Consider the following 55025-nt stretch of genomic DNA (forward strand, 5'->3'; position numbering starts at 1 on the left):
CATCGTCGGTCATCAACTGCTGCACCGCGCGGCGCTCGGCATTGATCTCTTCGAGCGTGGCGGCGATCTCGCGCGCCCGGTTCCAGTCTTCGCTGAGCAACAACTCGATGCCCAACGCCATGTCTTCGAGCCGGCCGGCCGCATTCAAGCGCGGCCCGAGCGCGAAGCCGATATCGCTGGCGCTCAGACGCGCGACATCGCGGCCGCTGGCATCGATCAGCGCGCGCAATCCGATGCAGCCCTTGCCCTCGCGCAGCCGACGCAACCCGGCCGACACCAGCGCGCGGTTATTGGTGTCCAGCGGCACCAGATCGGCCACCGTGCCGACAGCGACCAGATCCAGCAACACCGACAGATCCGGCTCGGCGCGGTCGGCAAACGCGCCGCGCGCGCGCAGCGCGCTGCGCAGCGCCAGCAACACGTAAAAGATCACGCCCACGCCGGCCAGCGATTTGCTGGGAAAGCTGTCGACCGCCAGGTTCGGGTCGACGATCGCATCGGCCGGCGGCAGTACCTCGCCCGGTAGATGGTGGTCGGTGACCAGCACCGTCCAGCCGCGCGCCTTGGCGGCGGCCACGCCGGCATGGCAGGCGATGCCGTGATCGACGGTGACCAGCACCTCCGGTTGCAGCGCAGCCAGCTCGTCCACCAAGGCAGGCGACAGGCCATAGCCGTGCACCATGCGATTGGGCACGGCGTGGTGCACATCCAGCGCGCCGAGCATGCGCAAACCGCGCACGCCAACCGCGCAGGCGGTGGCGCCATCGCAGTCGAAATCGCCTACCACCAGGATGCGCCGTTGCTGGTCGATCGCATCGGCCAACAGATTGGCGGCCACGTAGCTGTTGTGCAGCAGCTCCGGCGAGAGCAACTGGCCCAGCCGCGGTTGCGCGCCCTGCGCATCGCGGACACCGCGCGATGCGTAGATGCGGCGCAGCAGCGGCAACATGGCGTCGGGCCAGCTTCCGGTCTGCCCTGGCGGGCGCCGGACGATCCGGGGAGTGGAGGTCATTGCGCCAGTTGCTGCCGTGGCGTGCGCCAGAACCGCCAGCGTTGCGTGCGTGCCAACGTCAGCGTTTCGCCGTCCTGGAAATCCAGCACCAGCCGATCCAGTTCGCTACGTGCCATCGCCGCCAGCAGCGGTGCCACTGCGTCGTCGCCAAACTGCTGCAGCGAGCGCAGATGGCGCAGGTCCACCAACGCATCCACGCGTTGATCGCCCTGCGCATCGGCACTGGCCGCCAGCGCCAGCGCGCGCAGCAACGACTCGCGGCTGCGCACCTGCCGATGCGGCGATGTCACTGCATGCGGCAGTGCGCCGCCGCCCCAGAACCACAGCGAATTAATCGCCGGCTTGCCACTGGCAACGCGGCCTTCGTTCCACGGATGCTGATGCAGCAACACCTGCGCTTCGGTCAGCAAGGCACGCCAGCGCCGGCCAGAATCACCGGCCGGCAGATGCTCGAACAGGTCGTCGCCGATCGCCACATCCGGCGGCGCGAAGTCCGGCAGCTTGGCATCCGGCGACAGACGCAGATACCAGCGCGATGGCGTCGGCGCATCGAGCACAAATCCGGCATCGCCGAACATCGGCTTGAGGATCGGCAGCAGCACCGCCAGGTCCTCGGCGGTGGCACCGAGCGCCTCGCCGTAGCCCATCAGACGTGCGCCCTGCATGTCCGGCACCACATAAGCCGGGTCGGCACGCACCCAGGTGGCGCCTGCGGCATCGCCGGCATCCAGTTGCCGGGTCAATGCCGCCACCGGCCACTGCGCTGGCGTCAACGTGAAATGCCGCTGCAACTGCGCCACTTCGCCGGCATCGGCGGTGTGCAGATCGGCGCGCGCCAGGGCACTGGCCACCACCGCGTTGTCCAGCGTTCCGGGCAGACGGCGTTTTTCGGGCAGCAGCAGCGTTGCGGTCGTCATCGCTCAGGCGTCAGTGCATCAATCCAGATACGCGACGGTGACCACTTCGTACTCGCGCTGGCCGGCCGGCGCGTCGATGGTGACCGAATCGCCTTCCAGCTTGCCGATCAGGGCGCGCGCCAATGGCGAAGAAATCGCGATCATGCCCATCTTGATGTCCGCCTCCAGATCGCCAACGATCTGGTAGCGCTTCTCTTCGTCGGTCTCGGTATCGGCCAGGGTCACGGTGGCGCCGAACACGATCTTGCTGCCGGCCGACAACTTGGTGATGTCGATGATCTCGGCATGCGAGAGCTCGCCTTCCAGCTGCTTGATGCGGCCTTCGATGAAGCTCTGCTGCTCACGCGCGGCATGGTATTCGGCGTTTTCCTTCAGGTCGCCGTGCGCGCGCGCCTCGGCGATCGCACTGATCACCGCCGGACGCTTGACCGACTTCAACTGATCGAGTTCTTCGCGCAGGCGCAGCGCGCCCTTCGCGGTCATGGGTGCTCTCATGCTTCCAGCTCCTTGTGCAGTTCCTGCAGCGACCAGACAGGGCCGGTGCCGCGGAATTCCAGCGAATGCACCAGCGCCTTGGCGCCGGCGACAGTGGTCGAATAGGTCACGCGATGCTGCAGCGCTTCACGACGGATCGAGAACGAATCCGAGATGGCGGCGCGACCTTCGGTGGTGTTGACGATATAGACGATCTCGCCGTTCTTGATCGAGTCGACGATATGCGGGCGGCCTTCGGCCACCTTGTTGACGATCTCGCAGTTCAGCCCGTTCTGTTGCAGCCAGGCACCGGTGCCGCGCGTGGCCACCAGGGTGAAGCCGCGTTCCACTAGCGCCTGCGCCACTGGCAGCACGCGCTTCTTGTCCGGGTCGCGCACCGAGACGAAGGCCTTGCCCACCGGCGGTGCCTTGATGCCGCCGGCTTCCTGCGCGCGCGCAAACGCGGCGCTGAAGCTGCGGCCCACGCCCATCACCTCACCGGTGGAGCGCATCTCCGGCCCGAGGATCGGGTCCACGCCCTGGAACTTGGCGAACGGGAAGATCGCCTCCTTCACAGAGTAATAGTCCGGCACGATTTCCTTGGTGGCGCCCTGCTCGGCCAGCGTCTTGCCGGCCATGCAGCGTGCGGCGATCTTGGCCAGCGGGATGCCGATGGCCTTGGACACGAACGGCACGGTGCGCGAAGCACGCGGGTTCACTTCCAGCAGGAACACCACATCGTCGCCGGCCTCATCCACCTGCACCGCAAACTGGGTGTTCATCAGGCCAACCACGTTCAAACCTTCGGCCAGCATCACCACCTGGCGACGCAGCTCGGCCTGGGTCTTGGGCGAGAGCGAGTACGGCGGCAGCGAGCACGACGAGTCACCCGAGTGCACGCCGGCTTCTTCGATGTGCTCCATCAGCCCGCCGATCAGCACGTTGCCGTCCTTGTCGGCAATGATGTCCACGTCCACTTCCACCGCATTGTCGAGGAAGCGGTCCAGCAGCACCGGCGAATCGTTGGACACCTTCACCGCATCGCGCACATAGCGCGCCAGATCGGATTCGCCGTACACGATCTCCATGGCGCGGCCGCCCAGCACATAGCTCGGGCGCACCACCAGCGGGTAGCCGATCTCGCGCGCCAGCACCAGCGCTTCTTCCGGGTTGCGGGCAATGCGGTTCGGCGGCTGCTTCAGGCCCAGCTTGTCGACCAGCTGCTGGAAACGCTCGCGGTCTTCGGCCAGGTCGATCGAGTCCGGCGAGGTGCCGATCACCGGCACTCCATTGGCTTCCAGCGCACGCGCCAGCTTCAGCGGGGTCTGGCCGCCGTACTGCACGATCACGCCCTTGGGCTGTTCCAGCTCGACGATTTCCAGCACGTCTTCCAGGGTCAGCGGCTCGAAGTACAGACGGTCGGAGGTGTCGTAATCGGTGGAGACGGTTTCCGGGTTGCAGTTGACCATGATGGTCTCGTAGCCGTCGTCGCGCAGCGCCAGTGCCGCATGCACGCAGCAGTAATCGAACTCGATACCCTGGCCGATGCGATTGGGGCCACCGCCCAGAATCATGATCTTGTCGCGATTGGTCGGCAGCGCTTCGCATTCGTCCTCGTAGGTCGAATACAGGTACGCGGTGCTGGTGGCGAATTCGGCCGCGCACGAGTCGACGCGCTTGTAGACCGGGCGCACTTTCAACGCGCGACGCAGCGTGCGCACCGATTCTTCATTGCTGCCGATCAGCTCGGCCAGGCGCGCATCGGAGAAACCTGCGCGCTTGAGCTTGCGCAGACGCGGCGCGTCCAGCGCGGCCATGCCATCGTCGGCCAGCTGCTGCTCGTGGCTGACGAGCTCTTCGATCTGATCCAGGAACCAGGGGTCGATGAACGACAGCGCATACACCTCGTCCACGCTCATGCCGGCGCGGAACGCATCGGCCACATAGAACAGACGCTCCGGGCCGGGGGCCTTGAGCTCGCGCTTGAGCGCAGCGATATCGTCTTCGCTGCCCAGATCCAGGCCGGTCGGGTCCAGCCCGATCTTGCCGGTTTCCAGGCCGCGCAGCGCTTTTTGCAGCGATTCCTGGAAGGTGCGGCCCATCGCCATCACCTCGCCCACCGACTTCATCTGCGTGGTCAGGCGCGCATCGGCCTGCGGGAATTTTTCGAACGCAAAGCGCGGAATCTTGGTAACCACATAATCGATCGACGGCTCGAACGAGGCCGGAGTCAACCCACCGGTGATCTCGTTGCGCAATTCGTCCAGCGTGTAGCCCACCGCCAGCTTGGCGGCGACCTTGGCGATCGGGAAACCGGTGGCCTTGGACGCCAGCGCCGACGAACGCGACACGCGCGGATTCATCTCGATCACCACCACCCGGCCATTGGTCGGGCTGATGCCGAACTGCACATTGGAGCCGCCGGTATCCACGCCGATCTTGCGCAGCACTGCAATGGACGCATCGCGCAGGCGCTGATATTCCTTGTCGGTGAGCGTCTGTGCCGGCGCCACGGTGATCGAGTCGCCGGTGTGCACGCCCATCGGGTCGAGGTTTTCGATCGCGCAGACGATGATGCAGTTGTCCGCGGTATCGCGCACAACTTCCATCTCGAATTCCTTCCAGCCCAGCACCGATTCTTCCACCAGCACTTCGGTGGTCGGTGACAGTTCCAGGCCGCGGCCGACGATGTCGATCAGTTCTTCGCGGTTGTAGGCGATGCCGCCACCGCTACCGCCCAGGGTGAAGCTGGGGCGGATGATGGTCGGGTAGCCGACGCGGGTCTGGATATCCAGCGCTTCTTCCAGCGTGTGCGCCACTTCGGCCTTGGGGCAATCCAGGCCGATTTCGCCCATCGCCACGCGGAACAGCTCGCGGTCTTCGGCCATGCGGATCGCTTCGCGCTTGGCGCCAATCAACTCGACGTTGTACTTCTCCAGCACGCCGTGGTCGGCCAGATCCAGCGCGCAGTTCAGCGCGGTCTGCCCGCCCATGGTCGGCAGCAGCGCATCGGGCTTTTCCTTGGCGATGATCTTTTCGACCGTCTGCCAGTTGATCGGCTCGATGTACACCGCATCGGCCATGTCCGGGTCGGTCATGATCGTGGCCGGGTTGCTGTTGACCAGCACCACGCGGTAGCCCTCGTCGCGCAGCGCCTTGCACGCCTGCGCGCCCGAGTAATCGAACTCGCAGGCCTGGCCGATGACGATCGGGCCGGCGCCGATGATCAGAATGGTTTTTAGGTCGGTGCGCTTTGGCATGGGGGGTCCTCAGTAAAGTCGGTCCTGCCACGCCGCAGGGGCGCGCCAGGTAATCTGGTCGGGCGATCGGGCATCGATCGCACCATGGTCGACCGCGGCGCGAACCTCTCGCTGCATCGCGGCCCAGCTCGGAGCGGCCGCGCCAATGCGCGCGCCGATCGTGTTGTTGTGGGCATCCATCGCCCGACTGGCGTTGCCCTGCCCGCCGCGCTCCATCACCGCCGTCACCAAATCCACGCAACGCGGGGACAAGGTGTAGGCGACGATGGCGCTTGCAAGGCTGTGCCGATACGCATCGGCCGGGCCGTTGCGTCCACCTGCCAGCCCAGCGCCGAGCCACTGCGAATACACCGCAACCAGGACGAACGCCGGATAGGCCGCCAGCGCCAGCGCCGCCAACACGTACACACGCCAACGGCGCGGTCGCGACGGCAGAGCCAGCGACGCCATCATCAGGCCCTGGCCGCCATCAACGCGGTAAACCGGTCGAACAACGGCCCCACATCGCGCGGACCTGGCGAAGCTTCCGGGTGGCCCTGGAACGAGAACGCCGGTGCGTCGGTCAGGGCGATGCCCTGGTTGGTGCCATCGAACAGCGAACGATGGGTGACCCGCACATTGGCCGGCAGCGTGGTTTCGTCCACCGCAAAGCCATGATTCTGCGAGGTGATCATCACCCGCCCGCCATCCAGATCCTGTACCGGGTGATTGGCGCCGTGGTGGCCGGTGGTCATCTTCACCGTCTTTGCGCCGGCGGCCAGCGCCAGCAACTGGTGGCCCAGGCAGATGCCGAAGGTGGGCACCTTCTGCGCGATCAGTTCCTTGATCGCGGCAATCGCGTAATCGCACGGCTCCGGGTCGCCCGGGCCGTTGGACAGGAACACGCCATCGGGCTGCATCGCCAGCACTTCCGCCACAGGGGTCTGCGCCGGCACCACGGTAACGTCGCACCCGCGCTCGGCCAGCATGCGCAGGATGTTGAGCTTCACGCCGTAGTCGTAGGCCACGACCTTGAACGTGCGTCCCTCGACAGAGCCCGCACCTGCATGTGCGGACTTTCCACTCTTCAAGGCACCGAGGCCGAGAAAGGTGTCGGAGTTCAGATCGAGCGAGCCTTCCTGCCAGGTGTAACGCGTCTCGGTGGAGACCACCTTGGCCAGGTCCATGCCCTTCAGGCCGGGGAACTTGCGCGCGGCTTCCAGTGCCTTTTCGACGTCGATCTCGCCGGCCATCAGCGCGCCGTTCTGGGCGCCCTTCTCGCGCAACAGGCGGGTCAGCTTGCGGGTGTCGATGCCGGAGATGGCGACCACACCGCGGGCCTGTAGCCACTCCGGCAAGGCCACCTGGCTGCGCCAGTTGCTGGGGCGGCGCGGCACATCGCGCACGATCAGGCCGGCGGCCCAGATCTTGCGGGCTTCGTCGTCCTGGTCGGTAAAGCCGGTATTGCCGATGTGCGGATAGGTCAGCGTGACCATCTGGCGGGCGTAGGAGGGATCGGTCAGGACTTCCTGATAGCCGGTCATGGCGGTGTTGAACACCACTTCACCGACGGAAAGCCCGGTGGCGCCTACGGATTCGCCCTCGAACACGGTGCCGTCTTCGAGGACAAGGATTGCGGGTTGGGTCACGTGGGGTCTCGCTCTGGCTGCCTGGGACTCCGATGCGCTTCCGGCCAAATTCCGGTTGCAGCAAAGCGCGGACGCGGTGCTGGGGACCGGTCCGACGCTGGTTCGGGCAAGCGAGAATTGTAAAGGCAAGTGCCCCGGCTTGCCAGCCTGCAGCGCAGTCAATGCGCCGGGCGCATCGCAGCGGCGGCATGAATACGCCGCACAACCGCGCAGTTGTTCATACGCGGTTGCGCGATGTCTTACAGCACCAGGTCGCGTACCCGGTAGCTGCCGGCCGGCCGGCCGATCAGGCGTTTGGCCGCGTGCAAGGCCCCGCGCGCGAAGATGTCGCGATTGGTGGCGCGGTGCACCAGCTCGACGCGCTCGCCCAGCCCGGTGAACTGCACCGTGTGCTCGCCGACGATGTCGCCGGCACGCAGGCTGGCAAACCGCGGCTGCGCCCCGCTGCCGGTGGCAGCTTCGCCCAGCGTCAATGCGGTACCGGATGGCGCGTCCTGTTTGTGGACGTGATGCGCTTCGATGATGTCGCAATCCCACCCTGGCAAGGTGCCGGCGGCGCGCTCGACCAATTCGGTGAGCACCGCGACACCCAGGCTGAAGTTGGAGGCCCACACCAACGGAATCTGTTGCGCGGCATCGCGCAGCGCGGCGCGTTGCGCCTCGTCCAACCCGGTGGTGCCGGACACCAGCGGCTTACCGCGTTGCGCGCACAGCGCCAGGATCGGCGCAAAGCCTTGCGGCAGGCTGAAGTCGATGGCCACATCGAAGGCTGGCGCACCGCCGAGTTCGCTGGCGGCAAAGAACGGCACGCCGTCCACCACGCGCTGCGATGGCGAGCGCCCTACCACCGCGCCGACGACATGTAACGCGTCGTCTTCAGCCGCCAGGCGCAGCAATGCCTTGCCCATCCGCCCGGAGGCGCCGTGGATCAACACTTTTACAGGGGACGTTGTCATGCCCGCAGGCTAGCGATGCGGTGGGGGTTGCACAAGGTGCGAGGAATCGGGAATCGGGATTGGGGAATCGCCAGAGCGGTGCGCGAGGTCCGAGCGTTTGTTGGGGATGTCGTGGTTTGGTGGATGTGGAGCCGCTTGTGGCTTGTCGCGTGTTGACGTTTGCAGTGGCGCCGCGGCTGGCTGCGCGCATCTGTGGAGACTGTGCGTGCGCGGCAATGGCTTGTGCTTCAGCGCCGCCGCAGCGCGTGACGTTAGCTTTGCGCTGATTTTTGCGCGGTTGGCTAGCGGCCAATCACTGACCGCAGAGCGCGACAACTGCCCGGAGCGGCTAACAAAACGTAGCGAGCAGTGCACAGCTGGGTGTGCACGGCGCACAGCAACCGACGCGTACGAGTCGTACAAGAGGATTCCGAGCACCGGCCGCGCCCGCCTGGCGGTGAGCACGGTGGTTTTGTTGGCTGCTTTTATTCGTCGACGCCGGTCAGGCGCCTGCTCCAGCTTTCCACTTCGCTGCGCTGCAGGCGGCGCTCGAACAAGGCCTGCCAAGAAGGCACCAGCGGAAGACGTAGCAGCTCGGTGATGGCCGCGACATCGACTTCGCGTGCATACAGCACCTGCTGTACCCGCGACAGACTCCACTGCGGATGCGGCCGCTCCTGCAGTGTCAGCGTGTCGCCGGAGGCCACGGCACCGGGCTGCAGTACGCGGTAATACCAGCCGGTGCGGCCGGTTTCCTGCACCCGGCGCGCCATGTCGCGCACACCGAAGCGGTCCGACAGCTTCCAGCACGGTTGACGCAGCTGCGACACCTCCACCACGGCCGTGCCCAACGTAAAGCGATCGCCAAGGCAGACCGTGGCCTCGGTCAGGCCGGTGCTGCTCAGGTTCTCGCCGAACGCGCCGGCCGTTTCCAGCAGTGCATGCGCGCCAATCTCGTTGCGCCAGGCAGCGTAGTGGTCGCGCGGATAATGATGAATCGCCTTGTCCGGCCCGCCATGCACGCGCCGGTCGCCCTGCTCGTCGCCTTGCAGTCCTTCGACACCCACCTGCAGCGGCCCGTGCACGACGCGCTTGTCGATCGCGCTGCGGCTGCCGGGGCGGGTGAAGTCGCGCGCAACACCGATTGCCACGCTATCGATGTGCGTGGCAACCGGCGCTTGCGACACCAATGCGGGCGATGTCATGCGCCCTGCCCTGGCAGTTCGGCCAGCGCCTCGCGCAGCACCTCACCCAGCACCTGGATGCCGGCATCGATCTTCTCGCCCGGCACGGTGACGAACGACAGCCGCAGCGTATTGACCTGCGGCAAGGTCGCAAAGAACGGCGCACCCGGCACGAAGGCGACATTGCGTGCGATCGCACGCGCCAGCAGCACGGTGCCATCCAGACCCGGCGGCAGCGTCACCCACAGGAACATGCCGCCTTCGGGGCGATTCCACTGCACCTGCGCCGGGAAGTGCCGGTCCAACGCGTCCAGCATGAGACTGCACTGCCGCGCATACAGCGCGCGGATCTGCGGAATATGCGTATCGAGAAAGTCGTCCTGCAGCGTTTGATACACCATGCGCTGGGTGAACGAAGGCGTATGCAGATCGGCCGCCTGCTTGGCCTGGATCAGCTTACCCAGCACTGCCTCCGGCGCGACGACATACCCCAACCGCAACCCGGGCGCCAACACCTTGGAGAACGAGCCCATGTAGATGACGCCTTCCGGGTTCATCGACAACAGGCTCGGCAAGGGTTCGCCGCTGTAGTACAGCTCGCCGTACGGGTCGTCTTCGACAATCGGCACACCGGCCTCGGCCGCACGCGCGACCAGCGCCTGACGTCGCGCCAATGGCAGGCGACGACCAGTGGGATTCTGAAAATTGGGCAGGCAATACAGAAAGCGCGCATCGGCCAGCAGCGCCGGATCCAGCGCATCCACCACCACGCCATCCTCGTCCGATGGCATGCCGGCAAACGCTGGTTGGAACAGCGAAAACGCCTGCAAAGCGCCCAGATAGCTCGGCGTCTCCACCAGCACCTTGCTGCCTTCGTCGATGAACACCTTGCCGAGCAGATCCAGGCCTTGCTGCGAGCCGGTGGTGATCAGCACCTGACTGGGCCGAATCGTGGCGCCATCGCGACTCAGGCGCGCGGCCACCCATTCGCGCAGCGGCGCATAGCCTTCGGTGGGACCGTATTGCAACGCTGCCTGTGGCGCATCGCGCAACACCTGATCGCTGGCCGCGCGCATGCGCTCGACCGGAAAGGTCGCCGGCGATGGCAGACCGCCGGCGAAGGACGTCACCTCCGGCCGCTCGGTCACCTTGAGGATTTCGCGAATCGCCGAACTGGTCAGCGCCTGCGCACGTCGGGAGATCTGGAAGGAGGTCGTCATGCCGCAAGCATACCCAACGCCCGTAACGCAGGCGCTGTGCACTGCAGCGTGCGTGCTGCGATGTAGAGCGCTGACAGAACGTGGCGAGCCGTCGTCAGGTGGATTTAGATGGTCGCGCCTAGAACCGGAGCGGACGAGTGGACACTGCCGCACCGAGCATCAGCCGCGCCCAACTGGCGGTGCGCGCAGTCGCGTCGTTAGACGCTCTTGGCGGCAGTAGAAGGCACCGTGGTTACCGGCTACCGATACGCCGGACCAACCCAGGCGGTGCCTTCGCTACGCGTGATCAAGGTCTTCCAGCGCTTGCGCACCACCTTGTCGCGCGAACGGAAAGTCATGCGCAGACCCGGCAAGCCGAGCGTTGCACGTGTTTCGACCATCGCCGATTGCTCATCGGGCGCGATCTCGATCTTGGTAATCGAATGCTTGTAGTCCATCAGTTCTTCCGGCTCCGCTACAGAGCGCATCTGTTGCAGCACCTGTGCCCACTCGCCGTTGGACTTGCAGTACTTGGCGCGATTGACGGTCTCGCGTTTCTGATGGGAGTCCATGCGGTACAGCACCACCATTTCGAATTCCGGCGCGGTCATGGCGCAGAGCGCCTCACCATCCTGACTCACCATCGCCTTGTCGTGCGCGGCGTAGAAATCGCGCACCTGCGTCTCGTCGAGCGCATTGCCACCATAGTTGTACAACCCCGCAACCGCGGCCAAAACCGCCAACAACACCAGCAAACGCATGTACTGCCCCCTGTCACGCCGCGTCCTGCGGCCGTGCAAGTTTAACCGAGGCGAACGGGATCAGTGCTTGCGCGTTGGCGCTGGGCCGCAACTGTCGCAACCACCGCAGGCCGCACTGCCCTGCGTGGCCGGCGGCGCCACGCGTCGCCCCAGGGTCTGCATCCAGGCCGGTCGCCCATCGCGCAGCAACGCGAGCGCCAGCGCGCCGTGCATGCGTCGCAAGGCGCTCGGAAACTGCTTCTTCATCACGACCCACAGGCTGACCAGCACTGCGATAGCGATGACCACGTATTGCAGGGTGAGCGAGAGATCCATGTCAGCCGGCGCCAAACAACACGGCCAGCTGGTAGGTCACCAGCGAGGCCAGATAGGCCAGTGCAAACAGGTAGACCGCACTGATGGTCATCTGCTTCCACGAGTTGGTTTCGCGCTTGATCGTGGCCAGGGTGGAGATGCACATCGGCGCGTAGATGTACCAGACCAGCAACGACAGCGCGGTGGCCAGCGACCAGCCGTCGCTGATCAGCGGCGACAAGGCCTGCGCCGCTGCGTCGTCATCGGCAGCCGACAACGCATACACGGTGGCCAGCGACGCCACCGCCACTTCGCGCGCGGCCAGGCCGGGAATCAGTGCGATGCAGATCTGCCAGTTGAAGCCCAGCGGTGCGAAGAACACCGCCATCGCGTGGCCGATGCGGCCGGCAAAGCTGTAGTCGATCGGCGGTAAGGTGGCATTGACCGGCGCCGCCGGGAACGACAATAGGAACCACAGCAGAATGGTCAACGCCAGGATGATGCCGCCGACGCGCTTGAGAAAGATCACCGCGCGTTCCCACAAGCCCAAGGCCAGGTCGCGCAGCTGCGGCACGCGGTACGACGGTAGCTCCAGCATCAAGGGATGCTCGCTTTTGTCGCGACGCCACTTCTTCATCGTCCACGACACCAGCAACGCACTGACGATGGCGGCGGCATACAGGGCGAACAGGATCAGCCCCTGCTGATTGAAGATGCCCCACACGGTTTTCTGCGGAATGAACGCACCGATCAGCAGCGCGTACACCGGCAGGCGCGCCGAGCACGTCATCAATGGGGCGACCATGATGGTGGCGAGCCGGTCGCGCGGGTCCTGGATGCTGCGCGTGGACATGATGCCCGGCACCGCACAGGCAAAGCTCGACAGCAACGGAATGAACGAGCGCCCGGACAGGCCGGCTGCCGCCATCATGCGATCGAGCAGGAATGCCGCACGCGGCAGATAACCGGATTCTTCCAGCGCCAGGATGAAGGCGAACAGGATCAGGATCTGCGGCAGGAAGACGATCACCCCGCCCAGGCCGGCGATGATGCCGTCCTTGAGCAGGCTGTTGAGCGGGCCCTCCGGCAGCGTGGTGCCCACCCATTCGCCTAGCAGTGCAGTGCCGGCATCGATCAGGTCCATCATCGGCGTGGCCCAGGCGTACACCGCCTGGAAGATCAGGAACATCACCACCGCCAACGTCACCAGCCCCCAGATCGGGTGCAGCAGCCAGCGGTCCAGCGCATCGTCCACGCGCGAAGTCCGCGTCGGCATGGTCACCGCCGCACTCAGGATCTGCCGCACCTGCGCATGATAGTTGCCGTCGGCGGGCGGCGTGGCGGTCGGTGCCATCAGGCTGGCGGCCTGCGCATCGATGCGCTCGACCAGCGCCTTGGCGCCACCGCGTCGCACCGCGACGGTCTCCACCACCGGCACGCCGAGCGCCTGCTCCAGCGCCGGCAGATCGATCACGATGCCACGCCGTTGCGCGGCGTCGACCATGTTCAGCGCCACGATCATCGGCCGCCCCAACTCGCGCAGCTCCAGCGCAAAGCGCAGATGCAGGCGCAGGTTGGTGGCATCCATCACGCACACCAGCACGTCCGGCGCCGGCTCGCCGGGGTAGAAACCGCGGCACAGGTCGCGGGTGATCGCCTCGTCCAGGCTGGCCGGTTGCAGACTGTAGGCGCCTGGCAGATCGAGCACCGCAAAGTCGCGACCGGACGGCGCACGGAAATGCCCTTCTTTACGCTCGACAGTGACGCCGGTGTAGTTGGCCACCTTCTGGCGACTGCCGGTCAGCTGGTTGAACAGCGCGGTCTTGCCGCTGTTGGGGTTGCCCACCAGCGCCAGACGCAGCGGCACGGCCGCCGCATTCATGCCGATGCTCCGTCTGTCCGCACCTGCACGCGCGCGGCCTCGCTGCGGCGCAGGGCAAAACGCGTGTAGCCCACCTGCACCAGCAACGGTTCGCGGCCGACTGGCCCGGTGGCCAGCACGGTCACTTCCTCGCCTGCGACAAACCCCAGCTCGCGCAGGCGCCGGGCGATCGTGTCGTTGGGGAGACGATCCTCCACGGAGTCCACGATGGCGGCGCGATGCAAAGGCATGTCGGACAGCGTCACAAAGACGGCCTGATTGTTAGGAATGGTTCTCAATTCTAGCATCGACGCACCGCGTCATGGCTCCGGCGACCCGTGCCGCTATCATGGTTCGCATCCCATTCATGGACGTATGCGCAATGCAGGACACCGGCTTGATCGTTGAGGACCAGGGACCGGTCCGCAGCTTGCGACTGCACCGCCCGACCGTCCACAACGCCTTCGATGCGACCTTGATTGCCGCGTTGACCGACGCACTGCAGCAGGCCGGCGCGGCGGCGCACATTCGCGTGGTGATCCTGACCGGTGACGGCGTCGCCTTCTCTGCCGGCGCCGACCTGCACTGGATGCGCGGCATGGCCACCGCCAGCGAGGCTGAGAATGCCGCCGATGCATTGGCGCTGGCGCGCTTGATGCGCACGCTCGACGAACTGCCCAAACCCACCATCGCGCGCGTCAACGGCGCAGCCTTCGGCGGCGGCGTGGGGCTGGTGGCGTGCTGCGATATCGCCATCGGCTGCACCGAGGCGCGCTTCGGCCTGACCGAGAGCAAGCTGGGGCTCTTGCCCGCGGTGATTTCGCCGTATGTCATCGCCGCCATCGGCGCACGCCAGGCGCGCCGCTGGTTTGCCACCGGCGAGATCTTCGACGCCGGCACCGCGCAGTTGTTGGGGCTGCTGCATCAACTGGTGGCGGCCGATCAACTGGACATTGCGGTGGAGCGGCAGGTGCGCCTACTGCTGGCGGCCGCGCCGCTGGCCGCCAGTACGGCCAAGTCGCTGGTCCGTTCTGTGCTGCCGGCTGCCGACCGCGATGCCATCGATGCCGCCAACGCCGCGTGGATCGCCCGCTTGCGCGTTTCGCCCGAAGGCCAGGAAGGCCTGGGCGCATTCCTGGAAAAACGCTCGCCGGCCTGGATGCCGGAGAACGCGGCATGAGCGTGATCGATCATGTGGGACTTGCATGCAGCGACCTGGGCGCCAGCGTGGCGTTCTATCAGGCCGCATTGGCTCCATTGAACATTGCATTGATCACGGAGCTGAGTGCAGAACAAACAGGCACCCGCGCCCACGCCGGCTTCGGTATCGAGCGGCCAGTTCTCTGGCTGGGCGCCGACCCACAGGCGCCGGGCAATACGCATCTGGCGTTGGCCGCCACCCACCGCGCCGAGGTCGATGCGTTTCATCGGGCTGCGCTCGCTGCAGGCGGCCGCAACCATGGTGCACCTGGCCTGCGCACGCAGTATCACCCTGACTATTACAGCGCTTTCGTACTCGACCCCGATGGCAACAACATCGAAGTGGTCTGTCACTGCGCCGCATGAGCACGTTAACGATGTCTTTCACTGATGATTGTCGACGCGCCGCAGCGACCTTGCGCGGTGTGGTGTTGGTCGCTGTTCGCACTACTGCAGGCAGCGGGGCTCGCGCATGAGCGACTTCGTGCGCATTGTCGAGGTCGGCCCGCGCGATGGGCTGCAGAACGAGGCGCAACCGATCGCCACCGCCGACAAGATCGCGCTGATCGATCGGTTGTCGGCCACCGGCCTGCGCACCATCGAGGCGACCAGCTTCGTCAGCCCGCGCTGGGTGCCGCAGCTGGCCGACGCAGCCGAGGTCTTCGCCGGCATCGCCCAGGCGCCAGGCATCGCCTATCCGGTGCTGGTGCCGAACCTGCAGGGTTACACCCGTGCGCAGGCAGCCGGCGCGCAGGAAGTGGCGGTCTTCACCGCAGCGTCGGAGGCCTTCAACCGCACCAATACCAATGCCGGTATCGACGAATCGATCGAGCGGTTCCGGCCGATCCTTGCACAGGCTGCCAGCGATGGCGTGCGCGTGCGCGGCTACGTCTCCACGGTGCTGGGTTGCCCGTATCAAGGCGAGGTGCCAGTGGCCGACGTGGTGGACGTCGCGCAGCGGCTCTACGCACTGGGCTGCTACGAAATTTCGCTGGGCGACACCATCGGCGTCGGCACCCCGCGCAAGGCGCGCCAGATGCTGGCCGCGGTGGCAGAGGTGGTGCCGATGCACGCGCTAGCTGTACATTTCCACGACACCTATGGGCAGGCGCTGGCCAATATCGCGGCCTGCCTGGAGCAAGGTGTGCGCGTGGTCGATGCCGCGGTGTCCGGCGCCGGTGGTTGCCCGTACGCCAAGGGCGCCAGCGGCAATGTCGCCAGCGAAGACGTGGTGTATCTGCTGCACGGCTTGGGCATCTCGACCGGGATCGACCTGCCTGCCCTCGCCCACACTGGCCGCTGGCTGGCGCAGCTACTGGGCCGCGACACCGGCAGCAAGGTCGGCAAGGCGCTGGCGGCCGCCGGCTGACACCGCGCTGCTGCCGTTGCAGCGGCAGCGTCCCCCGGCACGATCACGCAAAGGCTTCGGCTAGAATTGCCGGCCGCCTCGTCCACCGTTCGCGTGTCGGCATCCGCCGCCATGCTTGTCTCTACCAGGGAACCACCGCATGCAGCCATCTTCTGTTCTTGCCGTCATCACCGGTGGCGTGTCCGGCCTGGGCCTGGCAGTGGCGCAGCGCATCGTGGCCGACGGCGGCAAGGTCGCGTTGTTCGACGTCAATGCCGACAAGGCCGATGCGGCGCTGGCCTTGCTGGGTGCCGGCAACGCGTATTACTTTGCCACCGATGTCACGGATGAGGCGCAGGTTGCCGCCAATATCGCGCAGGCCGCGCAAGCGCTGGGCGGGCTGAATCTTGCGGTGAATTGCGCCGGCATCCTCGGCGCCGGCCGTGTGCTGGGCAAGGAGGCGCCGATGCCGCTGGCGACCTTCCGCACCACCGTGCTGGTCAACCTGGTCGGCAGCTTCAATGTCGCCAAGGCCGCGGCCGATGTGATGCAGCACAACGCTGCCGGCGACGATGGCGAGCGCGGGGTGATCATCAACACCGCCTCGGTGGCCGCCTATGAAGGTCAGATCGGCCAGGCGGCCTATGCCGCCAGCAAGGGCGGCGTGGTCAGCATGACCCTGCCGATGGCGCGCGAACTGGCGCGCTTCGGCATCCGCGTGATGACGATTGCACCGGGCGTGTTCTGGACCCCGATGGTCGACGGCATGCCCGAGGCCGTGCAGCAATCGCTGTCCGCCTCCATCCCGTTCCCGTCGCGCCTGGGTCAACCGGACGAATACGCCGACACCGTCGCCTTCATCCTGCGCAACCGCTACCTCAACGGCGAAACGATTCGCCTGGACGGCGGCGTGCGGTTGGCGCCCAAGTAGGCCGGGAATGGGGAATCGAGAATGGGGAATCGCAACGGCGCCCTACTCTCAGCACCCCGCTACCAGCTTTTCCGATTTCCCATTCCCTACTCACGATTCCCATGAAAGCTAACGACATCAAGAAAGGCAACGTCGTCGAATACAACGGCGGCATTTACCAGATTCGCGACATCGAGCGCAGCTCGCCGCAGGGGCGCGGCGGCAACGTGCGCTTCCGCTTCATCATGTACAGCGTGCCGGGCGGCGTAAAAACCGATGCCAGTTTCGATGCCGACGACAATCTGCCCGAAGTGGAACTGCTGCGTCGCCTGTCCACGTTTTCGTATAAGGATGGCGAAGCGTTCGTGTTCATGGACGACGAAGACTTCACGCCATACACCCTGGACGCCGATGTGATCGGCACCGACGCCGGCTACATCACCGATGGTTTGACTGGCATCTATGTGCAGGTGATCGACGACCAGCCGGTGGCGGTGCAGCTGCCGCAGACGGTGACGCTGGAAGTGATAGAGACGCCGCCGGAGCTCAAGGGCGGCACCGCCACCAAGCGTCCCAAACCGGCCAAGCTCAACACCGGCATGGAAATCATGGTGCCCGAGTACATCACCAACGGTGAGCGCGTGCTGGTCAACACCACCACCGGCGAATTTGCCGGACGCGCCGACTGATGCGTCGCCTGGCCGTTGCCCTGACGTTGGGGCTGCTGGCTGCCTGCACCACGGAACCGGCCCCTGCGCCGGCCTCCGCTGCGGTCGCCTGCACCGATCCCAAGGTGGAAGAAGAATGGCTGCAACATCCGGCAGGCCTGTGCGGCATGCCGGAGGATGTGCGCAAGCTGGTGGAGGACTACGACACCTGCGAACACTTCGCCGGCGAAGAGCCGTACGACGCCGACCGTCGCCACGAAATCGAAGTGGCGATTGCGCAGTTCTGCACCCCCGCACCGGCACGCCTTGCCAAACTGATGCAGCGGTACCGCAACGATGCGCAGGTGAGCCAGTGGTTGCGGCAATACGCCACCCAGGCGGAGTTGCAGCCGGCGACTTGAGCAGTGCGTGCGAGAGATGTACCGGTTTGCTGCGCACTCGATGGCAGCAAGCCGCTCTTCCACGGCGAAACATGCTGAAGAGCGCGTATTTTTCGTTGTTTTTTGTGCGGGAACGCTACGTGCGCGCGGTCGTCGGCAACGAATCGCTCGCACCGTCCAGAAGCGCCATCTAGTCGCAGGCCTGTTCGGTTCTCGGCTGCACTTGCGCAATGTCTGCAGCGCAATCACCAACCCACGCAGACGCCAACGTTATTGCTCGCCAAGCGCCTGCTGCACCGGCACCGGCACCGACGCAACTGCCTGCACCGGCTGTGCAAGCACCCGCAATCGTGCACGCAGTCTTTCCACGTTCGCCTCGCCCTGCTCCAGATCGGCACGCAACTCGGCTGGCAACTGTTGTCGGCCCAAGGCCTGCAATTGCTTCCAGCCATCGGCCAAGCCGCCGCTTGCCTGGGCGACCTGCGCGCTCACACGTTGTTGCTCGTCGGCCTGCGGCAGGCCGTAGCCGGGGCCATCGAGATCGGAGTCATCGAGAAGCGCCGCCGGGTGACTGAGCTGCGCCTGCCGGGCGAATAGGCTCTGCAGCTGCTCCTGCACTGCTGCACGCTCGGCAATGCCGGGCCGCAACAGGCGCTTGAGCGCATCGCGCGCCACCAGTTCCTGACGCCGTAACGCGGCTTGTTCCAGCAGCAATGCCGCTGCGGTTTCGCGCAAGCCGCCGCGCTCGAACCACTGCGCGCGTGCATCAGGCGCGGCATCCAGCCATTGCGCCACATTCGTCTGCGGCACCGGGATGCCGCGTCGAAGCACATCGAACATGGCCTGATAATGCGCCGCCGCCGATTCGAAGTAATAGCCCTGACGCGTGGCCTGCGCGCGGTCGTCCAGCACGCGCAGATCGGCAAGGCCGGCACGCTGCAGGCGCTGGCGCACGCCACGCGGAGTGATCGATGACAGGCCGGCTGCGGCCAGACGCGGCACCCCGTCGTGCAACAACTTGTAGGTTTCCACCGCGCAGTTGTTGCTGATGAAGTAATAGCGCCCGTCGTAGCTCCAGTGCACCTGCGCGGCGCGCGTGAGCAAAGCAGCGATCTCATCCGGGCTCAGCGCCAGCGGCACCGACGACAGGGCACGCAGTTCCACCTTGGTGTATTCGTCGATGACCTGGTTCAACGGCAACACGAACAGCCGCGACGGATACGAGCCGGTCAGCCCGCGCCAGCTGGAGATCTGCACATCGCCAACGAAGGCACGAAACGACAGCACGCGGTGATACTGCAGATCCAGCCGGCACGCCGGCCCTGGCACGCGACCGGGCGCGCAGATCACCAAGCGCAACATGCTGTGGCCCCAGCGACTCATCGGCTGCTCGTTGCCTTCGGCAAGCAGATAGTCCACCGCATAGACCCGCGATGGATCCAGCGTCAGCAACGACATCGCACCGGCATCGTTGTCGGCCTGCAGATACGGCAAGGTCGGCGCGCATGCTGCCGCATTCTGCGACGGCCCTAGCCGCTCGGAAAACCATGCCGCCAGCGCGGGACGGCGGCAGGCGTAGTCCGCATCCAGCACGTAATGCTCGAGATTGACCGCAACAAATTCGGCCGGGCTATGTCGCTCGTACGCATCGGGACTACGGTCGCTGAAACGGTTTGCGCCGCGTCCGACCCGCCAGGGACGCACCTGCCAGCCGGCAAGATCGCGCAGGCGTGTGTCGCGCGACAAGCTGCTGCCGGTGCCACGGTCGCGCACATGTGCCAATTCGTGCACCACCGCTGCCATCGCCGCCCGCGTGGCTGGCGCGCCGATGTCTGAGCGTGCGCTGGCGGACTGCACGCTCCAGGCTTGCAACAACGCATGATCGAGCAGAATGCGATTGCCGATCGCGCGGCCGTGCACCTGCGCCGGCAGATCGCGGCGCCACTGCAATTGAATGGGCGCCACATCGCGCGCTACCCAGCCCGGCGGCAACCGCTGTAGAACTTGCTGCACCAGCGCCTGGCTGGCAGCGCGCTCTGACGGAGTCAACTCCGATGCGACAACCGTCACCTGCAGCTGAGGCGAAAGCTGCGATTGCGCTTGCGCCGCCGGTGCGATCGCTGCGGCCAGCCACAGCCATGCGCACCGGCGACGACGATTCACTGCGCCAGGATGGACTGAGCCAATTCCAGATCGCTGGACACACGCGCCGCATCGCTGCGACTGCGCAATTGCAGCAACGCCGCTTCCAGACGCGCGCCGCGAATGGCGCCATCGCTGGCGACAAAGCCGGCCGCATCTTCGCGTGCGTCGGCAACCACCTTGTCGTCGCCGGAACTGCTGCTATTGGACGAACCGGCAGACGATGCACCGGCCGAAGTCCCCGCAAGACTGGATGCGGCGGCTGCCAGCGGCAGCAGGGTCAAAGCACAAAACACCAGAGAGCGCATCATCGGCGTGTCGATTCCATGTGAGGTGATGAAGAGACTACCCGGCAGGCGCCGCGCCGGGCACGTTGTCCATGTCGAACAGCTTGCCGGGATTCAGCAAAAGCTGAGGATCCAGCACATGTTTGACGCCACGCATCAGCGCGATTTCTGCGGCAGAGCGCGTGCTCCCCAGGTACGGCTTCTTGACCAGGCCAATGCCGTGTTCGGCGGAAATGCTGCCGCCAAAGCGCTGCAACGCGTGCGCCAGCACCTTGGTGACCTGATCGCAGGCCGTCACAAAATCAGCCTGACTGGTGTCGTCGGGCTTGAGCACATTGATATGCAGGTTGCCGTCGCCGATATGACCGAACCACACCACATCGAAGTGCGGATACGCCTCGCCGAGCAACGCCTGGGTTTCGGCCAAAAACGCCGGCATTGCCGAGATGCGCACCGACACGTCGTTCTTGTAAGGCGTATAGCGCGCCACCGCTTCGGTGATGCCCTCGCGCAGCCGCCACAGTTGCGCGGCCTGCGCATCGCTCTGGCTGATCACCCCGTCGCTGACCCAGCCCTGCTCCATGCAGGTTTCAAACGCAGCCATCGCGGCAGCTTCCTGCGCTGTATCGCCGGCCGCGAACTCGGTGACCACGTAATACGGGTGCACCTCGGCAAACGGTGCCTGCGCGCCGTGCGCGAGCACGTGCTCCAGCGCGCGGTCGGTGAAGAACTCGAACGCTTCCAGACGCAGCTGCGCGCGGAACGCGGCAAACACCTGCATCAACACCTCGAACGAGGGCAGTGCCAGCAGCATCACATTGCTCGGCGGCGGCGGGTCGGTCAGCCGCAGCGTCGCTTCGACCACGATACCGAGCGTGCCTTCGGAACCGATCATCAGATGACGGAAATCGTAGCCGCTGGAATTTTTCACCAACGCATTGTTGAGCTCGAGCAACTCTCCGCCGCCGGTGACCACTTTCAAACCGGCCACCCATTCGCGCGTGTTGCCATAGCGGATCACGCGAATGCCACCAGCATTGGTGGCGATGTTGCCGCCGATCGAGCAGGACCCGCGTGCGGCGAAATCCACCGGATACACCAGCCCGTGGTCGCGCGCGGCGTTGTGCACCGCTTCCAGCGGCATGCCGGCCTGTACGGTGAGCGTGCGGTCCACCGGGTTGAAGTCCAGCGGCTTGTTCAAGCGTTCCAGGCTGAGCACCAGCTCGCCATTGGCGGCCACCGCGCCACCGGACAACCCGGTACGGCCGCCCGATGGCACCACCGCCACGCCTTGCGCATTCGCCCATTGCACCACGGCCTGCACTTCTTCGACCGAGCCTGGCAGTGCAATGGCCAGCGGGTTGGGCGTCCAGCGCCGGGTCCAGTCGCGGCCGTAATGCTCCAGGTCGGCCGGCTCGGTCTTCAAACGCAATGCCGGCACGGCCTGTTGCAACGAAAGAATGCGGGGATCGGTCATGGGGCACGGCGCGGCAGTAGGAACCGCACAGCGTGCCAGTGCGCGCCGGCCTCGTCCAGTTGCGCTGTGGTGCGCTTGCGCTGCGTTGGATTCAGCTGAAACCGTTGCAGCGCAAGGGATTGCCGCGTGCAACCCATGCATGGCGAGCGCCCAATCCGGCACCTCATCTGGCATAGTTGCCGACCCGATTGCTGCAATGCGCTCCCCCATGTCGCCGAAGAGAACCTCGTTTCCCAAGCAGGACATCCGCGTCCTGTTGCTGGAAGGCATCAGCCCGACCGCCGTGGATGTATTCCGCGCCGCCGGTTATTCGCAGATCGAATTGCACGCCAAGTCGTTGCCCGAAGACGAACTCATCGCGCGCATTGCCGACGCGCATATCGTGGGCATCCGCTCGCGTACGCAGTTGAGCGCCGAGGTGCTGGCGCATGCCAAGCGCCTGATGGCGGTGGGCTGCTTCTGCATCGGCACCAATCAGGTCGACCTGGATGCGGCCGAGCTGGCCGGCATTCCGGTGTTCAACGCGCCCTACTCCAACACCCGCAGCGTGGCCGAGCTGGTGATCGCCGAGGCGATCCTGCTGCTGCGCGGCATCCCGCAGAAAAATGCCGAATGCCATCGCGGCGGCTGGTCCAAATCGGCCGCTGGCAGCCACGAAACGCGCGGCAAGGTGCTGGGCATCGTCGGCTACGGGCACATCGGCACCCAGGTTGGCGTGCTGGCCGAATCCTTAGGGATGCAGGTGATCTTTCACGACATCGAAACCAAGCTGTCGCTGGGCAACGCCCGTGCGGCGATCGACCTGGATGACCTGCTGGCGCGCTCGGACGTGGTGACGCTGCACGTGCCGGAGACGCCATCCACCAAGGACATGATCGGCGCGGCAGAAATCGCCCGCATGAAGCCTGGCGCGCATCTGATCAACGCCTCGCGCGGCACCGTGATCGATATCGACGCGCTGGATGCGGCACTCACCTCCGGCCAGATCGGCGGCGCGGCAGTGGACGTGTTCCCGGTCGAGCCCAAGGGCAATGGCGATGCATTCGAATCGCCGTTGATTGCGCACGACAACGTGATCCTGACCCCGCATGTGGGTGGCAGCACGCTGGAAGCGCAGGACAATATCGGCATCGAAGTGGCCGCCAAACTGGTGCGCTACAGCGATAACGGCAGCACCTTGTCTGCGGTGAATTTCCCGGAAGTGACGCTGCCCGAGCACCCCGACAGCCTGCGACTGCTGCACATCCACCGCAACGTGCCGGGCGTGCTGTCCAAGATCAACGAGCTGTTCTCGCGCCACAACGTCAACATCGACGGCCAGTTCCTGCGTACCGATGCCAAGGTCGGCTACGTGGTGATCGACGTCAGCGCCAGCGAAGCGCAGGCCACCGCGCTGAAGGAAGGCCTGGCCTTGATCGAAGGGACATTGCGGACGCGGATTTTGTATTGAGGTGTTGGTGGAGGAGCGGCCCTCATCCGGCGCTTTGCGCCACCTTCTCCCGCAGGCGGGAGAAGGGAGTGCAGGTCATCCTTCTCCACCTGCCCCCTTCTCTGCGCTTGATCCCTTCTCCCGCCTGCGGGAGAAGGTGCCCGCAGGGCGGATGAGGGCGCACTCCTTGAGCACCCATCACACGCCTCGGGCCACCCACTTCTCGGCCATACGCCGCATCGACGGATCCAGCTCTGGCTCGGCCAGCAGCTCGGCAATCGGGCGCCACGCCAGGGCCAGCGATTCTTCGCTGACTTCGAACGCTTCGTCCGCGCCTGCGACCACCACGTAACGCGCGTCGAAATGCCAGTGCCCCGCCACCTCGCCGCGCGCGGGGATCCAGTGGCGGTCCAGGTCGAACAGCTCGGCATCTGCCAGCCGCAAACCGGTCAGCCCGGATTCTTCTTCGGCTTCGCGCAACGCCACCTGCGCCAGATCGCGGTCGCCGTCGGCGTGGCCGCCCAGCTGCAGCCAGCGTTGCAACTTGCGGTGGTGGGTCAGCAGCGTGCGGCTGCCGTCGGCGCTGACCACCCAGGCCGAGCCGGTGAAATGACCTTCGACACGCTCGCGCACGAACGGATCGGTGGCATCGTCCAGCAGCTGCACGAACTGGTCGGCCACCTCGGCCTCGTCCGGCCAACGTGCGCGGTAGGCAGCCAGTTGCTGCCGCAGGGTTGCATCCACCATCTGTCGTTCTCGGTTGCGCATGGATCAGCGACCATTATCGCCATTCATGCTGCGTACGCGCTTGTCGTGAGCGTGTAGCTTTGGCAAGGTAGGCCGCTTGCCTGTCCCAATGGGATGCGGCGCACACCTTCGCCCAGGCGCGCGCGCCTTTGTTCTGCCACTTAGGGATGTACCGAATGCTGAAGTCTCTGTTGAGGGTCAAACCGATCGAGCCCGCTGGACATGTGGATGCGGGCGAACCGGTCGAAGGCAGCCTGCAGGGCGAAGCGACGCTACAACGGACCCTCACCGCCAAGCACCTGATCATGCTCGGCATCGGCGCAGTGATCGGCGCCGGTATCTTCGTGTTGACCGGCCAGGCCGCGGCCAATCACGCCGGCCCCGCAGTGATGTTGTCGTTCGTCTTCGCCGGTATCGCCTGCGCCTTCGCCGGCCTGTGCTACGCCGAGTTCGCGGCGATGATGCCGGTCTCCGGCAGCGCGTATTCGTACTCGTATGCCACCCTCGGCGAAGGTATCGCCTGGTTCATCGGCTGGTGCCTGGTGCTGGAATACCTGTTTGCCGGTTCCAGCGTCGCGGTCGGTTGGTCCGCCTACCTCATCAGCTTCCTGACCGGCACGCTCGGATTGCCGTTCCCGGCAGAACTTGCGGGTGCGCCATTGGCCTGGGACGGTCATGGGTTTGTCAGCTCCGGCAACATCGTCAACCTGCCAGCGGTGCTGATCGTCGCCGCGGTGAGCATGCTGTGCTACGTGGGCGTCACCCAATCAGCGTTCGCCAATGCGATCGTGGTAGCGATCAAGGTCGTGGTGATCTGCCTGTTCGTCGGCTTCGGCATCGCCTACATCGACCCGGCGAACTGGCACCCCTTCATCCCGGAAAACACCGGTCCGGGCCAGTTCGGCTGGGATGGGGTGTTCCGCGCGGCGTCCATCGTGTTCTTCTCCTACATCGGTTTCGACGCGGTCTCCACCTCCGCTGGCGAGACCAAGGACCCGCAGAAAAACATGCCGATCGGCATCCTGGTGTCGCTGGCGGTCTGCACGGTTATTTACATCATCGTCTGTGCGGTGTTGACCGGATTGCTGCCCTATACCCAGCTTGGCACCGCCAAGCCGGTGGCCACCGCGCTGGAAGCGCACCCGCAATTGAGCTGGCTCAAAACCGCGGTGGAGATCGGCGCGATCGCCGGCCTGTCCTCGGTGGTATTGGTGATGCTGATGGCGCAGCCGCGCATCTTCTACACCATGGCCAAAGATGGATTGATGCCCAAGCTGTTCGGCAAGGTGCACCCGAAATTCCATACGCCCTACGTCGGCACCATCTTCGTCGGCGTGGTCGCGGCGCTGCTGGCCGGGGTGATTCCGTTGAATGTGCTGGGTGAACTGGTGTCGATGGGCACCCTGCTCGCCTTCGCCACCGTATGCGCCGGCGTGATGGTGCTGCGCTTTACCAAGCCCGAGCTGGAGCGTCCGTTCCGGGTACCGCTGGCGATGATAATTTGCCCGTTGGGTACGCTTGCGTGCCTGGCCCTGTTCTTCCAGGCCTTCCAGGAGCACTGGAAGGTGTTCGTGGGCTGGACCGTGATCGGCCTGTTCATCTATTTCGGCTATGGCATCCACCATAGCCGTCTGGCCCGCAAGGCTTGATTGCGAGTCCCTCGCAACAGCCCGCACATCCGTGTGCGGGGATTTGACAACGCGAGTCCCTCGCAACAGCCCGCACATCCGTGTGCGGGGATTTGACAACGCGAGTCCCCCGCAACAGCCAGCACATCCCGCACAAGCACGCACCGTCACGCGCAGGGATTCAACAGGAATCGCTCCATGTTCAAACAACTTTGGGCCACCAAACACCCGCACGCCAGCCATGAGGCGGCCGACGGGCTGGGCCTTCAACGCGCGCTCGGTCCCTGGGGGCTGACCGCCCTGGGCATCGGCGCGGTGATCGGCGGCGGCATCTTCGTGATCACTGGCCAGGCCGCGGCCGACCATGCCGGCCCGGCGATCGTGCTGTCGTTCGTGCTCGCAGCGATCTGCTGCGCGTTCTGCGCCATGGCCTACGCCGAATTTGCGGCCATGGTGCCGGTGTCCGGCAGCGCCTACACCTATACCTACGCCACCTTCGGCGAGCTGGCGGCCTGGTTCATCGGCTGGATGCTGGTGCTGGAATACGGCGTCTCCGCCTCAGCGGTGGCGGTCAGCTGGACCGGCTATTTCCTCAGCCTGCTGGAACACTTCGGCATCCATTTACCCGCCTCCCTGGTCAGCGCACCGCTGGACGGCAAGCTGCAACGCACCGGCGCGATCGCCAATCTGCCAGCCGCGGGTATCGTCTTGTTGCTGACCTGGCTGTGCTATGTCGGCATCCGCAAATCGTCGGCGATGAACATGGCGATGGTGATCCTCAAGACCGGGCTGATCATCCTGGTCATCGCGGCGGGCTGGAAGTACGTGGACCCGGCCAACTGGCATCCCTTCATTCCCGCCAACGAAGCACCGGGCAAGTACGGCATGGAGGGCGTGCTGCGCGGCGCCGCGATGGTGTTCTTCGCCTATATCGGCTTCGAGGCGGTGTCAGTGGCGGCGCAGGAATCGCACCGGCCGCAGCGCGACCTGCCGATCGGCATGATGCTGTCGCTGGTGATCTGCACCGTGCTCTACATCGCCATGGCCGCAGTGATGACTGGCCTGGTGCCGTTCACCCAGCTGGGCACCGACGAGCCTGTGGTGACGGCTGTGGCTGCGCATCCGCAGCTGGCCTGGTTGCGGGTGGTGGTGGAAGTGGGCGCGCTGATCGGGTTGTCGTCGGTGGTGCTGGTGATGATCATCGGGCAGCCGCGCATCTTCATGATCATCGCGCGCGACGGCCTGCTGCCGGCGATCTTCACCCGCATCCATCCCAAGTACCGCACGCCGCATATCAATACCGTCATTACCGGCGTGGGCATCGCACTACTGGCTGCCATCTTCCCGCTGGATGTACTGGGCGAGCTGACCTCGATGGGCACGCTGATCGCCTTCGCCGCCGTGTGCGCCGGTGTCTTGATCCTGCGCCGCACGCATCCGGAACTGCCGCGTCCGTTCCGCATGCCGGCCGCGTGGCTGATCTGCAGCGCCGGTGTGCTGAGCTGCCTGGCCTTGCTGTCGGCAATGACCTTGCACAACTGGATGCTGATGGGTCTATGGACCTTGGTCGGGCTGGTGGTTTATTTCGGCTACGGCTATCGCCACAGCCGTCTGCGCGACAGCCGCTGACCCTGCGCGTGTGCGGAGTCCGGGCGTGGCAGGTCGAACACCCTGCTGCGCTGCACCTGACCGTAATCTGGTGGGGCAGTAGAATAGCCGTATGAATGCGACCACTGCCCCCCTGCCCTATAGCGCCGCCCGTTTGCACGAGCTGGCGCAGTTGCTGATCGGCAACATCCGCGAGCTGGCCCAGGCCGGCTGGACGCCCGCCACCAGCAGCAATTTTTCTCATCGCCTGGACGAACAGCACGCCGCGATTACCGTCTCCGGCCGCGACAAGGGTCGCCTGGTCGAAGAAGACATCATGGTGGTGGACTTCGATGGCCAGGCCGTTGGCCGCCCGCTGCGTCCATCCGCCGAAACCTTGCTGCATACCCAGCTGTATCGCCGCTTCCCGGAGATCGGCTGCGTGCTGCATACGCATTCGCCGGTGCAGACGATTGCGTCCCGCCTGTATGCCGGCAGCGGCGCGATCCGTCTGGAAGGCTACGAATTGCTCAAGGCGTTCGAAGGCAATACCACCCACGACACCGCGATGGACGTGCCGGTGTTTGCCAACACCCAGGACATGCAGGTGCTGGCCGCGCAGGTCGAGGCCTTGCTGGACAAACAGAGCATGTGGGGGTATCTCATCGAAGGACACGGTCTGTATGCCTGGGGCCGCAACATGGCCGAGGCACGCCGCCATCTGGAAGCGTTCGAATTCCTGCTGCATTGCGAACTCGAACTGCTGAAACTGCGCGGCCCGCGCTGAGTGTTGTCCGTCCCCCATTCGTGAGCCAGACCGCCATGAGCCGACTGCGTATCTTTGCCGACACCAACCCGACCACACCGGAATTCGACAGCCGCGATGGCGATGCGATCGCCGCCGAGCTGGTCAAGATTGGCGTCACCTTCGAGCGCTGGGCTGCCAGCCAGCCGGTCGAACCCGGCGCCACGCCCGAACAAGTGATGGCCGCCTATCGCGCCGATATCGACCGTATCAGCAGCGAGCGCGGCTTCAAGACCGTGGACGTGGTGAGCATCGCGCCGGATAACCCCAAGCGCGAAGAAATGCGCGCCAAGTTCCTGGACGAACACTTCCACAAGGAAGACGAGGTGCGTTTCTTCGTCGCCGGCTCGGGCTTGTTCACGCTGCACGTGGATGCCAAGGTCTACGAGATCGAGTGCGTCAAGGACGACCTGATCGCGGTGCCCGATGGCACCTTGCACTGGTTCGACATGGGGCCGGAGCCGCATTTTGTGGCGATCCGCTTCTTCACCGAGCCGGACGGCTGGGTCGGACATTTCACCGGCACCGAAATCGCCAAACAATTCCCCCGCTACGCCCCCGAGACACCTCACAAGGCCAGCTGACGATGACACGACCGCAAGCGATCCTCACCGATATCGAAGGTACGACCAGCAGCATTTCGTTCGTCAAGGACGTGCTGTTTCCGTATGCACGCCGTGCCATGCCCGCCTACGTGCGCGAGCACGGCAATCACCCGCAGGTGCGTCACTGGCTCAACCAGGTGGCCGACGAGATCGGCGAAGACGTGCCGGACGAGGTGTTGATCACCACGCTGCAGACCTGGATCGACGAGGACCGCAAGCACACCGCGCTCAAGGCCTTGCAAGGCCTGATCTGGGGAGACGGCTACAAGACCGCCGACTTCACCGCGCACATCTATGCCGATGCGGCGATCCAGCTGCAGGCCTGGCACGCGCAGGGCATTCCGCTGTACGTGTATTCGTCCGGCTCGGTACCGGCGCAGAAGCTGTTCTTCGCGCATAGCGATGCCGGCGACCTGAGTGATTTGATCACCGACTGGTTCGATACCGAGCTTGGCCCCAAGCGCGAGAGCGCCAGCTATCGCCGCATTATCGAGCGCATCGGCAAGCCTGCAACGGAGATCCTGTTCTTGTCGGACGTGATCGAAGAACTCGACGCCGCCAAGCGCACCGGTATGCGCACCGCGCTGCTGGACCGCCGCGAAGACTATCCGACGCCGCGCTCGGCCGAGGACGTGGGCAGCCACCTGCGCGTGGAAAGTTTTTCGCAACTGGTGTTTTGAGCCGGCAGGTTCGCTGAGACATCGGCTGTCGCGGTGCGGCGGCCGGTGAGGTTGCAAGAACGCCGTGTGTAATCCGTTGGACGTAGGACCTCCAGGCACCTGGACCGAAGCGTCATGTGACGGATTGGCCCTTATACGACGACTGATTGCGGTCGCATGAGGGCATCTTGCAAGCAGCACAGCCGTGTTGAAGCCACCGAAGCAGGCTGGCTTCGCGCAACCGCTTGCCAGCTCGTGCATGCGTCAGTGGAGTAACTGGTTCGCCAGCTGATGCATGCGCCAACGACAGGTTGGAAGACGATGCGCAGCGGCTTGCAAGCTGGACGATGCGTTCTGATCTACGCCGCGCTCCTGCCGGCTTGAGCAGTCGCCGCATCTGTCTGAGGGCAGTCGCAGTCGCCAGATGCAACGTTCGATCGACCGCTCCACACATTCCTATTCCACGCATCATCGAGGCATCGGCGTTGTCCCCATCGCTCCAATCACGCTTGGCGTCGCACGCGTTGATGCGCCGGATGCTGGTGCTGCTCGCCGTGGTCTTGCTGGTTGCCGGCTGTCATCCCGATGCGGGCGCGGCGTTGCCGGCACAGACCGCGGACGACGCGGCGCAGGTGGACCCGGTCGACCAGGCCGCGCTGAAAAAAGCGCTGGCCGCCGTGCAGCCGCAACGCCCCGGCGTCACCGATCTGTATGTCGTCGGCTTTGCCGGCGATGCCAGCGACGACGTGTTTCGTAACGAAACGCTGTACCTCAAGCAATTGTTCGAACAACGCTTCGATGCGCGCGGCCGCGTGGTCACGCTGGTCAACAACCCGGACAATCTGGGCGAGCAGCCGTACGCACCGTTGGCGACCTACGACAATCTCTACGACACGCTCGCTGCGATCGGTAAGCGCATGGATCGCAAGGAAGATGCGCTGCTGCTGTTCGTCACCACCCACGGTACCGAAGACCACACGCTGTATGTGCAGGTGGATCAGAACGAAGAAGACTTCATCAGTCCGCAGGATCTGCGCAAGGCGCTGGACGATGCCGGTATCGACAATCGCATCATCGTGCTCTCGGCCTGCTATTCGGGCGGCTTCATTCCGGCGCTGCGCTCGCCGGACACGCTAGTCCTGACAGCGGCACGTGCGGATCGGCCATCGTTCGGCTGTGGCAACACGTCCAATGCCACCTACTTCGGCCAAGCCTGGCTGATCGATGCGATGAACCGCAGCGACGATCCGCTGACCGCCTTCGACATGGCCAAGACCGCGATTACCGCGCGCGAGAAACAGGACGGCGAGTTGCCGTCATTGCCGCAACAATCGTTGGGCCGGCGCATTGCGCCGGTAGTGGGGCGCTGGCGCGCCGGGCTGCACCTCGGCCCGGCAGTTGCCTATCCGTATCCGCCGCTGGAGGACGAGCCCAACGCCGATATGGACGCCGAAGCGCAGCGCGAGGCTGGCGCCGATACGGCGGGAGCGGCGACGCCGGCATCGCCTGCGTCGCGACGCAACGCGCCGATTCGCCCGACACCCGCATCATCGCGATAAAGCCGACGCGCTGAGACTAATTCTCATTTCGCCAGCAATGTCTGCGCATCGCTACACTCGCGCAGCCAGCCAGCCAGCCAGCACCGATCTTCGCCAGCGCGCCTTCGCCTGCCAGCCCGGATCTCAAGACGCCTCCTTTGTGGAGGCGTTTGCGTTTGTGGGGTTCGATACCGAGCCCCCCAGCGATGCCGCAGGAGCGTCATTGGGCGCGGCGGGCGTTACCGCAACACCTCTTGCCGCCTTGCACGCGCGCATCTGCTCAAGGATCGGCGCGCTGCAAGCGATACACCGTGCGTGCGCTGTATTGCCCGGTCGGCAAGGTGGCGCGCACCTCGACGACATGTTCGCCAACGCCGAGCGTGGTGGGCAACGCGCTGCGCCACAGATGCGTCGATGGTGTGGCTTCGGGCGAGCGGTCGTAACCACGCAGTTCCGGCGCTGCATCGTCGCGCGCATTCTCCGCAAGCAGCGCCGGGTCCGCACGCTCGACGCGCTTCATCGCCTGCCACGGCCCAGCATCGATGCGCGACTCCACCACGGTGCTGTCCTGCCCCATGAACACATTGGCGTACACGCCCCAGGCCGCATACGCACCCTGCCGTAGCACCTTGGGCGCAGACAGCGATAGCTGCGCATCGTCGGCCGCGCGCGCGGCGTGATAGGCCAGGGTGTAGTCGCCGCTGGGAGCGACCTTCAGCACCGCATAACCGTTGGGCGTGCCGTCGCTCATCGTCGCAGCGGGAATGCCGTCGGCATCCTTGACGCCGGACCAGAACGCACCGCAGGCCGCGCCGACGTTGTATTCGTGCAACGGGCGCGCGCCCTGCCAGCCTTCGTCCGCGCCATGCTCCACCTGCCGCTGCGTGTGGCTATGCCCGCTGAGCACCAGCACATGCGGGAAATCCTTCAGTAGCGCGAACAGGCGGCTACGGTCGGCATGCCGGAAGGTCTCCTGCCCCGGGGCTGCATCGAACAACGGGATATGCATGCCCAGCACCAGCAGGCGCTCGCGCGGCAGCTGCGCCAGATAGGCCTGCAGAAACACGAACTGGTCTTCGCGCAGACCGCCCACATACGCCGGCTTGCCGCCGGGCGTATAGATCACATCATCCAGAAACACGAAGCTGGCGTTGGCTTCCTCCACCGCGTAGGTGTCTGGCCCGTACGCCGCACGCCAGCTGTCGAGCGACTGCAGATCGTCGCCGGCATCAAAATTCAGATCGTGATTGCCGGGCACATGAAACCACGGCACGCCAAGCTGCGTGGTGACCTTGTTCAAAGCCGGATACAGGCTCAGATCGTCGCTGACGATGTCGCCCAATGTGGTGCCGAGCCGGGCGGCGGTCTTGCCGACCAGCGGCGCCACGATATCGCGCTGGTAATAGCCCACATCGGTGAGGCTGGCGGTCTGGCTGTCGGCAAACACCAGCATGTCGAACCCGCTGCCCGCCGCCTGCGTGCGTGGCGTCAGCGCGAAATCCCAGCCCTGCGTACTGCGACCGGTAGCGGCGATGCCGCGATATTTGCGCTTGATCGAACCGCGCGGCGCGTAGTGCCGCCAGAACCCGGGCAAGCCATCAGCGGCGGGCACAAAACTGCGATCGCCCGGTTTGATCACGAACACCGTCTGCCCCTCGCGCACCGGCAAACGATAGCGACCTTGTGCATCGGTACGCACGATCTGCGTGCCGTTGGACACCGCCACATCGGCAACACCGGACTCATCGGCACTGCGGCCGGCACGCCCGTCGCGCTCTTCGTACACGATGCCATCGACCACCGCATCGCGCGCATACGCGCTGCCGGCGAGCACACCCAGGGCTAGAAGAGCGAAGCGAAGCTGCATGCGTGTTCCCGCGATAAGACCAGCGGAAATTGTACCCGCCGAGGCAACGTGGACGGCACCGCGTGCAAACGACATCACACCGCAACGCATCGTAGGAGCGCACCTGGGCGCGACGTGGGCCTTATCGGTAACGCGTCGCGCCCGGGTGCGCTCCTACCAATCGCTTTATTTGTGCCGCGACTCCAACAATGCCACTGCATCGCCCAGGCCCAGGCCGCGCGCGCGCAGCAGCACGATCAGGTGGTACAGCAGGTCGGCGGATTCACCGAGCAACTCCGCATCGCCCTGCACCACGCCCGCCAGGGCGGTTTCCACGCCCTCCTCGCCCACCTTCTGCGCGATGCGGCGGATGCCTTGCTCGAACAGCGTGGTGGTGTAACTGCCATGCGGCCGCTCGCGCTCGCGCGTGGCGATCAATGCATCCAGGCTACCGAGGAATTGACCCGGCGCGCTCGGAAAACAACTGGTGCGACCCAGATGGCAGGTGGGACCATGCGGACGCGCCAACACCAGCAACGTATCGGCGTCGCAATCAGCTTCGATCGAGACCACGCGCAACACGTTGCCCGAGCTCTCGCCCTTGGTCCACAAACGCTGCTTGCTGCGGCTGAAGAAGGTGACTTCGCCGCGCTGCTGCGTCACTGCCAACGCCTCGACATTCATGTAGCCCAGCATCAGCACGCGCAGGTTGTCGGCGTCCTGCACGACGACCGGCAACAAGCCATCGCCCTTGCTCCAGTCCAGCGCCTGCAGTGCGTCGTCGGTTGCCACGGTGTCACTGCCCATCACGTACCTCGATCTGTTGCGCGCGCAAAAATTGCTTGAGTTCCGGAATCGGAATCGCGCCGCTATGAAACACACTGGCAGCCAGGGCGCCGTCCACATCGGCCTGGTCGAACACGTCGGCAAAGTGCTGCAGTTCGCCGGCACCACCGGACGCGATCAACGGCACCCGACACAGCGCACGCACCTGGCGCAACTGCGCGATATCGTAGCCGCGCCGCACGCCGTCGTTGTCCATGCAATTGAGCACGATCTCACCGGCGCCCAGACGCTGCGCTTCGGCCACCCAGTCCAGCGTGCGCATCGGCAGCGCCTGGGTCTTGCTCGGATCGCCGGTGTAGCGACGTACCCGCCACTGGCCGTCTTCTTCACGAATGGAATCGATCCCGACCACAACGCATTGCACGCCAAAGGCATCGGCCAGTTCGGAAATCAGCTGTGGGCGGCCGAGTGCAGGCGAGTTGATCGAAATCTTGTCGGCACCGGCGTGCAACACCGCACGCGCCGTCTCGACATCGCGGATGCCGCCGGCAACGCAAAACGGAATGTCGATCAACCGCGCCACGCGCTCGACCCAGGTGTAATCGACCGAACGCCCTTCCGGGCTAGCGCCGATGTCGTAGAACACCAGCTCATCGGCGCCCTGCGCGCGATAACGCAATGCGAGTTCGACGATATCGCCCATGTCGATGTGGTCGCGGAACTTGACGCCCTTGACCACGCGCCCATCGCGCACGTCCAGGCAGGGAATGATGCGACGGCTCAACATGCCAGTGCGTCCTTGAGATCCAGGTGACCTTCGAGCAAGGCCTTGCCCAGCACGATGCCGGCGCAGCCCGAGGCCTTGGCCGCGGCGACGTCGGCAAGATTGCGCGCGCCGCCGGAGACCTGCACCTGCAGCTGCGGCGTGAGTGCCCGCAAATGCGCGTACAGATCCATGTTCGGCCCGGACAACATGCCATCGCGTGCGATGTCGGTGCACAGCAGGTGCTGCAGGCCGGCCTGCGCATAGCGCACCGCCAATTGGTCCAACGTGGCCTCGGCCGCTTCGGTCCAGCCATGCACCGGCAGCTGCCACACACCTGCTGCATCCTGGCGCGTGTCCAGTGCGATGGTCAGACGATCCGCACCAAATTCCTGCAACCAGGCAATCACGGTGTCGCTCGCGCGCACCGCCAGCGAGCCGATCACCACGCGCGCCGCACCTGCGTCGAGGATGCGCGCCACATCGTCGCGCGAACGCACGCCGCCGCCGGTCTGCACCTGCAAGCCGGTGGTGCGCGCGATCTCGCCCAGCGTGCCGGCCAAGGTATAGCCACCGGCCTTGGCCGCATCCAGATCCACCAGATGCATCCATTGTGCGCCGGCATCGGCAAACGCCTGCGCGCGCGGCAACACATCGTCGCCATACTGAGTTTCGCGCGCGTAATCGCCCTGCAACAAGCGCACCACGCGGCCGTTGCGGATATCCAGCGCCGGGTAAACGGTAAAACTCATGGGAAGCTCATCTCAAGAAAATTGCGCAGGATGCGGGCACCGGTCTCGGCCGAGCGCTCCGGGTGAAACTGCGCGCCACAGCGCAGGCCTTGCTGCACCACTGCAGTGAACAAGCCGCCGTGATCGCAGGCGGCCACCGTATCCGGGGTGACTGGCGCGGCGTAACCATGCACGAAATAGGCGCTGGCGCGTTCGGGCAGGCCGGCCAGCAAGGCCGATTCGCGAATCGGTACCAATTGGTTCCAGCCCATATGCGGGACGCGGATGCCGAGCGCCGGCGTCATGTGGCGCACCACACCCGGCAACAGGCCCAGACATTCCACATCGCCTTCTTCGGAACGCTCGAACAGCAGCTGCATGCCCAGGCAGATGCCGATCAATGGCACCTGCAACTGGCGCAGCGGCTCGATCAACCCTTGCGCGTGCAGCCGTTTCATCGCTTCCGGTGCCGCGCCGACGCCAGGCAGGATCACCCGATCGGCACCCTGCAAACCCGCCGCATCGCGCACCAATCGGGCTTCCACGCCGAGCCGCTCCAATGCGTAGCGCACCGAGCCCAGATTGGCGCCACCGGCGTCGATCAGCGCAAGGTCGGTCATAGCGCGCCCTTGGTCGAGGGCAGCGCCGTGCCTTCGCGACGGATCGCCTGGCGCAAGGCGCGTGCAAGCGCCTTGAAGCACGCCTCGACCTTGTGGTGATCGTTCTCGCCACGCACGCTCAAGTGCAGGTTCAAGCCGGATGCATCGCAGATGGAACGGAAGAAATGCGGGACCAGCTCGGTGGGCATATCGCCCACGCGTTCGCGTTTGAACTCGCCATCGAACACGAAGTACGGCCGGCCGCTGAAATCCAGCGCCGCGCTGGCGATGGTTTCATCCATCGGCAAGGTAAAGCCGTGTTGCGCGCCCTCGCCTGCCGCAAGCCAGGGGCTTTCGACCGGATCGAACCCATAGCGGCCAATTCCGCGCTTGTTGCCCAGGGCTTCGCGCAGTGCCTGGCCCAGCGCCAGGCCGGTGTCTTCGATGGTGTGGTGCTCATCGATATGCAGGTCGCCGTCGGCGCGGATATCCAGCGCAAAGCCACCGTGCTTGCCGATCTGCTCCAGCATGTGATCGAAGAACGGCAGGCCGGTGGCGGTATGCGGCTCGGCGACGCGATCCAGATCCAGCTCGACGCGGATCTTGGTTTCTTTGGTATTACGCTGAACCACCGCACGCCGTGGCGCATCGGCCAGTTCGTGCGCGATGCCCGGCCAATCCCAGTCGCCGCCGAATTCGTCGGTGCGTAGCTGGAAGCCGCGGATGTTGAGGTTCTGCGCAAACTGGATATCGGTGAGGCGGTCGCCCACCATCGCCGAGCGCGCCCAATCGATGTTGCGGTCTTGCAGGTAAGGCACCATCAGGCCAACGCCGGGCTTGCGCGTGGGCGCGTTGTCGGCCGGCCAGCTGCAGTCGATCAGCACTTCGCGGAACTCGATGCCTTGGCTTGAGAAGATCTGCAGCATCAAGTTGTTGGGGCCATCGAATGCGGCGCGCGGATAGCCCTCGCTGCCCAGACCGTCCTGATTGGTGACGATGACGAACTGATAGCCGGCATCGCGCAGCTTGAGCATCGCCGGAATCACGTTATCGACAAAGCGCAGCTTCTCGTAGGCGTCGATCTGGTAGTCGGCCGGCTCGTTGATAAGCGTGCCATCGCGGTCGACAAAAAGAATCGGGGTCATGCGGCCTCCTGCTTGCGCTGCAGCGCGCCAAGCACGCGTTGGTTCTGCTCGACCGTGCCCAGCGTGATACGCAATGCATCGGACAAGCGCGGCACCGCGCGTTGATCGCGCACCACCACGCCGGCTTCCAACAGCGCCTGGAAAGCAGCCTCGGCGTCGTCAAAACGCACCAGCAAAAAGTTACCTTGCGACGCATACACCTGGCGGACGCCGGCAAGCTGCGTCAATGCCACGCGCACGCGCTCACGCTCGCTGCGCACCTCGGCAATGCGCCGGCGTGTGACCTCCAGTGCCGGCGCAGACAACGCTTGCTCGGCCATCACCGCGCACGGCGTGGGCACTGGATACGGGGCCTGGCAGCGTCGCAACAAGGCAATCAACTCGGCATTGGCGATCAGGCAACCAATGCGTGCAGCGGCAAGCGCATGCGCTTTGGACAAGGTGCGCAGCACGGCAAGATTCTCGTAGCGGCTCAGCAGCGTCACCGCAGATGGCACGTCCGAAAATTCGCCGTAGGCCTCGTCCACAACCACCAGTGCTTTGCCCTGCAGCGCCTGCAATGCGACTTCGATGTCCTGCAACGCAATCGCCGACCCCGCCGGGTTGGAGGGCGAGCACAAAAACACCAGCTTCGCCTTCGAGGCCAGTGCCGCCTCGACGATGGCGGCGATGTCTGCATGGAATCCATCGCTGCCATCGACCAATGGCACCTCGACCAGCGGCGCATTCTGCAAGCGCGCGCAGACCGCATACATGCCAAATACCGGTGGCGTCACCACCACTGCATCGCGCTCGGGCACGCACAGACCGCGTACCAGCAGGTCGATCGCTTCGTCGCTGCCGCGGCCAAGCAGCAGTTGCTCGGGCGCGCAACCATACAACTCTGCCAACGCTGCGCGCAGGCCCTTGGGTTGCGGGTCGGGATAGCGTCGCGTGCTGCCGTGGGGATCGGCCGGGTTGCCCCAGGCCGATTCGTTGGCGTTGAGCCAGACATCGCCCTGCAACGCGCTGGTGCGTGCCGACGAATAACCGGCAAACGCACGCAGGTCTTCGCGTACCAAATCAAGAATCGATGGCGTGCTCATGCCGCCACTCCCATGCGCAGCGCCACCGCATTGGCATGCGCATCCAGGCCTTCGGCGCGCGCAAGAATCAACGCGCATTCGCCGATGCCATCGATGCCGGCCTTGCTCGCCGCCTGCACGCTGACCATGTTCTGGAAGCTGGCCACGCTCACGCCGCTATACGCGCGCGCCGCGCCGCTGGTCGGCAACACATGGTTGGTGCCGCTGCAGTAATCGCCTAAGGCTTCGGGTGTGTAGTCGCCGAGAAATACCGAGCCGGCGGCTTCCACCTGGTTCAACCATGCGCGCGGTTCGCGCAGCGCCAGAATCAAGTGCTCGGGCGCATAGCGGTTGCTGATCACAAATGCCTCGTCCAGCGATTGCACCTTGATCAGCCGCGACTGCGCCAGCGCCTGACGGGCGATAGCGGCACGCGACAGCTGCGCCAGTTGTGCATCCAACTCCACTTGCACGGCGGCAATCAACGCATCGCTGTCGGACAACAACAAGACCTGCGAATCCGGGCCGTGCTCTGCCTGCGACAGCAGGTCGGCAGCCACAAAGGCGGGCTGCGCGCCGGCATCGGCAATCACCAACACTTCCGACGGACCGGCCGGCATGTCGATCGCTGCCGCGCCGGATTGCGCCACCTGCTGCTTGGCTTCGGTGACGTAGCTATTGCCCGGGCCGAACAACTTGTCGCAGCTCGGTACCGATTCGGTGCCATAGGCCATCGCGGCAATCGCCTGCGCGCCGCCGAGCTTGAATACGCGGCGCACGCCGGTGAGCTGCGCGGCCACCAGCACTGCCGGATCCACGCTGCCATCCTTGCGCGGCGGCGTGCACAGCACGACCTCGCGGCAGCCGGCCAGACGCGCAGGAACGCCAAGCATCAACGCGGTCGACGGCAACGGCGCGCTGCCGGCCGGCACGTACAACCCCACCCGCCCGATCGGCCGCACGATCTTTTCGCAGACCACCCCTGGCGCGGTTTCCACTGCATACCCCTCGCTCATGCCGGCGCGGTGGAAGGTGTCGATGCGTGCAACGGCATCCTGCATCGCCTGGCGCAGCTCCGGCGCGACGGCGGCCTCGGCGGCGGCGAATTCGGCCGCGCTCACTGCAAAACTGTCCAGCGACACGCCATCGAAACGCGCAGTGATTTCGCGCAACGCCGCATCGCCACGGGCACGCACATCGCTGATCAAGCTGGCGACCGCGTCGCGCGTCTGTGTGGCCACGGTCTGCACCGGGCGCGTCAAGGCGTCGGTACGCGACGCGCTGTCGAGTTGGGACCAATCGAGAATGTTCATGCCAGCGAGCGCTCCACTGTCAGCACCATCAAGCCTTGCGCACCTGCGCGTTCGAGTTCTTCCAACCGTTGCCAGGTCACCGCGCCGTGGCACATGGTCTGCAGCCGCAATGCGCCGTTGCCATCGTCCGGCAGCTGTACCAGCGGGTCGGCATCGGGCAGCAGGCGGCGTAGCGCATCCACGTTGCCGTGTTCGGCACGGAACATCAGCAGTTTGCTATCGCGCAACTTGAGCACGCCGTCCATGCGTCGCAGCAGCATCGCCAGCAACGCGGCGCGTGCATCGGCCGGTTCGCGTACGGCGCCGGCCAGCACGGCCTCGCTTTCCATCACCAGCTCCACCGGCTTGAGCTGATTGGCCGCCAACGTCGCGCCGCTGGACACCAGGTCGCAGATCAGGTCGGCAGTGCCGAGGCGCGGTGCGATCTCCACCGAACCCGACAATTCCACCACCGCCGCATCGATGCCCTGTCGCTCCAGCCAGTCGGCCAGGATCGCCGGGTAGCTGGTGGCGATGCGCTTGCCTGCCAGTTGCTGGATGCCCTGCCAGTCCCATTCTTCCGGTACTGCCAGCATCAGCCGGCACTGGCCGAAACCGACCCCGCGCACGGCATGGTAGGCGGCCGGCAAGCCAGCGCGACGACGCGACGACGCCTGCTCGTCGAGCTCGTTCTGGCCCACGATGCCTAAGTCGCAGACGCCGTCGGCGATCAGGCCCGGGATGTCGTCGTCGCGCACCAGCAACAAGTCCACCGGCAACGATTCGCCATAGCAGAACAATTTGTCGCGGCTCTGCCGCCAGCTCAGCCCGCAGGCGGCCAGCAGGCTGCGCGCCGGCTCGGCCAGACGGCCGTTTTTCTGGATGGCAATACGCAACCGGTCACGTGCCGGCGCTGCCGTGGAAGCACTCATCTTGTTCTCTCAGTGGGAATCGACAGGGCGCGACGACTGCTCGCGCAAGGCCTCGGCATAGCCGCCGGCGCCATGATCCAGGGTGCGCGCAACGCGCCCGATGGTGGTCACGCTGACCTGGGTCAGCTCGTGGATTTCGCGGTACGGCACGCCCTTGATCAGCAGCGGCACCACCCGCCAGCGGTCGGCCATGGCCTCCAGCTCGGCGGGCGTGCACAGATCGCGCAGAAATGCCTCGACCGAACCGGGCTCAGTCAGGCATGCCAGTGCATCGGCCAGCATCTTGAGGGAGGCGGCGACGTCGGTGGTTTCGCGGGGAGCGGGTCGTTGTTTCATTGCGTTAATGTAATAGCGTGTTAGTACATTAACGCAAATCGTGCACTAGCGACAAGGCCTGGGACGCGAACTGTTCAGGCCGAAATCCGAATCAGCTACATGCAGGCAATGAAAAACCCACTGATGCCTGGCATCAGTGGGTTCGTCTTCGCAGCGATCAGTCGGTTGGGCCTAGCCAAGCGCGTTGGCCGAACCATCCGCTCAACCGGCCTTGTCGCCCCCGGCCACCAACATCGCCTTGGCCTGTTCCAGCTCCACCTGCAGCGTGCTCGCCAACTCTTCGCGCGCCACATCGAACTGCTGCTCGCGTACCAGGTCCTTGACCGCCACCACGCCGCGCGCGAGTTCGTCGTCGCCGGCCAGCACCACAAAGCGGATGCCGGCGCGGGCGGCGTACTGGAACTGCTTGCCGACCTTTTTCGGCTCCATCTGCACTTCGGTGTTGATGCCGCCAATGCGCAGCCGGCGCGCGATATCCAACGCGTCGTCCAGGCGAGTTTCGTCCATCAGCGCCACCATGGCCTGCACGCTGCTTTCGGCAATGCCCTGGATCAGGCCGGCCTCGCGCAGTTGCCAGAACAATCGGGTCAGGCCGATCGAGATGCCCACGCCGGGCAGCTTGGACTTGGTGTAGTGACTGGCCAGGCTTTCATAGCGGCCGCCCGAGCAGATCGAGCCGATCTGCGGGTGGTCGGTGAGCGTGGTTTCGTAGACGGTGCCGGTGTAGTAGTCCAGCCCGCGCGCGATCGAGAAATTCAGGCAGTACGCGCTTTCCGGCACGCCCAGCGCCTTGACCAGCTCCAGCACCTCGCGTAATTCGGCAATACCCTCGCCCAGCGTCGCGCTGGCGCCCACCGAGGCTTCCAGCGCCTGCAACTGCGCCAGCGCATCGGCATGGCCGCTTGAGCGCACCGCCACGAAGGCCAGGATCTTGGCCACCTGCTCGGCAGCAATGCCGAAGCCCTCGCCCACCAGCGTGTCGCGCACATAATCGGCGCCGCGCTTGTCGATCTTGTCGACCTCGCGCAACACCGCCAGCTGCAACTCGCCTTCGGCCACACCCAGACTTTCGAAGAACCCGCGCAGCAACTTGCGGTTGTTTAACTGCACCTTGAAATCGCCGATGCCCAGTTCGGCAAACACCGCGTGGATCACCGCCAGCACTTCAGCGTCGTAGCGGATGCTCAGCGCATCCTTGCCGATCACATCGATATCGCACTGGTAAAACTCGCGGAAACGCCCGCGCTGCGCACGCTCGCCGCGGTACACGCGCTGCATCTGATAACGACGGAACGGGAAGCTGAGATCGTGCTCGTGCTCGGCGACATAGCGCGCCAGCGGCACGGTGAGATCGAAGCGCAGCGCCAGCTCCGGCAGACCGCCGTTTTCGGCACCTTCGTCGGCTGCGGCAGCCGCATTGGCCAGCGCGCCGGTGGACTGCACGAAGTAGACCTGACGTTCGGTTTCGCCGCCGGATTTGGTCAACAGCACATCGGAAAGCTCGAACACCGGGGTCTCGACCGGCAGGAACCCGAACCGCTCGTAGTTGCGGCGGATGACGTCCAGCATGCGCTGAAACGCGATCTGCTCGCGTGGCAGCAATTCCATGATGCCGGGCGGCGTACGGGGCTTGATCACGAGCGAAACTCCTGCAGAACGACTGGGGCGGGCCGGCAATTCTACCGGCTGGGCGGCCGCGCTGAGCGCATGGCGTATCATCGATCTGCGTCCCAGGCAGTGCGTGACCCATGTATCGGCAGCTTTCAGACCCCAGCGTGACCTGCCCGGCGCCTAGCGCGGCATCCGGCAGCGACGCGCGCAGCTCCGATTGCGCGCTATGCGCGGTCCGCGGCCGTGCGATCTGCGCGGCATTGTCGCCACAGGAAATGGACGCACTAGATGAGGCCACCACTGCGTCCAGCTATGCACCCGGCAGTACGCTGGTGCGTGCCGGCGATGCGCGCCAGCACGTCTACACCGTCACCTCCGGTGCCTTGCGCCTGGTGCGCACGCTGGCCGACGGCCGCCGCCAGATCACCGGTTTCGTGCTGCCCGGCGACTATGTAGGGCTGACCGAAACCGCGCAGCACCGCCACGATATCGAAGCCATGGTCGACAGCCGCGTGTGTCGTACGCCGATGGCGCAGATGCGCCAGTTGCGCGATCGCTACCCGCATCTGGAGCGCAAGCTGCTGCAGCGCGCCAGCATGGAACTGGCCGCCGCGCAGGACACCGGCCTGCTGCTGGCGCGGCTGCAACCCAGCGAACGGCTGGCGCACTTTCTGCTGCGCCTGGCCGCCCGCTCCACCCAGCCCGGTGCCAGCGGCGACACCGTGGCCCTGCCGATGAGCCGCGGCGACATCGCCGACCATCTCGGGCTGACCATTGAAACGGTGAGCCGCACCTTCACCAAACTCAGGCAACAGCAGCTGATCGCGCTACCGCAACTGCAGCTGGTGCAGATCCTGGACTACGCCGCCCTGCGCAGCCTGGCGGGCGACACGGTCTGAACGCTATCTGGTCAATGGCGGTTGAACACCTGGTTTGATTGCATCGCCGCGCAACTACACGTTGGCGAAGACGCGGCGCCAGTGCTCGCAGCGGTGACTAAGACAGCTGCTGGCCGGATGGCAGCACTCAATGCGACAGCGCAGATGCGCTCAACTCGCGCCGGCTGTGTTCTCAACTACGTTCTCGAATCAGCACGCAGCGCACGAGACTTCAACGCCCACCCGCACTCGCCACCGATGCACCGCAGCCGCTACTCAGCAGTTGCGACTGCCGCAGCCAGGCACGATCCGGGTAATAGGCGAACACGAACGCGCCCTCGCGCAAGGTGTCGATCAGCTGCCTGGCCACTGCCGGCCGCACTGCCGGGCAGCCAAGGCTGCGGCCCAGCCGCCCCTGGCTGCGGATGATGGCCTCGCTGACGTAGGGCGCACCGTGGATCACGATGGCGCGGTCGCGCGCGTGATCGTTGAAACCCGGCTCCAGCCCTTTGAGCCTTAACGAATAGCCGTTGTGGCCGGTGTAGGACTCCTGCGCGGTAAACGCCCCCAGGCTGGACTGGAAGCTGCCATCGGCGTTGGAGAACTTCGCGGCCAGGTTCTCGCCGGTATTGCGCCCGTGCGCCACCCATTCCTGGAACAACAACCGCTGCCGCGCCAGATCGAACACCCACAGCCGGCGCTCAGTCGACGGCCGGCTGTAGTCGATGACGCTGAGCACACGCTCATCGCCCACCTGCTGGCGTTGACGCGCGCATTGCAACGCTTCGGTGGCCAGTGCCAGAACCTGGCGGTCCAACGACGGCGCCTGACGCGCCAAGGCATCGATCAGCCCCGCACGCGGCGCGCCCAACGGCGAAACCGGGGACGCAGCCATGGTATCGGCCGCTACGGCCGTCCCCGCCGCTGCCCATCCGCACAACGCGGCGGCAACGACAATCACTCGATAAGACATGCAGCAACCCACATCGAACGCGGCGCCACGCCGGGGCCGCACCCGGATAGAGATAGCCCCATGCGCGGCAGTTTCCAACCCCGGCTGGCTGAACGCGTTTGGCTCAGGCCGCATCCGCAAGCAGGCGCTGCCGGAACACGGCGTAATCCGGCGCCAGCGCTTCGGCGTGTGCGGGACGTTGCAGCAGCGCCGCCAATGCCGGCGGAACATCGACCGCGCGGCCGATCAACGGCTCCACCACCCCTTCGAACTTGGCCGGGTGCGCGGTGGCAGCCACGGCCCAGTCGCCGGTGACGCCCTCGGCACCTTCGGCACGCAGTTGCTCCAGCACATGCACTGCGGTGGCGGTGTGCGGGCAATGCACTTCGCCGTAGCGCGCATAGCGCTGCTGGATGGTGTGGCTGATGGCCGTATCGTCTACCGACAGGGCGCGGAAAGCCTCGCGCAACGCCGCATCGTCACCTTGGTACAGCCAGCGCAGCCGCTCGAAATTGCTTGGTGCCCCCACGTCCATCGCATTGGCCAGGGTCGCCACGCTGGGCTGCGGGGCGTAGTCGTCGCCAGCAAAGTAATCCGGCAACACGTGGTTGGCGTTGGACGCCAGCGCGATCTTGCCCAACGGCACCCCGAGCGCACGCGCCAGGATCGCGGCCAGCCCGTTGCCCAGATTGCCGGTGGGCACCACCAGATTCAGCACACTGCCCGCCGTCGCCTGGTGCTGCAGGGCGGCATGCGCGTAGTAGCTCATCTGCGGCAGCAAGCGGCCCAGGCTGATGCTGTTGGCCGAGCTCAGCGGCACCTGCGTCTGCAGCGCTGTGTCGCTCAAGGCCTGTTTGACCATCGCCTGGCAATCGTCGAACGAGCCGGCCACCCGCAGTGCCTGGATGTTGTCGCCAAAGCAGCCCAGCTGATGCGCCTGACGCGGCGACACCCGCCCGTCCGGATACAGCACCACCACGCGCAAGCCCGGCTGACGATGGAATGCCGCCGCCACCGCAGCGCCGGTATCGCCGGACGTGGCCACCAGGATGGTGAGCGGGCGGTCTTCGGCACGACGCAGACGGGTCAGGCAGGCAGCCAGGAAGCGCGCACCGAAATCCTTGAATGCAGCGGTCGGGCCATGAAACAGCTCCAGCGCGTAATCGCCGGGCGTGGCCAGCGCCACCAGCGGCGCCGGGAAATCGAACGCCTCGGCGCAGATGGCGGGCAACTCGGGCGCCAACGCATCGCCTTCAAAAAACGGCTGCAGCAAGGTGGTGGCTGTCGCGGCCAGGTCGGCACCGGCGGCCAGCGTGCGCGCCGGCGGCAAGGTCTGCGGCACATACAGTCCGCCATCGGGGGCCAGGCCGGCGGCAATCGCCTGGCTCAGGCTTGCGGCGGGTGCGCCGCCACGGGTGGAGATGAACATCAGCGTGACTCCAGGCAAAAACAGGACCGGGTGTAACCCGGCAATGAAATGATCGAGGCAATGGGCATGGCTGGCGCGGTTGCTGCGTTCCGCCGAATGGTCGCCTGCGCGCGCCGGCACGGCGCTATGCTGCGCGCACCTTTCCGTGGAGTCGGCAGATGATCAAGGTCAGTGTGATGTACCCCTACCGCGAAGGCGCCCGTTTCGACCACACCTATTACCGCGATCAGCACATGCCGCTGGTGGCCGCGCGCATGGGTGCGGCCTGCCTGCGTTACACGGTGGACAAGGGACTCAGTGGCGGCGAGCCCGGCAGCACGCCGGCCTTCATCGGCATGTGCCATATCTTTTGCGACTCGGTGGAAGCCTTCAACGGCAGCTTCGGCCCGCACGCGACGGAGATCCTGGGTGACATCGCCAACTACACCGACCTCAGCCCGGTGATGCAGATCAGCGAGGTCGTGGTGGAATGAGCTGCTTGCAGCGTGTTGCGTGCTCCACACGCCACACGCTGCATCCTGCCGAGCCGGGACATGCAGATGCCGGCTCATTCGATCAGCCGTGCGGCCGGGCTGGCGATCGGCGACACCCAGGACTGACTATCGAACCCGGCAGCGGCGAAGGCAGCCTGCACCGCAGGCGCCGCGGCTTGCGCGGCGGCGCGCGTTTCGAACCAGGCAAACACGCTGGGGCCGGCACCGGAAATGCTCGCGCCCATTGCGTCATGCCCCAGCGCAGCCTGCTTGGCGGCGGCAAAGCCGGAGATCAATGGCGCACGGCGTGGCTCGACCAGCACATCGCGCAAGCCGGCACGCACCAACCCGGCATCGCCGGCATGGCAACCCGCCAGCACCAACGCAAGATTGGTGCTCTGCGCGACAAATTCGCGCAATTGATAATCGCCGGCCAGAGCCTCGCGCGCACGACGGGTTTCCAGCACCGCGTCCGGGTGCACCAACAGGCTATGCCACGCCGCTGGCACCGCGATCGGCACCAGCCGCTCCAGCGTGCACAACACCAAGCCCCCTAAAAACAGCGGCCCCAGATTGTCGCCATGCCGGCTACCGCTGGCGACGGCTTCGCCATCGAGCGCATGCTGATACAACTGCGTCGTGCTCAACGGCGTGTCCAGCAGCGCATTTGCCGCCACCAACGCGGCCACGCACGAGGCTGCCGAGCCGCCCATCCCCGAGCTCAGCGCAATGCCCTTGTCGATCTCCACTTCAAAGCCGTAAGGCAGCTCCAATGCGGCGCGCAGCGACATCAAGGCGGCGCCGGCGGTATTGCGTTCGGCATCCAGCGGTAACGCGACGGTAGTGCCGCGAATGGCGGCGATGCGTACCACCGGCGTATCGATGCGACGCACCGTTACCGTATCGCCCACGCCATCGACCGGATACCCCAACAGGTCGAAGCCCACGGCAACATTGGCAACCGATGCCGGGGCGAAGGCGCGCGCTTGGTGCAGAGCGCCCATGCCGAACGACACACCGCTTGCTTGCGCATGCGCGACTGCGGATTGACCGCTCACCGCCTGATTCACAACCGCGCCCCCTCGCCCGCCGCCACGCGCAGCAGATCGGCGAATACACCGGCCGCGGTAACTTCCGGTCCGGCGCCCGGGCCCTGCACCACCAACGGGTTTTCGCAGTAACGCCGCGTGGTGAACTGCACCACGTTGTCGGTGAGACGCAGATTGGCGAACGCATGATCGGCCGGCAATTCCACCAGGCCCACGCTGGGCGCGCGATCGGGCGGCAGCTGCGCGACATAGCGCAACACATTGCCGCGTGCACGCGCATCGGCCAGCCGTTGCGCAAATCCCGCGTCCACGTCCTGCAGATGCGCCATGAAGTCATCCACACTGGCCTGGCGCAAGGTTTCGGGCACCAGGCTTTCCACGTTGACGTCTTCCAGGCTGATCGCGCGCCCCGCTTCGCGCGCCAAAATCACCAGCTTGCGGGCCACATCCACGCCCGACAGATCGTCGCGCGGGTCCGGCTCGGTATAGCCCATGCCCCGCGCCTGAGTGACCAGTTCGGAGAACGCTACGCTGCCGTCGTATTTGTTGAACAGCCACGCCAACGTGCCGGAGAAGATGCCTTCGATCGAGGTCACCGCATCGCCGGTATCGACCAGATCGCGCAACGTGGTGATCACCGGCAGGCCTGCGCCCACGGTGGCCTCGTAACGGAAGCGCGCGCCACTGGCATCGGCTGCCGCACGGATCGCCTCGTAGCGCGCCAATGGGCCGGAGCCGGCTTGCTTGTTCGGCGTCACCACGTGGATACCGGCCGCCAACCAACCCGCATAGCGGTCGGCCACTTCGGCACTGCCGCTGCAATCGATGATCACCGTATGCGGCAGATGCGCGGACAGCAGATGCGTGGTGAAGCGCTCCAGATCAGTCGCGGTGGCTGCGGACGCGAAGGCATCCCGCCAGTTGCCCACCAGACCGCGCTCGTCGAGCAACATGCGGCCACGCGACACCACCGCGCGCAAGCGCAGGTCGATATTGGCCTTGCCCAGCAATTGCGGCTGCGCGATGCGCAACTGATCCAGCAACGCCGCGCCCACATTGCCCGGCCCGATCACGCCCACCGAGAACGTCTGCGGCGACAGCCAGAAGCCGGCATGCGCCGCGCGCAAGGCCTTGGTCGCGTGCGCCGCATCGATGGCCACCGAGATATTGCGCTCCGACGAACCCTGCGCGATGGCCAGAATATTGACCTGTGCGCGCCCCAGCGATTCGAACAAGCGCGCAGCAACACCCGGCTGGCCGGCCATGCCATCGCCCACCGCCGCCAACACGCTGATGCCGGTGGTCAACTGCACACGCTGCACCTGGCCGACCGTGAGTTCGTGCGCAAACGCCTGCAACAACGCATTGCGTGCACGCTCGGATTCGTGTTGTTTGACCACGCAGCAGATCGAATGCTCGGACGAGCCCTGCGAGATCATCACCACCGACACCTGCGCCGTCCGCAGCGCCGCGAACACGCGCTCGGCAGTGCCTGGCACGCCGATCAAGCCGGTGCCTTCCAGATTCAGCACGGCCAGGTCGGGGCTAAGCGTCAACCCCTTGATCGGCCCGCTCACCGCGCTGCTGGCGGTGATGCGCGTGCCCGGATGTTCCGGCTGGAAGGTGTTGCGGATGATGATCGGCAGGCCGCGCTCGATCGCCGGCGACATGGTCTGCGGGTGCACCACCTTCGCACCGAAATAGGCCAGCTCGCAGGCCTCGTCGTAGCTCAAGGTTTCCAGCTGCACTGCTTCGGGCACCACGCGCGGATCGGCCGACAGCACGCCATCCACATCGGTCCAGATATGCAGCTCCTCGGCATCGAACAAGGCCGCGAAGATCGCGCCGGAATAATCGCTGCCGTTGCGCCCAAGCGTGGTGATCCGGTCGGCGCGGTCGCGCGCCACAAATCCGGTCACCACAACCCGCGTCTGCGGATGCGCCTGGCGCCAGATCGCAAGCCGCTGCGCGCTGACATCCCAGTCCACATCCACGCCAAGCTCACCACGGTTGACCACCAGCACATCGCGGGCATCCAGTACCGCGCAGTCTTCGCCGATGGCGCGGAAGTGATCGCCCAGCAGCTGCGCCGAATACACCTCGCCCAGGCCCTGCACGCGGTCGAGCACCTCGCGCGGCAACTCGCCGATCACCGCCAAGGCACCCAGGATCTGCGCCAGATGCTCGAAGCGTTCGTCCAGCCATTCCACCGTTGGCCCCGAATGTTCGCCGAGCAAGGCCACCGCCGCACCGCGATGGCGTGCGCGCGTGTCATGCCAGCGCTCGCGCCACTCCGGTCGGTCCTGCGAAGCCAGCTCGGCCAGCTCGATCAAGGCATCGGTGACACCTTTCATCGCCGAAACCACGGTGACCTGCACGGTCTCCTCGCGCGCCAGCAACAGGCGTGCAACATGCCGATAGCGCTCGGCATCGGCCACCGACGTGCCGCCGAATTTGTGCACGACGGTGCGTGCGGAAGAGGCGGCAACAGCAGCGGGTTCGAGCGAAACAACAGGCGATGACATCGACAGACCTCGTTAGGGAGGCCCCGTCCGCATCAGATGAGGGAGGAAAGCCCCCGCATCCTGATCCGGGTGCGGGGCCGTTGTTTTCGGAAGTTACGCGAAGACGACGGGCCGCACCGGGCGAATGGTGACGGTGGTAATGGTGGTGGTAATGCCGGCCACGCCCGCACCCGGCCGCAGTAGCGGCTGACAGAGAAGCGAAGCGGTGGCGCAGGCGTTAGGCATGTACGCAAAAGACATCACCGGGCCGAGGCCTGTCAAGCATTGCGTGAATGCGCGCTTGCGCCCCGATGATCGCGTGATCAGAAAACCTTGCTGGACAGTGCTTTAAGCAATCCCTCGGCAAGCGATTGATTGCTATGGAAACTTTTTAGGCAGTGGCAAGACCGTTGCTTGCGCAGCCCACGTACTCGCGGCGAGGGCGTCGCAGCAAGCAAATCTTCGCGCGCGGCTGTGTTCGTGCGCTTAGCTCATCCTGCCTGGAACTCGGCCAAAGCGCCTTGAGCTAGCTTGCTCACAGCACGCCAGGGTTGAGCTGCCACACCGCGTAATTCAATGCCGCTGCAAAGCTGACCCACAACAGATACGGCACCAACAACCACCCGGCCAACCGTTGCCGCTTGCCGAAGGCGGCAATCGTGCAGGCCAATGACAGCCACAGCGCCACGATGTCCGCGAAGGCCCACGCCCCCTGATGCCACGCGAAGAACAACCAGCTCCACAGCCCGTTCAAGCCCAACTGCAGAACAAATAGACCAAGCGCTCCCCGGCACGCACGCCATCCCCCGCGTCGCCAGACCAGCCAGGCCGCCACGGCCATCATCCCGTACAACGCCGTCCACACCGGACCGAACAACCAACCGGGCGGCGCCCACGCCGGCCGCGCCAGCTCCGCATAGAAGGTGGCCGCCTGGATGGACGCCATCGCCCCGAGCCCGGCCACGGCGTAGCACAGTGCCAGCCAGCCAATCAGCCCGAACCACTGCCCTTTCTTCGACATCATCACGGCATATCCCAGAGTGAAAAACGAGGCGCTGATGCCGCACTCGCAGAAGCCGCTAAGCTGCCATAACGGCTGTCCAGACGGTGCAAATGCTGCGTTCGAGAGTTTCAACGGAGGCTACCGGCACGGCATGCTGGACATGCACATCTTCCGCACACCGAACGAGTTGAGCGAGCAGACCGAGCATTGGCTACCCGACTAAAACGAACAGATACCGCACGACAGCATGGGTGAGCTAATGCCGCCGAGTTCCGTGATCAACATCAATCGCGGACCTCTAAGTTTCATGCGGTACTGAATTGCGGGGAGTCGACAGCCCACGCCGCGCTTTTGTAGTCACTGGTTGGAGCAATTGGGCTTCGCCACTGGTTAAAAAATTGCAGATGACTGTGCGAGATCGTGCACTGGTAATCACGGCAGTCTGTAAATAGTGCATATCAGTGGATGAACTTCGAAATCAAGGCTACATATTTTTGACAGGCTTGTCACTGCCAGAGGTAACTCAAATTCTTAGAAAAATATTTAAACCTTTCTTCTTGAAAATTTTTGATCAATTGATCCCAAAAATCTCGGGAAACATTAATATCATTAATGTCCACACCATTAGGAAAATAAAAATATACGAGCTCATTACCTAGAGCTGTACATTCAATTTGAGCATCCATCCACACCATCAGCCTTGCGGAATAATCATTCTCGTCAATACCCATCCTTTCCCCGTCATCATCCGGATTAATATCAAGAAGCATTTTAGCATATTCCTCCAGCGTCCCTATTCCATTAGTTTCAAACCAATCGTCCGGCACTATTTTTATCAAATTCGTGACCAAGCAAAAATATATAATAGAAACAGAAATCTCGTGAAGAAAAATTTTGTCGCCACTTTGCCTGGCCCCATCAAACCTAAAGAAACATACTGGCATTTCGCTCATAGAAAGAACGTTTAAAACGAAAGCAGTCCGCACTTTTATTTCGTCAGTGATCATATTAACCTCACGGGGTAGGACGTGGCCCAAGATTTCCAATCAACGGGAATTTTAGCTTTAAAACATTAGTTCCGCCACCGCCAGTTAAATTATTGGATTTTCCATCAATCTCCAAAGATGCCGTAGTTTGCTGCGTCGTATTGCTTGCTATACCAGCTGGACGATAAGTAACCCAACTTCCATCCGGAGCCTTAGCGCGCCACGCGCCGCCCTTCATATTTATTACGTCTCCGGGCTTAGTTCCCTCAAAGAATTCTTTCGCAAGAATTTCCGCTGCCAGGTTTGGATTGGAAGTCGCGGGCATTTCTTTCGGCGTTCCGATTCCACTGATAGGCTGCCCTGGAAGTTCGCCTCCCCTGATGTCATTTAATGGTTGTGTTCCCAGGTCGTGCTTTGTGCGTTCGAGTTGTGGCTACCGGCGCTGGCCTGTACGTATGCGTATGTCATGTTTCTATTTCCGCGAACGCAAGATACCTGATAGGCCGTTAAAGGCAAGTCGTTTCGCGGCCTCGTGCAAGTTATGATCATTTCATCTTGCCCAAGGCCGCTAACTGGCCTGGCTTAATTTTAAATCCGAGCCCTGCTCAGGGCGGGGGATGTCGATATCACAAAAAACGTATTCCAGATTTATCGCAATTCTGACCACTCTTTCCAAGCCATTATGTATAGAGAAGATTCTGTATCTAGACGATTAATTATTTCATAGGCCGACGCATTTTTTTTCGTTGAGGCTTTGTGTAATTCTTCTAAGAGCCCCGTCGCGACAGCAGTCGAGAGGTCGCCTTCTTTTTCCATTGCTAATTTTATTAAGAGGAAAATTTTTTGTCTTTTTTCTTCAGATAATGTGGCAAAGTCTTTAACAAAATATTTTCCAAGCGATGAAAATATCACCGTCCACGGGATATCACCCCCCCAATCTTCCAGGTCAAAAGAGCGATCTTCCGGAAAAATATTTGCAATAAATTCTCTATAAAAAGCATTGCAATCCATTTTAATTTCCGTTAAGTGCGTTCTGCATATCTTCGATCACATTCATGGTTGAATCTCTATCTGTTGCAGAAGCATTGGGTTTTTCATTGAGACATCGCTGGCGCGCCCTAGTATAGCCCTGTGCTTTTTGTAAATGTGACCTTCCTCTAACCTGCTCACCTGTTTTCATTTCATAGCGAACTGCCGACGCCCCCCCGCCCCCCGCATGACATCTCCATCAGAATCACCAACTCGACTGACCGTTATGGAAGATTATATTAGTTTACTGATATCTCATCAAGGCAATATCAAGGCGCAAGGCGATAGCGACAGATTTCTCGCTTTGCTTTTTCTTGATAAGAACACTCAACCTTCATAAAATCCATTGGCTGAAGATCCACGCTTTTAGCAATCGCTCGCAATGTAGCTAGGCGGGATGCAAGGACGTCTGGGTAAGAAAGCATCCTTCCGTCAAAACTCCCCTGAACGGTAAGCCACCATCCTGCCGGGCTTCGATAAACATACTTGACCTCGTACCTTCTCAACGCACGGCCGGCATGATTGGCAAGAAAATATCTCTCATCAGATTTCGCAGTAACATCGCCTCGATCAAAGAAATACTTTTTCTCTTGAACTTCCCACTCCAACCCGTGACTATGAAAATTCTCTAGAAAACTAGATTCGCTTGGCACGCTTCGTTCAGACAGCTTTTCCAATCGCTCCCTCTCACGCTCATCTTCGAGTGCGCGCTTTGTTTCCGTCAATGAATTAACGGAAAAAATAGTTCCACCACCATCATAATGCCCCCAGGCCGTACTAGCTCCTAAGCCACTGTCTATAGGGATGCTATTTTTTTTTGTACGAAGGACAGAAAAGCCCTGCACGCCTATAACTTACAACACTTTCAATATCCCTTGCAGATATAACAACAGCATCTTTACATATATTGAGCACTCCTGCATCCGGAGAAAAATAAGCTACATACAAGTCATCACGTCCTTGAAAAACGCCGCAACCTATAAGGAGTATCGGAGCCGACGCGCAAATGGCCCGCAAAAATTTGCGCCTACTTGAATCACTCCCTCCTGGCCTTTTCATTATATTCATCCACTTTATTTTCATTCGATTTATTTTGTAATTTTATATTATTTTAAATGCATCCATTATGTATTGCATCACCACCACCAAATGAACCGACACCAAAAATGCTTTTCCAGAAATTGCCGCGAGCCTTATGCACATAGCAATCAAAATCATCCGGGTCCGCGCATTTCGTTCCACCAATAAAAGAAACACCCAATATATATGGCATAAAATAATTTGGGTTGTTTAAATAAACAAAATGATCGGAAACTCCTCCATCACCAATAATCACATTTATTGAATTCATCCAAAAACGGGGTTATGCAAAAATGGGATCAGGTTAACTTAACATACGCACCTGATACTGATCTTTCGCCGACTTAATAATTCCACAAAAACTAGTTACCCGCACTTAATTTTATCTGTTACATTTTCCAAAAATTGGTTCCCACAAAATTCTATGAGCGTATGTACGCGCATCCTCCTCAGACGACGCACAAAAAACCTCGTAATCATCATTTAATAGCAATTCCTTCCAAGAGACTTGCGTGTTACCGAATGCTGCAACAAGCTCTGCTTCTAGAGAAACCCTATGTGCGCCTGACGCCGATGCGCGCAGGTATATCTCGATAGAGACCTCTTCAGAAAGACCATCTTCAGCATTAAAGTATGTCTTAAGCGATCTTGAAATTTGCGGAAAACTAAACACATAACCACCATTTAGTAGATTTATAACAGAATTGCATAAACAATACTGATTTCCCTGCGACCCGTCGAGGGATTAATCTCATAAACTCCCTGAGCACTACGAACGCTGCCAATCTTTAGAAGCGGTCCTTCAGCAGTTTCGTTAATCACTTTATTGCAGCTTTGACAACGCGTTGATATCCATATCCAAGACTCGTTCCGAGGCCCCCACCATCCTGTACCTCAACAAGACGGCAAGGTCGTTGCCGGCCACCATGTTGACGGACTTGCCGCTGAGCGGTGAACCCACCGCAAGACTATCGTGCCACGCGTCGTGGGTGGTTGTCTTCTCATTGGAGAACGTGCTCTTCTTGCGCGTTTCCTTATCCACCACCGCATCATGCTGCTCCTGCGTGACGAGTAGCTTGATGCCCTTGCTGGCCGCAAGCACGATGCCGCCTGCTTGGCTGGCGGTTCGGGTGAGGTAGTTGCCTGCGCTAGATTCCTCTCCACCACACCGACGTTGGATAACAGCGCCCGTACAGGGGGTCTCTCTTTGGCGCCGCGATTTTGGTCGTTAGATTCGGCTGGCGAAAGTCAGCTCACCCCGCAGCGCCTTATCTGATTCAGCTGTTCATCTCGCTCTCGACCCGATGATTGTCTTAAATGAGGAGTTGCACCATTTGAATTAAATAGTCCTGAAATATTTATATAAATTTAATGTTTATAAACTCCAGAATATTAATTAAATATATTTCCTTATGGGCCGTATAATTCTTTAAGGTATAGCTTTCCATGAATTCCCTAGCCGCCTTACTGCCATGAGACCCGCTTTCAGACAACTGCGTCATCTCGCTTGGGCTGATAAAATTATTTTCCAGGAAATTACTTTCATGAGCAAATAAGTAATTATCTTTTAGGGCCAGAACCCCAAATTCTTCTGTTTCGTCT

The 55025-nt window shown here is 63.7% G+C and carries 55 protein-coding genes, 1 other RNA gene and 1 pseudogene (2 of these 57 running past the window's edge); 16 read left to right on the forward strand and 41 right to left on the reverse strand.

Translation table 11 applies throughout. The features are described from left to right. The 14 genes from recJ to ABQZ00_RS10515 all read right to left on the reverse strand — a co-directional run. On the reverse strand, positions 1-1012 hold the 5' portion of the coding sequence (gene recJ, locus ABQZ00_RS10450) for a single-stranded-DNA-specific exonuclease RecJ (RefSeq protein ID WP_323539291.1). 728 nt of this gene lie to the left of the window's left edge; only the first 1012 of its 1740 coding nucleotides appear in the window; its start codon is at positions 1010-1012; the stop codon falls past the left edge of the window. Further along, positions 1009-1929, reverse strand: a complete 921-nt coding sequence (locus tag ABQZ00_RS10455; protein ID WP_323519066.1) for a phosphoglycerate mutase — start codon at positions 1927-1929, stop codon at positions 1009-1011. Before ABQZ00_RS10455 ends, recJ begins: the two co-directional genes overlap by 4 nt. An 18-nt stretch (positions 1930-1947) precedes the next feature. Beyond that, positions 1948-2412: a transcription elongation factor GreA gene (gene greA / locus ABQZ00_RS10460; RefSeq protein ID WP_193552439.1), complete on the reverse strand. Its 465-nt coding sequence runs from the start codon at positions 2410-2412 to the stop codon at positions 1948-1950. Between the two features lie 8 nt (positions 2413-2420). Then, the gene (carB, locus tag ABQZ00_RS10465; RefSeq protein ID WP_115584436.1) at positions 2421-5663 is read right to left on the reverse strand and encodes a carbamoyl-phosphate synthase large subunit; all 3243 of its coding nucleotides are present in this window, start codon (positions 5661-5663) and stop codon (positions 2421-2423) included. Positions 5664-5672: 9 nt separating this feature from the next. After that, entirely contained in the window at positions 5673-6116 is a 444-nt protein-coding gene (locus ABQZ00_RS10470) for a DUF6973 domain-containing protein (protein WP_115561927.1), read from the reverse strand. Beyond that, positions 6116-7291, reverse strand: a complete 1176-nt coding sequence (carA, locus tag ABQZ00_RS10475) for a glutamine-hydrolyzing carbamoyl-phosphate synthase small subunit (RefSeq protein WP_323539290.1) — start codon at positions 7289-7291, stop codon at positions 6116-6118. Before carA ends, ABQZ00_RS10470 begins: the two co-directional genes overlap by 1 nt. A 239-nt stretch (positions 7292-7530) precedes the next feature. Continuing rightward, the gene (dapB, locus tag ABQZ00_RS10480; RefSeq protein ID WP_055846480.1) at positions 7531-8247 is read right to left on the reverse strand and encodes a 4-hydroxy-tetrahydrodipicolinate reductase; all 717 of its coding nucleotides are present in this window, start codon (positions 8245-8247) and stop codon (positions 7531-7533) included. Between the two features lie 326 nt (positions 8248-8573). Beyond that, positions 8574-8649: non-coding RNA, sX9 sRNA (locus ABQZ00_RS10485), on the reverse strand. A 62-nt stretch (positions 8650-8711) separates the two neighbouring features. Further along, entirely contained in the window at positions 8712-9431 is a 720-nt protein-coding gene (locus ABQZ00_RS10490) for an MOSC domain-containing protein (protein ID WP_323539289.1), read from the reverse strand. Continuing rightward, positions 9428-10630: an aminotransferase-like domain-containing protein gene (locus ABQZ00_RS10495; protein ID WP_323539288.1), complete on the reverse strand. Its 1203-nt coding sequence runs from the start codon at positions 10628-10630 to the stop codon at positions 9428-9430. Before ABQZ00_RS10495 ends, ABQZ00_RS10490 begins: the two co-directional genes overlap by 4 nt. Positions 10631-10869: 239 nt before the next feature. Beyond that, a complete protein-coding gene (locus ABQZ00_RS10500) occupies positions 10870-11370 on the reverse strand; it encodes a hypothetical protein (protein WP_055846472.1) in 501 nt (166 codons plus the stop codon). Positions 11371-11430: 60 nt separating this feature from the next. Further along, positions 11431-11685 carry a DUF6587 family protein gene (locus ABQZ00_RS10505; RefSeq protein WP_323539287.1) on the reverse strand — a complete coding sequence of 85 codons (255 nt, stop codon included), beginning with the start codon at positions 11683-11685 and terminating at the stop codon, positions 11431-11433. A gap of 1 nt (position 11686) precedes the next feature. Continuing rightward, positions 11687-13546, reverse strand: a complete 1860-nt coding sequence (feoB, locus tag ABQZ00_RS10510; protein WP_323539286.1) for a ferrous iron transporter B — start codon at positions 13544-13546, stop codon at positions 11687-11689. After that, a complete protein-coding gene (locus ABQZ00_RS10515; protein ID WP_055846464.1) occupies positions 13543-13791 on the reverse strand; it encodes a FeoA family protein in 249 nt (82 codons plus the stop codon). Before ABQZ00_RS10515 ends, feoB begins: the two co-directional genes overlap by 4 nt. Before the next feature lie 116 nt (positions 13792-13907). On the opposite strand from ABQZ00_RS10515, the gene ABQZ00_RS10520 reads away from it, so the two are divergent. The 6 genes from ABQZ00_RS10520 to ABQZ00_RS10545 all read left to right on the forward strand — a co-directional run bounded on the left by ABQZ00_RS10520 (position 13908) and on the right by ABQZ00_RS10545 (position 18052). After that, positions 13908-14705 (forward strand): enoyl-CoA hydratase-related protein, encoded by a 798-nt coding sequence (locus tag ABQZ00_RS10520; protein WP_323539333.1) that lies wholly within the window; start codon positions 13908-13910, stop codon positions 14703-14705. Further along, positions 14702-15091, forward strand: coding sequence for a VOC family protein (locus ABQZ00_RS10525; protein WP_055846458.1), 390 nt, complete (start codon positions 14702-14704; stop codon positions 15089-15091). The genes ABQZ00_RS10520 and ABQZ00_RS10525 overlap by 4 nt, the downstream gene beginning before the upstream one ends. 106 nt (positions 15092-15197) lie before the next feature. Then, positions 15198-16094, forward strand: a complete 897-nt coding sequence (locus tag ABQZ00_RS10530; protein WP_055846456.1) for a hydroxymethylglutaryl-CoA lyase — start codon at positions 15198-15200, stop codon at positions 16092-16094. Positions 16095-16233: 139 nt separating this feature from the next. Continuing rightward, on the forward strand, positions 16234-17004 hold the full coding sequence (locus tag ABQZ00_RS10535; RefSeq protein ID WP_323539285.1) for an SDR family oxidoreductase: 771 nt from the start codon (positions 16234-16236) through the stop codon (positions 17002-17004). Positions 17005-17105: 101 nt separating this feature from the next. Then, positions 17106-17672 carry an elongation factor P-like protein YeiP gene (yeiP, locus tag ABQZ00_RS10540; protein ID WP_104615458.1) on the forward strand — a complete coding sequence of 189 codons (567 nt, stop codon included), beginning with the start codon at positions 17106-17108 and terminating at the stop codon, positions 17670-17672. After that, positions 17672-18052, forward strand: a complete 381-nt coding sequence (locus tag ABQZ00_RS10545; protein WP_055846446.1) for a hypothetical protein — start codon at positions 17672-17674, stop codon at positions 18050-18052. Before yeiP ends, ABQZ00_RS10545 begins: the two co-directional genes overlap by 1 nt. Positions 18053-18301: 249 nt before the next feature. Here the strand turns inward: ABQZ00_RS10545 and ABQZ00_RS10550 are convergent, their stop codons facing one another. From ABQZ00_RS10550 to ABQZ00_RS10560, 3 genes are read right to left on the reverse strand one after another with little or no spacing between them, the layout of a single operon-like run. Continuing rightward, on the reverse strand, positions 18302-20194 hold the full coding sequence (locus ABQZ00_RS10550) for a DUF7844 domain-containing protein (protein WP_323539284.1): 1893 nt from the start codon (positions 20192-20194) through the stop codon (positions 18302-18304). Then, entirely contained in the window at positions 20191-20484 is a 294-nt protein-coding gene (locus ABQZ00_RS10555) for a DUF2388 domain-containing protein (RefSeq protein ID WP_011036997.1), read from the reverse strand. Before ABQZ00_RS10555 ends, ABQZ00_RS10550 begins: the two co-directional genes overlap by 4 nt. Positions 20485-20518: 34 nt before the next feature. After that, complete coding sequence (locus ABQZ00_RS10560; RefSeq protein WP_323539283.1) at positions 20519-21937, reverse strand: D-2-hydroxyglutarate dehydrogenase; 1419 nt, start codon at positions 21935-21937, stop codon at positions 20519-20521. A 208-nt stretch (positions 21938-22145) separates the two neighbouring features. Here ABQZ00_RS10560 and serA point away from each other — a divergent pair, with 208 nt between their 5' ends. After that, complete coding sequence (gene serA, locus ABQZ00_RS10565; protein WP_055846438.1) at positions 22146-23387, forward strand: phosphoglycerate dehydrogenase; 1242 nt, start codon at positions 22146-22148, stop codon at positions 23385-23387. A gap of 177 nt (positions 23388-23564) precedes the next feature. Here serA and ABQZ00_RS10570 read toward each other — a convergent pair whose 3' ends face one another. Next, positions 23565-24113: an NUDIX hydrolase gene (locus tag ABQZ00_RS10570; protein ID WP_323526088.1), complete on the reverse strand. Its 549-nt coding sequence runs from the start codon at positions 24111-24113 to the stop codon at positions 23565-23567. Positions 24114-24289: 176 nt separating this feature from the next. On the opposite strand from ABQZ00_RS10570, the gene ABQZ00_RS10575 reads away from it, so the two are divergent. The 6 genes from ABQZ00_RS10575 to ABQZ00_RS10600 all read left to right on the forward strand — a co-directional run bounded on the left by ABQZ00_RS10575 (position 24290) and on the right by ABQZ00_RS10600 (position 30956). Further along, positions 24290-25762 carry an amino acid permease gene (locus tag ABQZ00_RS10575; protein ID WP_323539282.1) on the forward strand — a complete coding sequence of 491 codons (1473 nt, stop codon included), beginning with the start codon at positions 24290-24292 and terminating at the stop codon, positions 25760-25762. Positions 25763-25939: 177 nt separating this feature from the next. Beyond that, positions 25940-27370, forward strand: a complete 1431-nt coding sequence (locus ABQZ00_RS10580) for an amino acid permease (RefSeq protein WP_055846430.1) — start codon at positions 25940-25942, stop codon at positions 27368-27370. A gap of 91 nt (positions 27371-27461) precedes the next feature. Then, on the forward strand, positions 27462-28115 hold the full coding sequence (locus ABQZ00_RS10585) for a methylthioribulose 1-phosphate dehydratase (protein ID WP_055846428.1): 654 nt from the start codon (positions 27462-27464) through the stop codon (positions 28113-28115). A gap of 35 nt (positions 28116-28150) precedes the next feature. After that, positions 28151-28717, forward strand: coding sequence for a 1,2-dihydroxy-3-keto-5-methylthiopentene dioxygenase (locus ABQZ00_RS10590; protein WP_115512852.1), 567 nt, complete (start codon positions 28151-28153; stop codon positions 28715-28717). 2 nt (positions 28718-28719) lie between these two features. After that, positions 28720-29418 carry an acireductone synthase gene (mtnC, locus tag ABQZ00_RS10595; protein ID WP_323539281.1) on the forward strand — a complete coding sequence of 233 codons (699 nt, stop codon included), beginning with the start codon at positions 28720-28722 and terminating at the stop codon, positions 29416-29418. A 506-nt stretch (positions 29419-29924) separates the two neighbouring features. Beyond that, complete coding sequence (locus ABQZ00_RS10600; RefSeq protein WP_323539280.1) at positions 29925-30956, forward strand: C13 family peptidase; 1032 nt, start codon at positions 29925-29927, stop codon at positions 30954-30956. A 259-nt stretch (positions 30957-31215) separates the two neighbouring features. Here ABQZ00_RS10600 and ABQZ00_RS10605 read toward each other — a convergent pair whose 3' ends face one another. The 11 genes from ABQZ00_RS10605 to hisS form a co-directional block, all read right to left on the reverse strand. Beyond that, entirely contained in the window at positions 31216-32802 is a 1587-nt protein-coding gene (locus ABQZ00_RS10605; protein ID WP_323539279.1) for a calcineurin-like phosphoesterase C-terminal domain-containing protein, read from the reverse strand. 165 nt (positions 32803-32967) lie between these two features. After that, positions 32968-33588 carry a bifunctional phosphoribosyl-AMP cyclohydrolase/phosphoribosyl-ATP diphosphatase HisIE gene (hisIE, locus tag ABQZ00_RS10610; protein WP_323539278.1) on the reverse strand — a complete coding sequence of 207 codons (621 nt, stop codon included), beginning with the start codon at positions 33586-33588 and terminating at the stop codon, positions 32968-32970. Further along, a complete protein-coding gene (hisF, locus tag ABQZ00_RS10615) occupies positions 33578-34354 on the reverse strand; it encodes an imidazole glycerol phosphate synthase subunit HisF (protein ID WP_055846413.1) in 777 nt (258 codons plus the stop codon). The genes hisIE and hisF overlap by 11 nt, the downstream gene beginning before the upstream one ends. Beyond that, on the reverse strand, positions 34348-35082 hold the full coding sequence (gene hisA, locus ABQZ00_RS10620) for a 1-(5-phosphoribosyl)-5-[(5-phosphoribosylamino)methylideneamino]imidazole-4-carboxamide isomerase (protein WP_323539277.1): 735 nt from the start codon (positions 35080-35082) through the stop codon (positions 34348-34350). The genes hisF and hisA overlap by 7 nt, the downstream gene beginning before the upstream one ends. After that, entirely contained in the window at positions 35079-35681 is a 603-nt protein-coding gene (gene hisH / locus ABQZ00_RS10625) for an imidazole glycerol phosphate synthase subunit HisH (protein WP_323539276.1), read from the reverse strand. Before hisH ends, hisA begins: the two co-directional genes overlap by 4 nt. Further along, a complete protein-coding gene (gene hisB / locus ABQZ00_RS10630; RefSeq protein WP_323539275.1) occupies positions 35678-36805 on the reverse strand; it encodes a bifunctional histidinol-phosphatase/imidazoleglycerol-phosphate dehydratase HisB in 1128 nt (375 codons plus the stop codon). Before hisB ends, hisH begins: the two co-directional genes overlap by 4 nt. Then, positions 36802-37890, reverse strand: a complete 1089-nt coding sequence (hisC, locus tag ABQZ00_RS10635) for a histidinol-phosphate transaminase (protein ID WP_323539274.1) — start codon at positions 37888-37890, stop codon at positions 36802-36804. Before hisC ends, hisB begins: the two co-directional genes overlap by 4 nt. Continuing rightward, positions 37887-39182: a histidinol dehydrogenase gene (gene hisD / locus ABQZ00_RS10640; protein WP_323539273.1), complete on the reverse strand. Its 1296-nt coding sequence runs from the start codon at positions 39180-39182 to the stop codon at positions 37887-37889. The genes hisC and hisD overlap by 4 nt, the downstream gene beginning before the upstream one ends. Next, positions 39179-40093 (reverse strand): ATP phosphoribosyltransferase, encoded by a 915-nt coding sequence (hisG, locus tag ABQZ00_RS10645; protein ID WP_055846396.1) that lies wholly within the window; start codon positions 40091-40093, stop codon positions 39179-39181. Before hisG ends, hisD begins: the two co-directional genes overlap by 4 nt. A 9-nt stretch (positions 40094-40102) precedes the next feature. Then, entirely contained in the window at positions 40103-40429 is a 327-nt protein-coding gene (locus ABQZ00_RS10650) for a YerC/YecD family TrpR-related protein (RefSeq protein ID WP_055846394.1), read from the reverse strand. A gap of 201 nt (positions 40430-40630) precedes the next feature. Beyond that, a complete protein-coding gene (hisS, locus tag ABQZ00_RS10655) occupies positions 40631-42067 on the reverse strand; it encodes a histidine--tRNA ligase (protein WP_323539272.1) in 1437 nt (478 codons plus the stop codon). A gap of 248 nt (positions 42068-42315) precedes the next feature. Between hisS and ABQZ00_RS10660 the strand changes: the two genes are divergently transcribed. Beyond that, a complete protein-coding gene (locus ABQZ00_RS10660; RefSeq protein ID WP_311239585.1) occupies positions 42316-42939 on the forward strand; it encodes a Crp/Fnr family transcriptional regulator in 624 nt (207 codons plus the stop codon). A gap of 211 nt (positions 42940-43150) precedes the next feature. Here the strand turns inward: ABQZ00_RS10660 and ABQZ00_RS10665 are convergent, their stop codons facing one another. Further along, complete coding sequence (locus tag ABQZ00_RS10665) at positions 43151-43891, reverse strand: murein L,D-transpeptidase catalytic domain family protein (protein WP_323539271.1); 741 nt, start codon at positions 43889-43891, stop codon at positions 43151-43153. Positions 43892-43994: 103 nt separating this feature from the next. Continuing rightward, a complete protein-coding gene (gene thrC / locus ABQZ00_RS10670) occupies positions 43995-45299 on the reverse strand; it encodes a threonine synthase (protein ID WP_323539270.1) in 1305 nt (434 codons plus the stop codon). 158 nt (positions 45300-45457) lie between these two features. Between thrC and ABQZ00_RS10675 the strand changes: the two genes are divergently transcribed. After that, positions 45458-45772 (forward strand): EthD family reductase, encoded by a 315-nt coding sequence (locus ABQZ00_RS10675; protein WP_055846374.1) that lies wholly within the window; start codon positions 45458-45460, stop codon positions 45770-45772. A gap of 74 nt (positions 45773-45846) precedes the next feature. Here ABQZ00_RS10675 and ABQZ00_RS10680 read toward each other — a convergent pair whose 3' ends face one another. The 3 genes from ABQZ00_RS10680 to ABQZ00_RS10690 all read right to left on the reverse strand — a co-directional run bounded on the left by ABQZ00_RS10680 (position 45847) and on the right by ABQZ00_RS10690 (position 50346). Further along, complete coding sequence (locus tag ABQZ00_RS10680) at positions 45847-46842, reverse strand: homoserine kinase (RefSeq protein WP_503064259.1); 996 nt, start codon at positions 46840-46842, stop codon at positions 45847-45849. Then, positions 46839-49346, reverse strand: a complete 2508-nt coding sequence (gene thrA / locus ABQZ00_RS10685) for a bifunctional aspartate kinase/homoserine dehydrogenase I (protein ID WP_323539269.1) — start codon at positions 49344-49346, stop codon at positions 46839-46841. The genes ABQZ00_RS10680 and thrA overlap by 4 nt, the downstream gene beginning before the upstream one ends. Positions 49347-49860: 514 nt before the next feature. Further along, a complete protein-coding gene (locus ABQZ00_RS10690; protein WP_323539331.1) occupies positions 49861-50346 on the reverse strand; it encodes a TspO/MBR family protein in 486 nt (161 codons plus the stop codon). 91 nt (positions 50347-50437) lie between these two features. Here ABQZ00_RS10690 and ABQZ00_RS10695 point away from each other — a divergent pair. Next, a pseudogene (locus tag ABQZ00_RS10695) lies at positions 50438-50685 on the forward strand (integrase core domain-containing protein); the annotation flags it as partial. Between the two features lie 149 nt (positions 50686-50834). Here the strand turns inward: ABQZ00_RS10695 and ABQZ00_RS10700 are convergent. The 7 genes from ABQZ00_RS10700 to ABQZ00_RS10730 all read right to left on the reverse strand — a co-directional run. Beyond that, on the reverse strand, positions 50835-51335 hold the full coding sequence (locus tag ABQZ00_RS10700) for a hypothetical protein (RefSeq protein WP_323539268.1): 501 nt from the start codon (positions 51333-51335) through the stop codon (positions 50835-50837). A 7-nt stretch (positions 51336-51342) separates the two neighbouring features. Then, positions 51343-51639 (reverse strand): hypothetical protein, encoded by a 297-nt coding sequence (locus ABQZ00_RS10705; RefSeq protein WP_323539267.1) that lies wholly within the window; start codon positions 51637-51639, stop codon positions 51343-51345. A gap of 323 nt (positions 51640-51962) precedes the next feature. Further along, positions 51963-52325: a hypothetical protein gene (locus ABQZ00_RS10710; protein WP_323539266.1), complete on the reverse strand. Its 363-nt coding sequence runs from the start codon at positions 52323-52325 to the stop codon at positions 51963-51965. A 287-nt stretch (positions 52326-52612) separates the two neighbouring features. Then, on the reverse strand, positions 52613-53188 hold the full coding sequence (locus ABQZ00_RS10715) for a hypothetical protein (RefSeq protein WP_323539265.1): 576 nt from the start codon (positions 53186-53188) through the stop codon (positions 52613-52615). 266 nt (positions 53189-53454) lie between these two features. Further along, positions 53455-53694, reverse strand: coding sequence for a hypothetical protein (locus tag ABQZ00_RS10720; RefSeq protein ID WP_323539264.1), 240 nt, complete (start codon positions 53692-53694; stop codon positions 53455-53457). A gap of 552 nt (positions 53695-54246) precedes the next feature. Then, entirely contained in the window at positions 54247-54525 is a 279-nt protein-coding gene (locus tag ABQZ00_RS10725) for a hypothetical protein (protein ID WP_323539263.1), read from the reverse strand. 256 nt (positions 54526-54781) lie between these two features. Further along, positions 54782-55025 carry the 3' portion of a hypothetical protein gene (locus ABQZ00_RS10730; protein WP_323539262.1) on the reverse strand. The gene runs 95 nt beyond the window's last position, so only the last 244 of its 339 coding nucleotides appear in the window; its start codon lies off the right edge, out of view; it ends in the stop codon at positions 54782-54784.

It is taken from the genome of Xanthomonas sp. WHRI 10204 (genome assembly GCF_040202875.1).
GTDB lineage: Bacteria > Pseudomonadota > Gammaproteobacteria > Xanthomonadales > Xanthomonadaceae > Xanthomonas.

What these genes read in the sequence shown, in the direction of transcription:
- ABQZ00_RS10505 (WP_323539287.1), bottom strand. Translation starts at nt 11,685, where the DNA reads ATGGATCTCTCGCTCACCCTGCAATACGTGGTCATCGCTATCGCAGTG.
- ABQZ00_RS10545 (WP_055846446.1), top strand. Translation starts at nt 17,672, where the DNA reads ATGCGTCGCCTGGCCGTTGCCCTGACGTTGGGGCTGCTGGCTGCCTGC.
- ABQZ00_RS10580 (WP_055846430.1), top strand. Translation starts at nt 25,940, where the DNA reads ATGTTCAAACAACTTTGGGCCACCAAACACCCGCACGCCAGCCATGAG.
- hisH (WP_323539276.1), bottom strand. Translation starts at nt 35,681, where the DNA reads ATGACCGACCTTGCGCTGATCGACGCCGGTGGCGCCAATCTGGGCTCG.
- ABQZ00_RS10600 (WP_323539280.1), top strand. Translation starts at nt 29,925, where the DNA reads ATGCGCCGGATGCTGGTGCTGCTCGCCGTGGTCTTGCTGGTTGCCGGC.
- ABQZ00_RS10705 (WP_323539267.1), bottom strand. Translation starts at nt 51,639, where the DNA reads ATGCCCGCGACTTCCAATCCAAACCTGGCAGCGGAAATTCTTGCGAAA.
- ABQZ00_RS10455 (WP_323519066.1), bottom strand. Translation starts at nt 1,929, where the DNA reads ATGACGACCGCAACGCTGCTGCTGCCCGAAAAACGCCGTCTGCCCGGA.
- ABQZ00_RS10470 (WP_115561927.1), bottom strand. Translation starts at nt 6,116, where the DNA reads ATGATGGCGTCGCTGGCTCTGCCGTCGCGACCGCGCCGTTGGCGTGTG.
- ABQZ00_RS10575 (WP_323539282.1), top strand. Translation starts at nt 24,290, where the DNA reads ATGCTGAAGTCTCTGTTGAGGGTCAAACCGATCGAGCCCGCTGGACAT.
- hisA (WP_323539277.1), bottom strand. Translation starts at nt 35,082, where the DNA reads ATGAGTTTTACCGTTTACCCGGCGCTGGATATCCGCAACGGCCGCGTG.
- ABQZ00_RS10605 (WP_323539279.1), bottom strand. Translation starts at nt 32,802, where the DNA reads ATGCAGCTTCGCTTCGCTCTTCTAGCCCTGGGTGTGCTCGCCGGCAGC.
- hisF (WP_055846413.1), bottom strand. Translation starts at nt 34,354, where the DNA reads ATGTTGAGCCGTCGCATCATTCCCTGCCTGGACGTGCGCGATGGGCGC.
- ABQZ00_RS10660 (WP_311239585.1), top strand. Translation starts at nt 42,316, where the DNA reads ATGGACGCACTAGATGAGGCCACCACTGCGTCCAGCTATGCACCCGGC.
- mtnC (WP_323539281.1), top strand. Translation starts at nt 28,720, where the DNA reads ATGACACGACCGCAAGCGATCCTCACCGATATCGAAGGTACGACCAGC.
- ABQZ00_RS10590 (WP_115512852.1), top strand. Translation starts at nt 28,151, where the DNA reads ATGAGCCGACTGCGTATCTTTGCCGACACCAACCCGACCACACCGGAA.
- ABQZ00_RS10555 (WP_011036997.1), bottom strand. Translation starts at nt 20,484, where the DNA reads ATGATGCGCTCTCTGGTGTTTTGTGCTTTGACCCTGCTGCCGCTGGCA.
- thrA (WP_323539269.1), bottom strand. Translation starts at nt 49,346, where the DNA reads ATGTCATCGCCTGTTGTTTCGCTCGAACCCGCTGCTGTTGCCGCCTCT.
- ABQZ00_RS10710 (WP_323539266.1), bottom strand. Translation starts at nt 52,325, where the DNA reads ATGGATTGCAATGCTTTTTATAGAGAATTTATTGCAAATATTTTTCCG.
- yeiP (WP_104615458.1), top strand. Translation starts at nt 17,106, where the DNA reads ATGAAAGCTAACGACATCAAGAAAGGCAACGTCGTCGAATACAACGGC.
- carB (WP_115584436.1), bottom strand. Translation starts at nt 5,663, where the DNA reads ATGCCAAAGCGCACCGACCTAAAAACCATTCTGATCATCGGCGCCGGC.
- hisB (WP_323539275.1), bottom strand. Translation starts at nt 36,805, where the DNA reads ATGACCCCGATTCTTTTTGTCGACCGCGATGGCACGCTTATCAACGAG.
- ABQZ00_RS10690 (WP_323539331.1), bottom strand. Translation starts at nt 50,346, where the DNA reads ATGTCGAAGAAAGGGCAGTGGTTCGGGCTGATTGGCTGGCTGGCACTG.
- ABQZ00_RS10500 (WP_055846472.1), bottom strand. Translation starts at nt 11,370, where the DNA reads ATGCGTTTGCTGGTGTTGTTGGCGGTTTTGGCCGCGGTTGCGGGGTTG.
- ABQZ00_RS10700 (WP_323539268.1), bottom strand. Translation starts at nt 51,335, where the DNA reads ATGATCACTGACGAAATAAAAGTGCGGACTGCTTTCGTTTTAAACGTT.
- ABQZ00_RS10650 (WP_055846394.1), bottom strand. Translation starts at nt 40,429, where the DNA reads ATGAAACAACGACCCGCTCCCCGCGAAACCACCGACGTCGCCGCCTCC.
- ABQZ00_RS10535 (WP_323539285.1), top strand. Translation starts at nt 16,234, where the DNA reads ATGCAGCCATCTTCTGTTCTTGCCGTCATCACCGGTGGCGTGTCCGGC.
- ABQZ00_RS10525 (WP_055846458.1), top strand. Translation starts at nt 14,702, where the DNA reads ATGAGCGTGATCGATCATGTGGGACTTGCATGCAGCGACCTGGGCGCC.
- ABQZ00_RS10520 (WP_323539333.1), top strand. Translation starts at nt 13,908, where the DNA reads ATGCAGGACACCGGCTTGATCGTTGAGGACCAGGGACCGGTCCGCAGC.
- ABQZ00_RS10665 (WP_323539271.1), bottom strand. Translation starts at nt 43,891, where the DNA reads ATGTCTTATCGAGTGATTGTCGTTGCCGCCGCGTTGTGCGGATGGGCA.
- ABQZ00_RS10720 (WP_323539264.1), bottom strand. Translation starts at nt 53,694, where the DNA reads ATGAATTCAATAAATGTGATTATTGGTGATGGAGGAGTTTCCGATCAT.
- hisC (WP_323539274.1), bottom strand. Translation starts at nt 37,890, where the DNA reads ATGAGCACGCCATCGATTCTTGATTTGGTACGCGAAGACCTGCGTGCG.
- ABQZ00_RS10490 (WP_323539289.1), bottom strand. Translation starts at nt 9,431, where the DNA reads ATGACATCGCCCGCATTGGTGTCGCAAGCGCCGGTTGCCACGCACATC.
- ABQZ00_RS10675 (WP_055846374.1), top strand. Translation starts at nt 45,458, where the DNA reads ATGATCAAGGTCAGTGTGATGTACCCCTACCGCGAAGGCGCCCGTTTC.
- greA (WP_193552439.1), bottom strand. Translation starts at nt 2,412, where the DNA reads ATGACCGCGAAGGGCGCGCTGCGCCTGCGCGAAGAACTCGATCAGTTG.
- serA (WP_055846438.1), top strand. Translation starts at nt 22,146, where the DNA reads ATGTCGCCGAAGAGAACCTCGTTTCCCAAGCAGGACATCCGCGTCCTG.
- hisD (WP_323539273.1), bottom strand. Translation starts at nt 39,182, where the DNA reads ATGAACATTCTCGATTGGTCCCAACTCGACAGCGCGTCGCGTACCGAC.
- feoB (WP_323539286.1), bottom strand. Translation starts at nt 13,546, where the DNA reads ATGAATGCGGCGGCCGTGCCGCTGCGTCTGGCGCTGGTGGGCAACCCC.
- ABQZ00_RS10560 (WP_323539283.1), bottom strand. Translation starts at nt 21,937, where the DNA reads ATGACCGATCCCCGCATTCTTTCGTTGCAACAGGCCGTGCCGGCATTG.
- thrC (WP_323539270.1), bottom strand. Translation starts at nt 45,299, where the DNA reads ATGTTCATCTCCACCCGTGGCGGCGCACCCGCCGCAAGCCTGAGCCAG.
- hisG (WP_055846396.1), bottom strand. Translation starts at nt 40,093, where the DNA reads ATGAGTGCTTCCACGGCAGCGCCGGCACGTGACCGGTTGCGTATTGCC.
- ABQZ00_RS10570 (WP_323526088.1), bottom strand. Translation starts at nt 24,113, where the DNA reads ATGGTGGATGCAACCCTGCGGCAGCAACTGGCTGCCTACCGCGCACGT.
- dapB (WP_055846480.1), bottom strand. Translation starts at nt 8,247, where the DNA reads ATGACAACGTCCCCTGTAAAAGTGTTGATCCACGGCGCCTCCGGGCGG.
- ABQZ00_RS10530 (WP_055846456.1), top strand. Translation starts at nt 15,198, where the DNA reads ATGAGCGACTTCGTGCGCATTGTCGAGGTCGGCCCGCGCGATGGGCTG.
- ABQZ00_RS10585 (WP_055846428.1), top strand. Translation starts at nt 27,462, where the DNA reads ATGAATGCGACCACTGCCCCCCTGCCCTATAGCGCCGCCCGTTTGCAC.
- hisIE (WP_323539278.1), bottom strand. Translation starts at nt 33,588, where the DNA reads ATGGGCAGTGACACCGTGGCAACCGACGACGCACTGCAGGCGCTGGAC.
- ABQZ00_RS10495 (WP_323539288.1), bottom strand. Translation starts at nt 10,630, where the DNA reads ATGACGACCTCCTTCCAGATCTCCCGACGTGCGCAGGCGCTGACCAGT.